Here is a 56,690-nt window from a genome sequence, read left to right on the forward strand (position 1 = left end):
CCCCCACCCCCCGCAGATACGCCGTATCGGCGCGTGACAGCCTGAGCCTGCGGGCCACCTCCAGCGGCTGGCGGGCCAGGGCGGCCAGCCGCAGCAAGGCGCTGCACGGCGCGCCAAGGCCCAGCAGGCGCTCGAACCTGCCCTGTTCCACCCCTTCTGGCAGCAGTTCGGCCAGCACACCCGTCTGGGCCATAAGCGCCACCACAGCCGCCACGTTCGGCCCGGCAAGAATGCGCCGCAGTTCCGACCATACCCGCTCGACCGAGAGCCCACGCAGCAGCGCCGTGCTGGACGCGATCGCCCCGACCGCCTCGCCATCGGGCTGGCCATGCCCGTAACGACCCTGAAAGCGGAAAAAACGCAGGATACGCAACGCGTCTTCCGTGATCCTGAGCGTAGCGTCCCCCACAAAGCGCACCCGCCCCCGGTTCAGATCGGCCTGGCCGCCAAAATAGTCGTGCAGCAGGCCATGCCGGTCGAGCGTCATGGCATTGATGGTAAAGTCGCGCCGGGCGGCGTCCTCGCGCCAGTCATCGGTCCAGCGGACCACCGCGTGCCGGCCATCGGTCAGAACATCGCGCCGCAGTGTCGTAATCTCGTACGGGGTGCCATCCAGCACCGCCGTGACCGTGCCATGCGCCAGCCCTGTAGCCTCCACCCGCAGGCCCGCTGCCCTTAGAACGGCCATGACATCATCCGGCGGCTGGGGCACCGCCATGTCCACATCGGCCACAGGCATCCGCAGCAGCAGGTCACGCACCGCGCCACCCACCAGCCGGGCCTGTGGCAGCACGGTCCACAAGCGCTCCAGCCCGTGACGTTGCCCATCGGTCAGGCCCGCCAGAATGTCCACCGCAACACCGGCCGCAACACCCACAGACGCAGGCGGCTTCATGCGCGCGTGGTTTCGGCGCGGGGCATGCCGCGTTCCGGTAGTGTGCCGGATGGCAGTGCGTCTGTTGACGAACTGCCGGTAGCCTGCGCCCGCCCGGCAGGCACCGCCCGTGGCGCGGCCCCCTTCTCCGCCGCCCCGCTCATGGCCTGACCGGTCAAGGTCGTATCGGGCGGGATCATATTGGTCTGGGGGCCGGGCAGCGCGTCCGTTTCCGTAGAATCCGGGTCCTGTCCGCTGTCATCGGGCCGTCGGGCAAGGGGGAAAAAGCTGCCGCAGCTCCATACCCCCAGGCATGGCACGCCCCGACAGGTGCCCGGTTCCGCCAAGGCCGCGAGTTCGTACCACACGCTGCGGGCCAGACGAGCCTCGATCCCGAATGCGCCATCGCCACGCCGCACGAGCAGATAGGGCGGGCAGCCGTCTATGCAGGCTTCGGACGGCACGTCCCACACAGCGCGAATCGGATGTTCGGCATCGGCGGTCACTGTTTCGTCGGTATTGGTGCGAAAACACAGGCGCTGGTTGCGCCCGGCACCGTGCCACTGAAGTTCCACGGCCAGAAACGGCACGTCCTCCACATCGATAAACCCGCTCTCGAATGGAGAGCGGAGCTGGTATGCGCCCTGTTCATCCCGCGTCAGCAGCGACGCGAACAGGCAGACCATGGCCTTGCGCCTGACCGGCGTGCCCCGGTAAAGCCACACGCCGTCGCGCCGGATCAGAAACGGCAGATGCCTGCCAGCGGGCGACGGCGGGGAAACATCCTGCCTGCCCCCTTCGCACAAGGAGGGTTGCGCGCTCTGTGCCCGTTCACCTTTCACTGCCCGATCCATCCCCTAATACGTGTCCATTTGATGCTTCCAATGATATAGGAAGGATACCCCGCTTGATGTAAGCCCCGCATTGCCTCCAAACTGGACTCATGACCGCATCAGACGCACCCCTTTCAGGCCAATTTTCTTCCGCCATCGCCGATGCGCGGGAGGCAGACCGCATTTGTGACCGGCTCAAGGCCGTGCAGGAGGAACTCTCCGGCGTTATCTTCGGCCAGGACGCCGTTATCCGCCAGACCCTGACAACGGTGCTTTCGGGCGGGCATGCCCTGCTTGTCGGCCCACCGGGTCTGGGCAAGACCCTGCTTGTCAGCACGCTGGGCACGGTGCTGGGGCTGGACGCGCGGCGCGTGCAGTTCACCCCCGACCTGATGCCCTCAGACATTACAGGCGGCGAAATTCTGGATGAGGATGCGGCGGGCCGGCGCAGTTTCCGGTTCGTGCGCGGTCCGGTGTTCTGCCAGTTGCTGATGGCCGATGAAATCAACCGCGCCAGCCCGCGCACGCAGTCGGCCCTGCTGCAGGCCATGCAGGAACATCACGTTACCGTGGCTGGGGTGGAACATGCCCTGCCGCGCCCCTTCCATGTTCTGGCGACACAGAACCCGTTCGAGCAGGAAGGCACCTACCCGCTGCCCGAAGCCCAGCTCGACCGGTTCATGCTCCAGATCCCGCTCGACTTCCCCGAGGAAAGTGCCGAACGCCAGATGCTGCTGGCCACCACGGGGGTCAGCACCAGCACCGCAAGCCCGGTCATGGACGCGGCCACCCTGATCGAGGCCCAGGCGCTGGTACGCCGCATGCCGGTAGGCGAAAAAATTGTCGACGCCATTCTGGCACTCGTGCGCTCGGCCCGCCCGCAGCACGCCCCCGATAACGCGTTGAAAAACGCCATTGCCTGGGGTCCCGGCCCGCGTGCCGCCCAGACGCTGATGCTGGCCACACGCGCACGCGCCCTGCTTGACGGCAGGCTGTCACCCAGCCTGGACGACGTGGTGGCACTGGCGCAGCCGGTTCTGGCGCACCGCATGGCCGTCAGCTTTTCCGCCCGGGCGGACGGGCTGCGCCCGGAGGATATCATTGCCCGGCTTGTCAAACGGCTGGGCTGATCTCTTGCGCGGAGCTGCTTCTTTTCTTCCCGACCTGGCCCGCCGTCTTCTGTCGCCGCAGGGCGGGCCCGCGCGCCCGGAGCGCGTGCGCAGCCCCGAGCGGGTCGGACCCGACACCACCGGCCCGAGCGGCGGCCTGGGCGGCACTCCACCGCAGAAAGCCGCGACCGAAGCCGCCAGTCTTGCTGCACGCATGCCCGACCTGCTGCTGCGCGCCAACCACACGGCCACGGCCATGGCGGCGGGCCTGCATTCGCAACGCCGCGCGGGTTGGGGCGATGCGTTCTGGCAATATCGCCCCGCCCAGCCGGGGGAGCCCACAACCCGGATCGACTGGCGGCAGTCCGCGCGCAGCCCCCACGCACAGGTCCGGGAAATGGAAGCCCAGACCGCGCAGACGGTGCTGCTGTGGTGCGACCTCTCGCCCTCGCTGAACTGGCGCTCCCTTCCATCCCTGCCCACCAAGAGCGACAGCGCGCTGGTGCTGGTGCTGGCCCTGGCGGCACTCCTGCTGCGCAGCGGGGAACGGGTGCGGCTTCTGGGGCCGTCCGGCATCACGCCCCTGCCACACGGGGGCACACCGCTGGAACGCCTTGCCAGCGGGCTGATTGCCCAGGACACAGGCCCCCAGGCCGACAGACCGGCGTCCCCCACCGCCCTGCGCAGCATGGCTGGCCTGCCACGCCACGCCCATATTCTGCTGGCCAGCGACTTTCTGTGTCCCGCCCCCGATCTGGACGCGGCTCTGCGGCATCTGGCCTCCCTGCCAGCGCGGGCACACCTGCTGCATGTTCACGACCCGGCGGAAGCCACCCTGCCATATGCCGGACGCGTGCTGTTTACCGGGCTGGAAGGCGAGCCACCGATGGAATTTTCACAGGTGCAGGACGTGCGGGCCGACTATCAGGCGCTGGTCAAGGCCCGCCATGCATGGCTGACTGAAACGGCAGCCCGCTATGGCCACGACCTCATACGCCACCAGACCGATACCCCACCCCTGCCCGCTTTGCTGGCCCTGCACGCGCTGATGGGTGCACCGGCCGCCGGGCACGGCGCAAGACGCCCGGCATGAAATTTCATTCCCCCGCATTGCTGCTGGCCCTGCTGGGCCTGCCCGTTCTCTGGTGGCTGCTGCGCGCAACACCGCCACAGGCCCGCAGGCAGGCTTTCCCACCCGTTACGCTGCTGGGGTCGCTGCGCGCACGTCAGGCAGAGCCTGTCCGCTCTCCACTCTGGCTTCTGGCATTGCGGATTGCAGCCTTTACGCTGCTTGTCGTGGGTTTTGCAGGCCCCTTCCTGCCGGGACGCCAAAGCCTGCCCCATGCTGGCGGCCCGGTGCTGCTGGTGATCGATAACGGCATGCTGAGTGCGGCAGACTGGAACGACCGCCTGAATGCAGCGCAGGCCGTGGTGGACGACGCGACCCGCACCCACAGCCCGATCACACTTGTGGCCACGGCCGCCCCATCGCTGGTCGAAAACCCGGACACGTCCCACCCGCCCGAGGCCCTGGCTCCCGAACAGGCCCGGCAGGCCGTGGCCTCCCTCCGGCCCGAACCCTGGCTGTCCGGGCGGGGGGCCGCCGCCCATCTGCTGGCGGGGCTGCCGCAGGCCCATTACGCCAGAATTCTCTATCTGGCCGATGGTGTGGCCCAGCCGCAGGACACGCAGTTCGCCAAGGCGTTGCAGGCTCTGGGCCCTGTGCAGGATATCCGCTTTCCCCACCAGTCCGGGCTGGCCCTGGCCCCCGTTATCCCGGCTGAAGGCGATGTCATGGCCCGCATTCTTGCCGTGCCCGCCCCACAGCCGCGCAGCCTTGCGGCACTGGTCAGGGCGGCGGACGGCGCGACACTGGCGGTTGTTCCCGCAACACTGCCCGCCGGAGCAACCCAGGCCGATATTCCCGTGGCGCTGCCGGTGGAAATCCGCAACCGGATCGACACGATCTCTGTGCAGGGCAATACAGGTGCCGCCGGCGTGGTGCTGATGGATGAGCGCGACCGCCTGCGCCCCGTGGGGCTGCTGGCTGCGGGAGCGGTCACGGGCACCACGACCGCAAGCGCGGATACCCCCCTGATCGGCACCTTGTTTTACGTGCGCCGCGCCCTTGCCCCGACATCGGACCTGCATGAGGGCAGCATTGCCACCCTTCTGTCCCGCCCGCTTTCCGTGCTGATCGCGCCTGACGGCACATTGGGCGACCCGCAGGCCCGCCATGCCGTGCGCCAGTGGGTGGAAAACGGCGGCACGCTCATCCGCTTTGCAGGACCGGTGCTTGCAGGCACCGCGCACGATATCGCCAACCCGCCCGACGACCTGCTGCCCGTGCCGCTGCTTGACGGCACACGCCAGCTCGGCGGCTCCATGACATGGGGCGCACCGCAGAAACTGGCGCCGTTCGCGGCGACATCCCCTTTCAGGGGGTTGAGCGTGCCTGCCGATGTCACGGTCACACGCCAGGTTCTGGCCAGTCCTTCGGCCGATCTGGGTGAACATAGCTGGGCTCGGCTGGCCGACGGCACGCCACTTGTCACCCATGCGGCAATGGGCAAGGGCGAAATTGTGCTCTTCCATGTCGGCAGCACGGCAGGCTGGTCGAACCTGCCGTTGTCGGGGCTGTTTGTATCCATGCTGCAACGCCTGACCGAACGCGCCAACGGGCTGAGCATACCGGCAGATGACACGATTCTGGCCCCCGCCATAACGCTGGACGGTTTTGGCATTCCCGGCGCGCCGCCCGCCACCGCGCGCGGGCTGAAAGCCAACGCCTTTGCCACCACCGCTGTATCGCCCCGTCACCCGCCCGGGCTGTACGGGCCACGCAGCGGACGGCGCGCACTGAACGCGGCGGCGCATTTGGGCACGTTGCAGGCCGAACCTCCGGCCGGTGTCCTGACCGATGCCGCAGGACAAAGGCCCGATACACCGCTGGACCGTTACAGCCTGAGCCTGGCGCTGCTGCTCCTGCTGGCCGATGGACTGATCGTACTGCTCCTGCGTATCGGCCTGACCGGTGCCTGGGCACGTCCGTCGCGGCAGCCCCCCGCCACCATGCTGGCAATCCTGCTGCTGCCGGCTTTGTCCGTGCTGCCCAGCCCATACGCCCAGGCGCAGGACATCCCCGCCCCTAGCGCCACCGCCGACGGGGCCGCCGCCCCACCCACGGACAGCGCAGCACCGTTGCCCACCCCAGCGGCCCCTGTGGTTCCGCCATCTCAAGCCGTGCCCGGGGCGGCATTGCAGACCCGGCTGGCCTATGTCGTGACCGGGAACGAAGAGGTGGACACGGCATCCCGCCTGGGGCTGAAAGGACTGTCGGAATTTGTAAATGCCCGGACATCCGCCGTGCTTGGCCCGCCCGACGCCGTGCGCCCCGGTGTGGATGACCTGAACTACTACCCCCTGCTGTACTGGCCGGTTACAGCGGATGTTTCACCTTCCCCCGCCATGACGGCGGCACTGAGCGCGTTCATGGCGCGCGGCGGTATTCTGCTGATCGACACGCAGGGCCAGGGAGCGACAGACACCCAGACCGACACCCCGGTGGAAGGCGACGTACAGGCAACGCGCGCCGCGCTGCGGCACGCAACGGCAGGTCTTGTCATCCCGCCCCTGACCGCCATGACCGACCACCACCTGCTGGCCCACACCTTCTACCTGCTGCACGACTTTCCCGGCCGGTACGCCGGGCAGCCGGTCTGGGTCGCGCGGGAGGGAGACGCTGAAAATGACGAGGTAAGCCCCGTTATCATCGGTTCAGCCGACTGGGCTCATGCCTGGGCGGTGGACAATAACGGCAATACGCTTTTCGCCGTGCTGCCGGGTGGGGCCGACCAGCGTGTGCAGGCCTACCGGTTCGGTCTGAACGCCGTCATTTATGCGCTGACCGGCAGCTACAAGGCCGATCAGGTGCATGTGCCCATGCTGCTCAAACGCCTGGAAGACACGCAATGATGGAGCGGCTGACCCACCATATCGGTTTTGCCCCGCTGGTTCCCGCTTGGCTGCTGGGGGCGCTGGGGCTGGTAGCTCTGGCCGTATGCGGACTGGGGCTGCTGCGCGGCAGCCGGGTTGCGGCATTGTTCAGGCTGGGAGCGGCGGCTGTTGTGCTGTTCTGGCTGGCCGGGCCGCAGCGCCTGCGCGAAAGCTGGCGCCTGCTCCCCCAGACGGCGCTGCTGCTGGTCGATCAGTCCCCCTCCATGACGCTGGGCCAGCGTTCGGCCATTGCGCGGCAGGCGGCGGACATCCTGGCCCACAGCCAGACACCGGGACTGACGATCCGCACCGTAAGCGTGCAGGATAACGGGCATGACGGCACACGGCTGTTCGAAGCGCTGGATCAGGCGGCGGCGGACATTCCGCCCGCATTGTTCGCGGGCGCCATGATGATAACCGACGGCCAGAATGCCGACACGCCCACCAGCATTCCCGAACGGCTGAACCCGTCTGACGGTGCGCAGGGCCATACCACCCTGCCGCTCCATATCCTGCTTGCCGCAAAGGGGGAGGAAAGAGACCGCAGGTTGCGGATTCTGCAAGCCCCGCCCTACGCCCTTGCCGGGCAGGACGCTACATTGCGTGTGCAGGTGGACGACGCAGGGCCCGGCACCCAGCCAGGCACAGCCGCCGAACTCACGATCAGAACCAGCGACGGAACACAGCACACCGTACCCGTACGCACAGGGGCCGAGCAGTCCATTACCGTGCCGGTCACCCGTCCAGGGCAGATGCTGGTCAGCCTTGCGGTTTCCCCGCTTGAAGGCGAGGTTTCCGGCCTGAACAACCAGACCGTGCTGAGCATGACCGGCATACGAGACCGGCTGCGCGTGCTGCTGATTTCGGGCACGCCCAACCAGGGCGAACGCGTGTGGCGCAGGCTGCTCAAGGCCGACCCGGCGGTGGATCTGATCCACTTCACCATTCTGCGGCCGCCGGAAAAGGATGACGGCACGCCGCTATCGGACCTTGCGCTGATCGCCTTTCCCGTACGGGAACTGTTTCAGGACAAGATCAACCAGTTCGACCTGATCATTCTGGACGGGTTCGAGAACCGCCATATCCTTCCCCGCACCTATCTGGAGAACATTGCGGGCTTCGTACGCAAGGGCGGTGGCCTGCTGCTGACAGCCGGGCCGGAATTCATCGGCCCCGGTTCGCTCCAGAACACCCCGGTAGGCGACATCCTGCCCGCCCATGTCGCCCCCGAGGGCAGCATGATGGAACAGCGCTTCCGCCCGACGCTGACGGAGGCAGGGCGCCGCCATCCGGTTACGGCCTCTCTCCCCGGTGCGCCCCCGGCTGGTCATGCGCCTGATACAGCCCTGAACATGCCGGGCATGTGGGGGCCGTGGTACCGTGCCCTGCGCCCGGACAGCACCCATGGCGAAGTGCTGATGAACGGCCCCGAAGGCGCACCTTTGCTGGTTCTGGACCATGTGGACCTGGGCCGCGTGGCCCTGCTGCTGTCCGACCAGATCTGGCTGTGGTCACGCGGTGAAGGCGGGGGCGGACCGCAGGCGGAACTTCTGCGCCGGGTGTCGCACTGGCTGATGAAGGAACCCGAACTGGAAGAAGAACAACTGGTTGCGAGCCTGGCCGACGGCACGCTGACCGTGACCCGCCACAGTCTTGCGGCATCGGCGGAAAATACCGTAACCGTGGTCTCCCCCTCCGGTAAGAACGAGGTCCTGACCCTGCGCCCGACAGGGCCGGACGGTACGCCACAGGCCAGCATGCCTGCCACCGAGGATGGGATATGGCAGGTTACGGATGGTGTGCGCACCGCCTATTGCGCACCAGGCCAGAACAATGCGGCGGAGTTTTCGCAACTGCGCGCAACGGCGGGCAATCTGGCCGACATGGCCCGGCAGACAGGTGGCGGGGTCTTCTGGCTGGGTGAAAGCGGTTCGGTCCATGTCCCCGCTATCCGGTCAGGCGCGCATACTCCGCCACACGGTGCTGACTGGATGGCCTTCGGCCAAGGAGGTGGGCATGTGGTCACAGGCAGGGCAGCAGCCCCCCTGCTGCCCGCATGGCTGGCCATGGTTGTAGCCCTGGCCCTGATACTGGCCGGCTGGTGGCAGGAAAGCCGCCGCCGCATGGGGACCACCCTGTAAAACCTGTGCCAGAGGCTCAAAACCAGATGCATGAGTGACGCAGAACTCTTTTTGTCCAGAAAATGAAAGCCTGGCGGCCCGACAGGCTGGCAGCAGGGATACGCGACACATATATCCCCCTTACGACCCCGGATCAGGACCGGGGCATGCAGAAGCTGCGGGCGCAGCCCTGCCTCATTTTGAAGGAGGGAGGCTGTTATTCTCGGGGCCGCCTTTTCGCACGGCAGAGCATGTGATATCATCAATCGCGTACAATAATGGACCGATCATGACCCGTTTTCCGCGCCTTGTTTCATCCGCCCTGCTTGCCTGTAGCCTGTCGATGCTCGCCACAGCACCGGCCTGGGCTTCTGACGAGGAAGATCAGGCCGCAGCAGAGGAAGCTCAGCAGAAAGCCGAGAGCGCGAAAGCAGCCAAGCGGGCAGCCCCACCCTCCGCCATTCCCGGCGCAGGTGACGCCGATGACGACAACGGAGAACACGCCAGCAGGGACGTGGAACCAACGGTTGCCCTGTTCGACGCCATCAACCGTGGCAGCGTCACCGCGGCGCGGGAAGCCATCAACCGTGGGGCGGACCTGCACGGCCATAATGTTCTGGGCCAGACGCCGCTGGATATGTCCATCGACCTCAACCGTAACCCCATTACCTTTTTCCTGCTGTCGCTCCGTGGCTCGGACGGTGGAACCGGCAGCACCAACACGGCCATGATCGGCAGCGAAATGGGCGATGCAGCTACGGACGACGGTCCCTACGTCGGCAGACATGGGCTGGAACGACCCGAAAAAACAGGCGGCATCCCCCAGCCGAGTGTCGGCTTTCTGGGCTTTGGCGGAAGCTGAGCAGTCCACCCTCCCCGCCGGATTTGCACCCCCTACCCCGACGTAGACAAAGGCGCGGGATGGAAAGAGTGCTCAAAAGCGCTTTCCCTACAGGCAATGCAGAACTGCCTGAAACGTTCAGGCCCTGAAAGCCCGGATTTGCAACCCCACACGCAATATCGGGGTAATACGTCACTGTATTGAACTGGCAAAAGCCAATCTGCACCCGAACGGCGTTTGCCCGCGGCCAATCCGCACCACGGCATACCCTGCCTTGCCGAAGATAAAGCTTTGGACAGTCAAGGCACGTGGCATCACAGCACCTGGCATCAGGCTTGATACGCCTGACGTAAAAAGCCCTGCAACCGGACGTTCCCGAGCCTGAAAAGCCTGGGTTTGCATGACGGCTCTACCTTGCAGGGAGTGGCAAACCCGCTTGGTCAGGTCCGGCTACTGACCCCGCCCATGACCGTTCCGGTTTAAAAAACCACCCGCTCCGTCCACCTGTCTGCGGGCCTTCAGCCGGCGGCTATGGCGCGCAGGCTTTGCTGGCGCAGGTCATCCAGCGGGCAGAGCACACCAGCGCGTTCGAAATGCCAGAAAGTCCAGCCGTTGCAGGACGGCGCGTTCGTCAGCAGCGCGCCGATCTTGTGGATGGACCCACGCTGCTCGCCGCTGACCAATGTACCGTCGGGCGCCACTGTCGCATGAACGCGCTGGCGCTTGTCACATACGACCGTGCCCGCCACGATCAGCCCCTGTTCCACCAGACTGCCAAAGGGCACACGCGGCGCCTCGCGCTTGTCCTGCGTGGTCTGGACCGTGTCGTCCGCCAGTGGCACTTCCCTTGCGACGCGGGCCATGGCGGCTTCCACATAATCGGGATGGCGTTCGATACCGATAAAATGGCGACGCAGGCGACGGGCCATGGCGGCTGTCGTGCCCGAACCCGAGAACGGGTCGAGCACCACATCCTTGACCGTGGTGGACGCCAGCAGAACCCTGTGCAGCAGGCTTTCGGGCTTCTGGGTCGGGTGCAGTTTCAGCCCGTGTTCGTTGCGCAGGCGCTCGTTGCCGGTGCACAGGGGCAGGTACCAGTCAGACCGCATCTGCACGTCATCGTTCAGGGCTTTCATGGCCTGGTAATTGAAACGGTAGCGGCTGTCCTGCCCGCGTGCGGCCCAGATCAGCGTTTCGTGGGCGTTGGTAAAGCGCCGGCCCCGGAAATTGGGCATGGGGTTGGATTTGCGCCAGACAATGTCGTTCAGGATCCAGAACCCCAGATCCTGGAGAATGGCGCCAAGGCGGAAAATATTGTGGTAGGAGCCGATAACCCAGATCGTACCGTCCTTGTGCAGGAGACGACGTGCCTCACCCAGCCATGCGCGGGTAAAGCGGTCGTATTCCTCCAGGTCGGAGAACTTGTCCCAGTCGTCATCCACCCCGTCGACCAGAGAATCATCCGGCCGGCGCAGTTCGCCACGCAGTTGCAGGTTATAGGGCGGGTCGGCAAAAATGCAGTCCACCGAGCCCGAAGGCAGCGAACGCATGACATCCACGCATTCACCACGCAGGATCTGATCGAGCGGAAGCTCCATGGTAACCGATTTTGCCCCGCTCATACCCGCTCCTCCGTCAAGATCATGCTCATCTGCAACCGTACCGTGCCAAATGTTTTTCTGTGGTGCGGGGAAATACCCACCCGCTCCAGCCCCTGCCTGTGTGCGTCCGTGCCGTAGCCCGCGTTGCGGCCCCAGCCGTAATGCGGCCAGCGGGCGTCAAGCCGCAACATGATGCGGTCACGCACCACCTTGGCGACGATCGAGGCGGCGGCAATGGACAGGCTGACCCCATCCCCGCCCACCACGGTCTGCGCGCTGCATCCGAAATCGGGCATCTTGTTGCCATCCACCAGCACATGGTCCGGCCTGCGCGGCAGCCGTGCCACCGCGCGCACCATAGCCAGATGCGTGGCATGGTAGATGTTCAGCCGGTCGATCTCGGCGCATGACGCGGCACCCACGCCAATTTCCACCCCCGCGATTGCGGGCAGGCGGGCGGCTATGCTTTCGCGCACGGCAGGCTTCAGTTTTTTGGAATCATCGATAATGGCGGCAAGGTCGCGCGGCACACCAGCCCCGAACACCACGGCAGCGGCAACGACCGGACCGGCAAGCGGGCCACGACCCACTTCGTCCACTCCTGCTACTCGTCCACCATGCTTTTGTTCGAGCAAAAGGTCCGGCATTGCTTCCCCATCCATACATTTGAAGCGACTCGGCTAAAATAACCGAGTCGCTTCAACCGCGACTCCGCGGACAAGGAAAAGCATTTTTTTACCGGGGTGCGCAAGAGTCCCGGTAAAATGATTTTTAAAAGGTCACTTGCGACGCGGAATCAGCAGCCAGCCCAGCACCAGGCTGAAAGCCGAAACCAGCCCGATGGCCAGCAGGGGTTTGTCGCGCACGAAGGTCACGGCTTTTTCCACAACACCTTCGCCTTCGTCGTAAAGATCGGCGAAATCCTGCTGCATATGGCCCGTGAACTGGTCAAACTTGCCGCTGACCTGCAGACCGATATCCCCTGTCAGGCCACCGGCGGCGTCCTTGATGTGCCCCTTGATATCGGTAGCCACACCTTCGAGCTTGTTTTCGGTTTTTTTGATTTTATCGTCAGCCATGACGTCGTCCTTCCATCGTTGAACCGTACGGCCTTCGGGCCATGGCGCTCGAACGCAGCCCCGGGCAGCACGATTGTGTGTTGCATCAGACCGCAAAAACACGCCTCTGGCTAGGCATGCCCAGTGTAACACATTCGCAGCTCACCGCGCTGACTGTCTCGTCCATGTTATTCATGGAGCAGATGGACGGCACCATACTGGCTACGGCGCTACCCTCCATCGCCCACTCGCTGCATGTGGGCGCGGTCGCAACGTCCGTCGCACTGACATCCTACATTATCGGGCTGGCCATTTTCATTCCCGCTTCCGGCGCGCTGGCGGACCGGCTGGGCAGCCGCACCGTGCTGATGGCGGCCATCGGCATTTTCGTGTGCAGTTCGCTGCTGTGCGCGCGGGCACAGTCCCTGCCGTTCCTTGCGGTCATGCGAATGCTCCAGGGCGTGGGTGGCGCGCTGATGGTGCCGGTAGGGCGGCTGGCCATCATACGCGGCACCCCGCGTGACCAGCTTGTGCGCACCATGACATGGATGATGCTGCCCGCAACGCTGGGGCCGCTCCTTGGCCCGGTGGTGGGCGGTTTCATCACCACATGGCTGTCATGGCGCTGGAATTTCTACCTCAACGTGCCGGTGGGGCTGCTGGGGCTGGTCATGACATGGCGCTTCATTCCCGAGATCCGCGATACCCATACCCCTCCCTTCGACCTGAAAGGCCTTTGGCTCGCAGGCGGGGGGCTGGCCGTGCTGTCCATTTTCGCGGAACTGTTCAGCCATGCGCAGGGAAGCTGGGCGTTGTGGCTGGAACTGCTGGGCACGGGCACGGTCCTGCTGGGGCTTTATGCCCGCCACGCTGCGCGCACCACCTCGCCCCTGCTGGATTTCAGCCTCATGCGCTTTGCCACGTTCCGCATCTCGGTTCTGGCGGGTGCCGCGTCACGCATTGCGGTGGGGTCTCTGCCGTTCCTGCTACCGACCTTCCTGCAGATCGGCACGGGGCTTAATGCCGCGCAAAGCGGTATCGTCACCTTTGTCGCCCCCATGGGCGCCATTATAACCCGCCCGCTGGTACCCGCGGTGCTCAAGCGCTGGGGATTTCGTCGCGTGCTGATGATCAATGGCGTTTCAGCGGCGGTGATCTTCATTCTGATCGCGGGTTTTCAGCCCTGGCAACCGCTCTGGACGCTGTCACTGATCCTGATTGTTGCGGGCGGGGCGCAGGCGGTGCAGTTCACCGCCTATAACACCATTGCCTATGCGGACATTCCCGCCACCCACATGAGTGCGGCCACAAGCCTGTATTCCACCATGCAGCAGATCATGCTTTCAGGCGGGATCTGCGTGGCCGCGGGAACGCTGACCGTCATGGGGAGCCTGCGGGGCCACGCCGAACCGAGCCTGGGCGATTTCTCGGCCGCGTTTTTAGTAACGGGCCTGGTCTCGCTGCTGGCGGCACCGCTTTGTGCCACACTCTTGCCGTCAGCCGGTGCGGATATGAGCGGCAACCGCACTGAACCTGCACCGCGGGGCTGACACGAAGCGGGCCATGGCTCCATGGCTGCCGCCCATCAATTCGCGGGGTGGGTTACATTTTATTATAATTTGGATTTTATGTTGTAAAATCCGGGCACAGACTTGATCTTCTCACCGCGGCCCCGCACAAAAGATATGACGTACGATAGACAAAGTCAGACAATATTTTTCATGATGCCTTGGCAACTCCTGTCTGCCCCTCTGCCCCATAGAATCAGGTAAACGAGAAACGCGCTGCATGGACGAACACAGTCAGGCCACCCCCTCGCCTTCCCCCGTATCCAAACCGCCTGCCACACGCAAAAAACGGCTCCTGCTCGCAGGCGTGGTCCTTGTCGGGGCGTGCGTGCTGGGCTTTGCCTTCCTGCGGCCGCACAGCACCACCAGTTCGCATGGCGGGCGGCACAGCCGTAATAACGCCGCCGCCGACAGTTCCGCCCAGCCGGTCGCGGTCCAGACGGTTCATGCCGGGAACATGCCCGTGGTGCTGACGGAGCTGGGCACTGTGGTGCCCATAACCAACGTTATCGTCCAGACCCGTGTGGATGGTTACCTGACGGATGTGCTCTTCAAGGAAGGGCAGCATGTCCATAAAGGCGATCTGCTGGCCATTATAGACCCCCGCCCCTATCAGGTCCTGCTCGACCAGTACCAGGGGCAGCTCGACAACGCCAAGGCGCAGCTGAACCAGGCCCGGGTCGATAACGCCCGTTACCAGCGCCTGATCAAGCAGGACAGTATCGACGCCAAGACCGCGCGGGACCAGGAGTTCATGGTCCAGCAGCTCGAAGGCACGGTCAAGGCCGATCAGGCCATGGTGGATAACGAAAAACTGCAGCTGATCTACTGCCATATCACGGCACCGGTCGACGGGCGCATCGGCATTCGCGCGGTGGACCGGGGCAATTACATAACGGCCGCACAGTCCGGCGGACTTGCGACTTTGACGCAAATGCAACCGATCTCGGTCATTTTCACGCTGCCGCAGGACCAGTTGCCCGAAGTACTGGAGGAGCTGCAGGCCAGCAAACCGCTTTCGGTCCAGGCCTGGAACAGCGCCAATACCAAAAAAATTGCCGATGGCACCGTCAGCGCCCTGGACAGTTCCATCGACACAGCGACCGGCACCGTGCGCCTGCGCGCGATCTTCCCCAATGCGGATGAGCACCTCTTTCCCAACCAGTTCGTCAATGCGCGGCTGCTGGTCAAGACATTGGACAACGTGCTGCTGCTGCCAGCCACGGCATTGCAGACCGGGCCTACGGGCCAGTTCGTGTATGTCGTCAAGCCTGACAACACGGTGGGCGTACAGCCTGTCACCACCAGCGTGACGGATGGCACCAACACCGTCGTGACAACCGGGGTGAAGGATGGCGATCGCGTGGTAACGGACGGCACCGACCACCTGCGCGACGGGGCCAAGGTCACGATCCCCGACGCTGCGCAGGCTAACGCGCAGAACACCGGGCCAGGCGCATCCCGGTCCGGCGCGGCGCCTGCGTCCTCCCAGGGTGGCGCGACACCGTGAACCCTTCAGCCCTTTTCATACGCAGGCCGGTCGCCACCACCCTGCTGATGCTGGCCATTTTCCTGGTCGGCCTGTTGGGCTACCATTTCCTGCCCGTATCGGCCCTGCCCCAGGTCGACTACCCGACCATTACGGTGCAGACCTTCTACCCCGGCGCAGGCCCCGACGTGATGGAAACATCCGTCACCGCCCCGCTGGAAACCCAGTTCGGGCAGATGCCCGGGCTGGACCAGATGACATCGCGTTCATCCGGCGGGGCGTCCATCATCACGTTGCGCTTCGGGCTGTCCATGTCGATGGACGTGGCTGAGCAGGAAGTGCAGGCCGCCATCAACCAGGCCAACTCCCTGCTGCCGACAGACCTGCCCGCCCCCCCTGTCTACGCCAAGATCAACCCCGCCGACGCGCCCGTGCTGACACTGGGCATTTCATCCTCCACCATCCCCCTGCCTGAGGTGGAAGACTACGTTGATACCCGTCTGGCCCAGAAAATCAGCCAGATTTCAGGCGTGGGGCTGGTCACGCTGTCGGGCGGCAACCGCAAGGCCATACGGGTGCGGGTGAACGTGCCCAAGCTGACGTCCTACGGCATAGACATGGACACGCTGCGCACGACCATAGGCAACGTGAACATCAATTCCCCCACCGGCACGTTCGACGGCCCCAAGCGGGCCGCCACCCTGCGGGTGGATGGCCAGATCACCAATACGGACATGCTGCTCAACCAGGTGATCGCCTATCAGGACAGCGGGCCGGTGCGCGTGCGCGACATCGCCAGCGTGGTGATCGGGGCCGAGAACACGCAACTGGCTGCCTGGGCCAACCTGACGCCCGCTCTGGTCATGAACGTGCAGCGCCAGCCGGGTGCGAACGTCATCCAGGTGGTGGACAACATCAAAGCCGCGCTGCCCGCCCTGCGTGAGACGCTGCCGCCGGGTATCGACATCACGCTCCTGACGGACCGCACGACCACGATCCGCGCGTCGGTGGCTGACGTTCAGCTTGAACTGTTTCTTGCCCTTGTGCTGGTGGTGGCGGTTATTTTCGTCTTCCTGCGTAATATCCCGGCCACCATTATCCCCAGCCTGTCCGTGCCCCTGTCCATTATCGGCACGCTGGCGATCATGTATCTGCTGGGCTTTTCGCTCGACAACCTCTCGCTCATGGCGCTGACCATCGCCACCGGCTTTGTGGTGGACGATGCGATCGTCATGATCGAGAACATCTCGCGCTACGTGGAAGCGGGCGAGGACCGGATGACCGCCGCCCTCAAGGGTGCGGGAGAAATCGGCTTTACCATCATCTCGCTGACGATCTCGCTGATCGCGGTGCTGATCCCGCTTTTGTTCATGAGCGACGTGGTAGGCCGCCTGTTCCATGAATTCGCGCTGACACTGGCCGCGACCATCATTATTTCCGCCGTGGTGTCGCTGACGCTGGTGCCCATGATGTGTGCGCGTATCCTGTCCGAGCGCCCGCATGACACCACGCAGTCCGCAACGTTCTTCCTGCGCATGTCCGCCAGGATGGAAGTCGCGACCGAAAAGCTGATCGCGGGCTATGACCGCATGCTGGACGTGGTGCTGGACCACCGGCGGCTGACACTGGGTGTGGCGGCAGGTACGCTGGTGCTGACGGGCATTCTGGGCTGGTTCATTCCCAAAGGATTTTTTCCCGTGCAGGATACGGGGATCATCCAGGGCATTTCCGTCGCGGAACAGACCATTTCCTTCGACAGCATGAAGGAACACCAGCAGGAACTGGCCCGTGTCCTGCTCAGGGACCCCGACGTTGCCTCTCTCTCGTCCTTTGTGGGGGTGGACGGGCAGAATGCGACGCTCAACCAGGGCCGTTTCCTGATCAACCTCAAACCCCATGATGAACGCAGCGCCACCGCGACACAGATCGCCCAGCGGCTGGAGCAGGAAACGGCACAGGTGCCGGGCATCAGGCTGTATATGCAACCCGTGCAGGACCTCTCGCTCGATACCACGGTCACCGCCACGCAATACCAGTTCCTGCTCGAAAACCCCGACTACAACGCATTCAAGACCTGGGTGCCCAAGCTGATCGAACGCCTCCAGGCCGAGCCATCCCTTATGGATGTCACATCGGACCTGCAGGCCGCGGGGCTTGTCGCCCGTGTGACGCTGGACCGCTCAACCGGGGCACGGTACTCGATCACCCCCCAGACAGTGGACAACGTGCTGTATGACAGCTTTGGCCAGAGGCAGATCTCCACCATCTACACCCAGGCCAACCAGTACCGCGTCATTCTCGAAGCCGATCCGCGCTTTCAGGGTTCCCTGTCATCGCTCGACCAGCTTTACCTGCCCGGTATCAGCGGCAACGCGGGGGAAAGTTCATCCGGCCCCACCCGCTCGCCCACGTCGGGGCTGGTGCCGCTGGCCGCCGTCACCAAGGTCACGCGTGAAACCGCCCCCCTGCTGCTGACCCATTTCGGGCAGTTCCCCGCCACCACCATTTCCTTCAACATCCGCCCCGGCTACGCGCTGGGAGATGCAACGGCCGCCATCCGCCGGGTGGAAAAGGAGATCGGCCTGCCCTCCGCCTTCCAGACATCGTTCCAGGGAACGGCAGCGGCCTTCGAGGGGTCGCTGGGGAACGAGATGTTCCTGGTCGTGGCGGCCCTTGTCGCGGTCTATATCGTGCTGGGCGTTCTGTACGAAAGCTTCATCCACCCGATCACGATCCTGTCCACCCTGCCCTCGGCCGCCATCGGTGCGCTGCTGACCCTGATGATCGCGGGGGCCGGGCTGGATGTCATGGGCATTATCGGCATTGTGCTGCTGATTGGCATCGTCAAGAAAAACGCCATCATGATGATCGACTTCGCGCTGGAAGCCGAGCGCGAGCATGGCATGGACTCCCTGCAATCCATCCGCACAGCCGCGACATTGCGTTTTCGTCCCATTCTCATGACAACGCTGGCCGCCATGCTGGGGGCGGTGCCCATGGTCATCTCGAACGGGACGGGTTCGGAACTGCGCTTTCCGCTGGGGCTGGCCATTATCGGCGGACTTGCCCTGTCGCAGTTGCTGACCCTGTTCACAACCCCGGTCATTTACCTCACGCTCGACACCTGGGCGCATAAGTGGAAGCTGCGCCACCCCGCCCCCCCCACCCAACCCACGACAGGGCCCGCCGGGTCGTGAGTATCAGCCGGTTTTTCATCGACAGGCCGGTCGCCACCATCCTGCTGGCCATGGCGCTGGTCCTTGCGGGGATACTGGGCTACCGCAGCCTGCCGGTCTCGGACCTGCCCAATGTGGACCTGCCCGTGATCCAGATCCAGGCGCGCCAGCCCGGCGGCTCGCCCGAGGAAGTGGCCAGCGCCGTGGCCGCGCCCCTTGAGCGCCATCTGGGCCAGATTGCCGATGTCACGGAAATGACATCGCAGTCCTCGGACAGCCAGACGCGCATCACGCTGCAGTTCTCGCTCAACCGCGACATCAACGGGGCCGCGCGGGATGTGGAAGCGGCCCTCCAGGCCGCGCGGGCGGACATGCCCTCCACCCTGAGGCAGAACCCCAGCTACCGTAAAGCCAACCCCAACGGCGCGCCGATCCTGATCTTTACCCTGACATCGGCCACCCATACCCGTGCGCAGCTGTACGATTACGCCACCAACGTGCTGCTGCAGCACCTGTCCTCCATCGAGGGGGTGGGTCAGGTCGATATCAGCGGCAGCGCCCTGCCCGCCGTCCGGGCCGAAATCAACCCCCTGCCCCTGTTCCGCTACGGAATCGGGTTTGAAGATATTCGCGCGGCCCTGGCCTCGGCCAATGCCCATACACCCAAGGGGATCATAGACCAGGACGGCATGCGCTATACCCTGGACACGAACGACCAGGTGAGCGAGGCACAGGGCTACCGCGACCTGGTTATTGCATGGCGCAACAGCCGCCCCGTGCGGCTGGCCGACGTGGCGGACGTGCATGACAGCGTGGAAGACCTGCGCAATGCCGGGTACTATAACGGCCAGCCTTCCATTATTGCCGTAGCCTTCGCCCAGTCCGGGGCCAACGTGATCCGCACGGTCGATCAGATCAACGCGCAGTTGCCCATGCTCAAATCCGCCCTGCCCGGCGGGGTGGACCTGCATGTGGCTCTGGACCGCTCGCTCACCATCCGGGCCGCGCTGGCGGACACCCAGCTTACACTCATCATTTCCGTGGTGCTGGTGGTGCTGGTGGTGCTGTTCTTCCTGCATTCGGCGCGCATGACGCTGATCCCCGCCGTGGTGGTGCCAACCTCCATCGTGGCAACGTTCGGGTTCATGGCGCTGTGCGGGTTTTCGCTGGACAACATGTCCCTCATGGCGCTGACGGTCTCCACCGGGTTTGTGGTGGATGACGCCATTGTCGTGACCGAAAACATTGCACGCTATATCGAACAGGGCCTCCACCCGCGTGACGCCGCCATCCGGGGCAGCAGCGAGGTTGCCTTTACGGTCACATCCATTTCCATCTCGCTGGTGGCGGTGTTCCTGCCCATCATGCTCATGGAAGGCATGGCAGGGCGCCTGTTCCACGAATTCGCCATGACCATCACCCTCACCATCATGATCTCGCTGGTGCTGTCGCTGACCCTGACCCCCATGATGGCGGCGTACCTGCTCCGCCCCTCTGCCGGGCAGGCCGAACGCACCACGGGCTGGGCACGGGCCTACGGTGCCGTCACAACCGCCATCCTGCGCTTTCTGGACATGGTGCAGGCCGGTTACGCGCGCTCGCTGGATGTCGCCCTGCGCCATACCGGGCTGGTCCTGTGCAGCATACCCGCGACACTGGTGCTGATCGTGGCGCTGTTCATACAGATGCCCAAGGGTTTTTTCCCCGTCGAGGACACGGGCATCATGATGGGGCACCTGATGGGCGATCAGTCCGTGTCCTTTGCCGCGCTGACAGAAAAACTGACCGGTGTGCAGAATGTCCTGATCCATGACCGGGACGTGCAGAGCGTGTCATCCTTTATCGGCGGGCGCGGTTCATCCAACCAGGCCAACCTGTTTCTCCAACTCAAGGACAAGTCCGAGCGCACCGACACGCCGACGGACCTGATCGCCCGCGTCAACCACAAGCTGCGCAACCTGGTGGGCGCGCAGTTTTTCCTTATGGAGCCGGGCAGTATCCGCATGGGGGCGCGGCAGAGCAACGCGGCCTACCAGTATTCGCTTGCCGGCAGCGACGCGACCAGCCTTTACCAGTGGACAGACAGGCTGCTGGCTGCCCTGCGCACCCACCCCGAACTGACGGACCTGTCCTCGGACGTGCAGGAAGGCGGCAGTGCCATCAACACCCAGATCGACCGCGACACGTCATCGCGGGTGAACATCACGCCGCAGCTTCTGTCCAACACCCTGTATGACGCGTTCGGCCAGCGCGCGGCCTCGGTCATCTACAACCGGCTGAACCAGTACCGTGTCATTATGGAAGCGGACCCCGCCAAATGGTCCAACCCGGACACGCTCAAACAGATCTGGATCAGTGTCGCCGGCGGGTCGGCCGGGGGCGGCACCAAGTCGAACACCATCCGGGTCAGAAACGCGTCCGACACCACTACGGCCAGCACGTCCACCAGCCAGAGCGCGCTGTCCTTTAAAAACCAGATCGCCAACGCCCTTGCGGGTGGGGCTGGCGCCTCCAACGGGTCGGCGGTCAGCACCGCGTCGGAATCCATGGTCCCGCTCACCCTTGTCTCGGCCCTGGTGCCCACGCACACCCCGCTGTCGGTCAACCACGAGGGCATGGCCGTGGCGGCAACCATTTCGTTCAATCTGGCCAAGGGTGTTTCGCTGGGGCAGGCCACCCAGATCATCAACGCCACGCGCGTCGGCCTGCATATGCCTGATACGATACAGGGCAGTTTTGCGGGGAATGCCGCGCAGTTCCAGAAATCGGTCAACAACGAACCCCTGCTGATCCTGGCGGCACTGGTTGCGGTCTATGTCACGCTGGGCATCCTGTACGAAAGCTACGTCCACCCGCTGACAATCCTGTCCACGCTGCCATCGGCCGGTGTCGGGGCCCTGCTTGCGTTGCAGATGGCGGGGGAGGAATTCTCCCTTATCGCGCTGATCGGGGTTATCCTGCTGATCGGCATCGTCAAGAAAAACGCCATCATGCTGGTCGATTTCGCGATTACGGCCGAGCGCGAAGGCGGGCAGACACCGCTTGACGCCATACGCACAGCCTGCCTGCTGCGCTTTCGCCCCATCATCATGACCTCGGCTGCCGCCGCGCTGGGGGCAACCCCGCTCATTATCGCCCATGGATACGGGTCCGAACTGCGCCGCCCCCTGGGCATTGCCATTGTGGGCGGGCTGATTGTCAGCCAGGCGCTGACCCTTTACACCACGCCGGTCATTTACCTCACGCTCGACAGATTACGGCTGCGAGCCCTGAACCTGCGCCTTCGCCCGTTTTTTTTCCGCACCACCAAGCAGGATAGCTGATGCCTTCGTCATCTTTCTTTTCGTTTCGTGCCGGCTTCTGGTGCATTGGCACGCTGCTGACGCCGCTGGCCCTGACCGGGTGCATGGTAGGCCCGGACTACAAGCGGCCCACGGCTATTATTTCTCCCCAGTTCAAGGAACTGCGGCCCGCCCCCGGCTGGGACTACGCCAGACCGCAGCAGGCCAGCCTGCCCAAAGGGGCGTGGTGGACGATCTATAACGACCCGATGCTGAACACGCTGGAAGCACAGGTCGAGATCAACAACCAGAATGTCGCGCAGTATGAGGCCCGTTACCGCAACGCCCGCGCGACCATCAACGCCGTGCGCGCGCAGCTTTTCCCCACGCTTAGCGGCGCGCTCTCCTTCAACCGCCAAAGCTCGGGTCGGGGGTCGCGCTCTTCGGGCACCATCATCAATTATGGCAACACGGCATCCAGTGTCGCATCCAATTCGACCGAGAACACCTATGCCATGGGCCCCACCGCATCATGGGATCTGGATCTGTGGGGCAAGATCCGCCGCCAGATCCAAGCGCAGGTGACAGAAGCCCAGGCCAGTGCGGCGGACCTTGCCAATGCCAGGCTGTCCTACCAGGTCCAGCTTGCCACGGCCTATTTCAATATGCGTTATCAGGACAGCCTGCGCGATCTGCTGAACCGCAACGTGGCGTTTTACGAACGCTCCTACCAGATCACCCAGAACCAGTATAACGCCGGCACCGCCGACCCCACCACGCTCATGCAATCCAAAACCCAGCTTGAACAGACCCGGGCCCAGGCCATTGCCACCGACGCGGCCCGTGCGCAGTACGAGCACGCCATTGCCATCCTGATCGGCAAGCCCCCGGCGGAGGTCTCGATCCCGCGCGGCGCCCTGCCCCGCGCCATTCCGCCCATTCCCGTTGCCGTGCCGTCGCAACTGCTTGAGCGCAGGCCCGATATCGCCGCCGCCGAACGCCGGATGGAAGAATATAACGCCCAGATCGGTGCGGCCATCGCGGCTTTCTACCCCGATGTAAAGCTGACGGCCTCCTACTCCTACAGTGGTGACCCTGTGGGCTCGCTCGTCCAGGTTGCCAACCGAATCTGGTCGCTGGGCGCATCTGCCACCGAAACCCTGTTTTCCGGCGGGTCAAGAACAGCCGCCGTGCGGGAAGCCAACACCAATTACGACTATTATACCGCCGCCTACCGCCAGACAGTGCTGACCGCCCTGCAGGAGGTTGAAGACCAGCTTGCCAACCTGCGGGTGCTGGCAGACCAGGCCACCCAGCAGGCCGTAGCGCTTGACGCTGCCACCCGTGCCGCCAGTATTGCGTTCAACCAGTATATGGCGGGTACGCAAATCTATACCACGGTCATCACCGCCGAAGTCACGGCCCTGTCCAATGCCCAGACCGCCCTGTCGATCCAGCAAAGCCGCATGCTGGATTCAATCAGCCTGATCAGCGCACTGGGTGGCGGATGGAATGCATCGGAACTGCCCAGCAAAAGCGAAATGCAGACCGACAACCCGTTCCTGCCGTCCTTTATCCAGAAAGACAAAAATTAACCCGGGCACCGCCTGAGCGGTACCCGGGTTAGCCCGGCTTTTTACCTGATGTGTTGAAAAACCCACTGCATTGCCTGCCCTGCTGTTGACACAAGGGCAGGCAACAGGGGGTTTGCCCCCGGCCCGTTCTATTTCATGACCGCGCGGCCGAATAACAGGGCGAACACGAGAAACGCCACGAACAGAATAATTGCCAGGAAAAACAGGATTTTCGCCACTCCTGCGGCTGCGGATGAAATACCGCCAAATCCGAACACACCCGCGACAAGAGAGACGACAAGAAAAAATAAAGCCAGTTTCAACATGCGAGACAGCCTCCTGTTTTTCCCCCGCCTTACCCCGTGGGGTTGCAGCAGGACCAGTTATTGACGGCGTTTCAGCAAGGCCCCGGCCAGGAAGCCCGCGAAAGCGGTGGTTGCAAGAGCAAGGCCCGGCTGGTCGATCACGACATCCCTCAACGCCTCGGTCGCGGCGGAACGTGACGTGGGGTGCAGAGCGTCGTAACTGTCCAGCCGACTGAAGAGCCCCTCTACCCCATCCTGCACACTTCCAATGCCTTCTTCCAGCATATAATGACTTTTACGATCAGCGCTCATTTGAAAAACGTCCTTCCACACAAGGGTTTAGGGGCAGCCCCTGCCCTTCGGGACCAGTCCGCACCCAGGCAGCCTGCCTCAAAACGCTTCTTCCCTAGATTTCGGCCGAACGCCAATAGGGCGCGCCACCCGGGTCGGGCTCGCCACCGATCATGGCACGCAGCCGTGCGGCATAGGTTCTGAAAGCCGACGCATCGGGGCTGCGATCAGGCAGGTTGAGAATAATCTCGCCTGTTATATGGGCTGACGGTGTTCCCGCAAGAACCACAACACGGGTCGCCAGTCGCAAGGCTTCCTCTATGTCATGGGTCACGAACAGGACTGTCTTGCGCGTCTGTGCCCAGATCCGGGCGAGTTCATCCTGCAAGCCGCTGCGGGTGATGGGGTCCAGAGCGCCGAAGGGTTCATCCATCAGCAGTAGATCGGGGTCCACGGTCAAGGCCCGGGCCACGCCCACACGTTGTCTCTGCCCACCTGAAAGCCGCCGGGGCCACCGCGTAGCCTCGCTCTCCAGTCCGACAAGTTGCAACGCCTTTATCGCCCTGTCGCGCCGTGCGGCTCCGTTAAGCCCCAGCCCTTCAAGCCCGAATTCCACATTTCGCATGACTGAACGCCACGGCATCAGCCGCGCATCCTGGAACACCATGGCCCGGTGGCGCCGTCCGCCTTCCACCTGGGCAGAGCCCCCTTTGCAGGCACTCCCGCCAACTGTGCCTTCCGTCGGGTGGACCAGCCCCATCAGAACGCGCAGGAGCGTGGACTTGCCCACCCCCGAAGGCCCCAGAACAGCCACGAACTCGCCATGCCGCAGAGTGAGACTGACATCGCGGAAAACAAAGTGCTTTCCGCCATCATGCGAAAACCCCACCCTATCCAGGCGGGCCACCACATCGGCATCGCTCATGGCTGCCACCTGAGCACCCGGTTGCGAATGAGACCGAACAGAAAATCGGTAATTGCGTACAACAAAGCCATGGTCAGCATGTAAACGACGACCACGTCCGTCGCCAAGAGGCTGGAGGCCTGCATCATCCGCGCACCAATACCGGGCACACCGAAAAGCTCCGCCGCGACAACGGACATCCATCCCTGGCCAAGCCCGGTTCGCAGCCCTGCCATCAGGCCCGGGGCCGAGGCTGGCAGCACAACCTTGAACAGGCGTCCACCAAAACTGCCATGCCCGAAGGCCGCCGAAAGTTCGAACAGTTCCGGGTCTACCCCGCGCACTGCGCTGTGGGCCGCATAGAAATTGATCCAGAAAACCGAAATCGCGATCACGAATGTCGCACCGGCCGTATTCAAGCCAAACCACAGAATCGCAAACGGCACCCAGGCCAGCCCTGGCACCGGCCGCAGCAACCGCACCACGCCTTCGAGCAGATTATCCAGCACAGCCCCCATGCCGCACAGAATACCCATGGCAGCGCCCAGAACCGAACCGATCAGCAGGCCCAGGCAATAATGGTGCAGGCTGTCCAGAATAGCCTGCTGCCAGAAACCGCCCCGGATTTCCGCCAGCCAGGCTGGCCCCAGATCGCTGGGGGCGGGAACCATGCCGGCAGGCAGGGCCCCCATACGCACGGCCACTTCCCAGCCGCCGAAAAAAAGCACCAGCCCGAGAAGGCTCAGCCCAATCCGAGCCGGTCGCTGCAATCCTTCTCTCACTGCTGGCCCTGCCGCCATAACGTAAGATCAAACAGGTCTTCCACGGGCTGTTCCTGCCGCAACAGACCCTGAGCGACCTCAAAAGCCTGAAGCTCCTTGACAGACCCGGCAATGCGATTTGGGTCGCTCACAAAATCCGGCGCCGAACGCTCCAGTGCCTTTTTCATGATCTCGTCGCTCAGCAAACCGCCGCCCAGCGCCTTTTGCACATACGGCACAGCATCATCGGGCTTTTGGGCAAGCAACGTCGTTGCCCGCACGAAAAGCGTTGTCAGCGTCTTAGCCCACGCCTGACGTTCAGGCGCATTCGGGCGAACGATGGCCAGAACCGAACCGGGCTGATCGGGCATCATCTCATGTCCGGTCGCGAAAATGCGAGCGTCCGGAACACGCGCGGTCACGACTGTTACCGCCGGTTCACGCAGCACGGCGGCATCCACCGCCCCGGCCAGAAAAGCCTGCTGTGCCGCATCGATATCCAACCCTACAATGGATGCAACGGTATTAAGGTCCGTTACGCCAAGCTGCTTCTTCAGCCAGTAACGCGCCAATGTATCCGGCACCGAGCCGGGTGGCTGTGCCGCCAGACGCACGACATGCCCTTGCGTCTTGCTGAACTGCGTCAACGCATCCTTCATGCCCTGTGTCGAAAGCCCGCCCGATCCGGCCCCCTGTGGCACGGCGGCCGCCAGCGCACCACGCGCCACGACAGAAAGTTCATCGATCGAGCCCACGGCCACGACCTTCACATCCACGCCATGCGCACGAGCCTGCAAGAGCGGCAGAACGCCAGCCACATATGCGTCGATCCGACCCGACACAAGCGCCTGAATAGCCTGCGGACCGGAGGTAAAACGTACAAGCTGCACATCCAGCCCGGCCTGCTTCGCCCAGCCCATGCCATCCAGAACGAAAAGCGCAGAAGACCCAAGAACCGGAATATAACCAACCCGGACGGTCTCGTTTGCCTCGGCCCGACCCGACACCCCTGCCGCCAACAGGCTTACACCGACAAGCAGCTTCAGAAATAAACGTCTCATACCATTACCACCCCGCCCTGGCAGGCTATATACACACCACACATCGTGGGCTTCCAGCCTATCTCACACTCAATATGTGTGAAAATATAAAATTTCCTCTGTTTTTAAGAATTTACCGTGTTTCCACCATTCAAAATCGCCTGAACATAAAAAAAGCTGGCCCGATATTTCGAGCCAGCTTTTCCAAAAGCGAAACTGGAGCCAGATCAGGCCGCCAGGTCCTGCTTGTCTTCCACTTCCGGGCGGGGGCCGCTGTCCTGGCCCTTCGCGCTGACGTCGCGATCCACCAGTTCGATCAGCGCCATCGGAGCCGCGTCACCATAGCGCACGCCAGCACGCAGAACGCGCGTGTAACCGCCCGAGCGGGCCTTGTAGCGTTCGGCGATCGCTGCAAACAGCTTCCGAACGATCACATCGTCACGCAGCAGAGCATGGGCCTGACGACGGGCATGCAGATCGCCACGCTTGCCGAGCGTGATCAGTTTTTCCACCACAGGGCGAAGTTCCTTCGCCTTGGGCAGGGTGGTCGTGATCTGCTCGTGCTTGATCAGAGCCACAGCCATGTTGCGGAACATGGCTGCACGATGGGAAGAAGTAACGCCGAGCTTCCTGCCGGCAATACGGTGACGCATGGTTCAGTTCCTAGATGTCTTAAAAGTTGGCTTAAAACGGCTCATCAAGCCGCTTGGCCAGCTCTTCGATATTTTCCGGCGGCCAGGCCGGCACGTTCATACCCAAGGACAGCCCCATGGACGTCAGAACTTCCTTGATTTCGTTCAGGGACTTGCGGCCAAAGTTCGGCGTGCGCAGCATTTCCTGCTCACTCTTCTGAACCAGATCCCCGATATAGATAATGTTGTCGTTCTTCAGGCAGTTCGCACTCCGCACCGACAGCTCAAGTTCGTCGACCTTGCGCAGCAGATTGCGGTTGAACGGCAGATCATCTTCCGGCTCATCGGCCTGTACCGGACGCGGCTCGTCAAAGTTGATGAAGAGCTGGAGCTGGTCCTGCAGAATACGCGCGGCCAGAGCCACAGCGTCTTCCGGCGTTACCGCACCATTCGTCTCAACCGTCAGCAGCAGCTTGTCATAATCAGTGACCTGACCAACACGGGTCGGCTCCACCTTGTAGGACACGCGCTTGACCGGGGAATAGATCGCATCGACCGGGATCAGACCGATCGGCGCATCTTCCGGGCGGTTCGACGCCGCGGCAACATACCCCTTGCCGGTGTTGACGATAAATTCCATGCCAAGCTTCACGCCGTCATCCAGCGTGCAGATCACCAGATCAGGGTTCATGATCTCGATGTCATGACCGGTCTGGATCTGGCCGGCACGAACTTCGCCGGGGCCGGTTGCCGTCAGCACCATGCGCTTGGGCCCTTCGCCGTGCATGCGCAACGCCAGCTGCTTGATGTTCAGAACGATGTCGGTGACATCCTCACGCACACCCGCAACGGACGAGAACTCATGCAGCACGCCATCGATCTGCACCGCAGTGACCGCAGCGCCCTGAAGGGACGACAGCAGCACCCGCCGCAGCGCATTGCCCAGCGTCATACCGAAGCCGCGTTCCAGAGGCTCCGCCACAACCGTTGCGATACGGGCGGGCTCGACACCGGATTCAACTTCAAGCTTCTCTGGCTTGATCAGAGATTGCCAGTTTTTCTGAAGGACCAAGGTACCGGCCTTTCAATAGGAAAAATTACCGCAAGGCAGCAATTTCTCTGAAGTGGACACAACAACCGAAAAGCGGCCCCTGCGCTCGGGGCCGCCTTCCCGCTCAGGCGTTAGACGCGACGGCGCTTGCGCGGCCGGCAGCCATTATGCGGGACCGGCGTCATATCACGAATGGACGTAATGGTGAAACCAACAGCCTGCAGTGCCCGCAGAGCGCTCTCACGCCCCGAACCAGGACCGGAAACTTCGATCTCGAGCGTTTCCATGCCGTGTTCGCGCGCCTTGCGGCCGGCGTCCTCGGCAGCAACCTGCGCCGCATACGGCGTGGACTTGCGTGACCCCTTGAAGCCCTGAGCACCAGCGGACGACCAGGAGATAGCATTCCCCTGCGCGTCCGAGATGGTGATCATGGTGTTGTTGAATGTGGAGAGCACGTGCGCCACGCCAGAAATAATGTTCTTACGTTCTTTTTTGCGAACACGCGGTGTTGCGGCTTTCGCCATGTCTTTTCTACCTCAGCCCGTGCCCGGATCCTGCATATGCAGGCCGGGCTTTTAGCAAAAATTGGGTTAACGCGTGACTTTCTTCTTACCGGCGATCGCCACGGCCTTACCCTTGCGGGTGCGGGCGTTCGTGTGGGTCCGCTGGCCATGCACCGGCAGACCGCGACGGTGGCGCAGGCCACGGTAGCAACCCAGGTCCATCAGGCGCTTGATGTTCATCGCGACTTCACGGCGAAGATCGCCTTCCACGCGGTAATCGCCGTCGATCACTTCGCGCAGCTTCTGGATTTCGTCGTCGCTCAGCTCGTTCACGCGCTTGGCTTCGGAGATGCCCGTCGCCTTGCAGATGTCCACAGCCCTTGTTGCGCCAATCCCGTAAATATACTGAAGCCCGATGACAACCCGCTTGGTGGTCGGGACATTCACGCCGGCAATACGTGCCACGCCTTATACTCCTGTTCGCTCGCCATGTCGGCGAACGGCTCATAGCCCTTCGCTGGGCAAATTTCACTTGGTGGCCGCGAGATATACCGACCACCGGCACAAGTCAACGAAAACTGTTCACTTCTTCGTGAGCGCGTGGCTTTCCCCAAGCGCTGCTTCGATTTCCGCCGTGACCCCGGCAGCGGGAAGCATCCCGTTTATCGTGTGAAGAAGACCCATTTTTTCATAAAACGGTAGAATCGGCGCCGTCAGCTTCCGATACTCTTTCAAACGCTCCACTACCGTTTCACGCTTGTCGTCAGCCCGACGTTTGAACTCATGGCTACCGCAGGCATCGCACACACCGGCATGCTGGGGCGGGTTCGAAACGTCATTGTAAGTCCGGCCGCAATTCGCGCACGTAAAACGACCGGAAATCCGATCGGCCAGTATCTCCTCATCGACGTTCAGGAACAGCACGACATCAATGCCCTTCCCGTCCGCCTTGAGCATCTGGTCCAGTTCCTCGGCCTGCGCCACGGTGCGTGGAAACCCGTCGAGGATGAACCCCGTCTGGCAGTCCGGCTGGGCGATACGATCCTTGAGCATGGCAATGATCAGCGCATCCGGCACCAGCTTGCCAGCATGCATCAATGCCTTCGCTTCCTCTCCGATCGCAGAACCGCTGGCGACTTCCGCACGCAGCATGTCGCCGGTCGAGATCTGCACCAGGCCGTAGCGCTCTTCCAGCAGCTTGGACTGAGTACCTTTGCCCGCGCCGGGAGGCCCCAGAAAAATGATGTTCATCGCCGGATAATCCTCTGCTTCCTCGCCCCACGTCCCTTGCGCATCAACCCCTGGTACTGGTGCGCGACCAGATGGGACTGGATCTGCGTCACCGTATCGATAGTGACCGAGACAATAATGATCAGGCTTGTCCCGCCAAAATAGAACGGCACGTTATAGTGACTGATCAGAATTTGCGGCAGAAGACACACAGCCACCATGTAAGCAGCGCCTATGGTCGTCAGGCGGGTCAGGATCCGGTCGAAATACGATGCCGTCGCAGCACCGGGCCGCACACCGGGTATAAACCCACCCTGCTTGCGCAGGTTATCCGCAGTCTCTGCCGGGTTGAACGTCACAGCAGCATAAAAGTAAGAAAAGAAGATGATCATCAGCGCGTAGAACAGCATATAAAGCGGCTGCCCCTGCCCGAGTTCTTCCCCCAGGAAGGAGACCCAGCCAGGCAGCGATTTTCCGTTCATCAGCCCCGCCAGTGTCACTGGAATAAGCAACACGGATGACGCGAAAATTGGCGGAATGACACCGGCCGTGTTCACCTTGAGCGGCATATGCGTGGTGTCGCCACCGAACATCCGCTGCCCCATCTGGCGCTTGGGGTACTGGATCACCACACGCCGCTGTGCCTGCTCCATGAAGACGATGAACATGATCGTCACCGCGGCAAGAACCAGAAACAGCAAGACGAAAATGGGTGATAGCGCGCCGGTGTAGCCCAGTTCGAAAAGACTGGCCAAAGCATGCGGCAGATTGGCGACAATACCCGCAAAAATAATCAGGGATATGCCGTTGCCGACCCCTCGCGATGTAATCTGTTCACCCAGCCACATCAGGAACATCGTTCCACCGACAAGAGCGGTCACACAGGTCACCAGGAACAATGGCCCTGGATTGACCACCGCAGCCCCGCTTTGCACGTTCTCCAGCCCCAGGGCTATGCCATAGGCTTGGAAGACCGCGATCAGAACGGTCAGGTAACGCGTATAGGCGTTAAGTTTCTTGCGCCCCGACTCCCCTTCCTTCTTGAGTGATTCAAGAGAGGGAATGGCAGTCGACATCAACTGCACGATAATCGACGCTGAAATATACGGCATGATATTCAAGGCGAACACCGTCATGCGCCCAAGCGCACCACCGGTGAACATGTTGAACATGCCCAGAATACCGCCCTGATGCTGCGCAAGCAGCTGCCCCATAACGGTGGCGTCCACTCCGGGAACCGGAATGTAAGTGCCAAGCCGATAAACAATAAGCGCACCCAGCGTGAACCAGATCCGCTTCTTGAGTTCAGTTGCCTTGGCGAACGAGCCGACGTTGAAGTTGGCAGCCAGTTGTTCGGCCGCGGAAGCCATGCATCCGTCCTTTCACACAAACAGCGCCACCACGAGGTGTGGCGACGCTGGCATGTCGGCCCGAAAAATCCGGGCCGCATTTCCGATACGAACAGGAAAAAGGGAGAACAGTTACGATGACCGTTCTCCCCTGCCCATAATCAGGAGGCGCTGGCTTCTACCGCCGGGGCCGCCAGCAGCGTGATGCTGCCACCGACCTTTTCGATAGCCGCCCGAGCAGACGCGGAAACGCCCGACACTTCGAACGTCACGCTCTGTGTCAGTTCGCCTTCACCCAGGATACGCACACCGGCGTATTTGCCGGTACCGACCAGGCCAGCCTTCTTGAGAGCATCTTCCGTTACCGGAGCGGCGTTCTCAAGCTTGCCATCCGCCAGAGCCTGTTCGATCGCACCAAGGTTTACAGGCGCGTAAACCTTACGGAAGATGTTCTTGAAACCGCGCTTGGGCAGACGACGATAAATGGGAAGCTGACCGCCTTCAAACCCGTTCAGGGACACACCCTCACGCGCTTTCTGGCCTTTCACACCCTTACCGGAGGTCTTGCCCTTGCCGGAACCGATACCGCGCCCAAGGCGCTTCTTGCGGTAGCGAGAGCCTTCGTTATCGCGAAGTTCATTCAGTTTCATGTCAATCCTCCACCTTCACCAGGTGGGCTACCTTGCGGACCATACCCCGCGTAGACGGGGTATCTTCCAGAACCTTTTCGCGACCGATCTTGTTCAGACCGAGCCCGATCAGGGTTTCTTTCTGGCCAGGCTTGCGACCGTTGCCGGACGCGAGCTGCGTGACCTTGAAGGTTTTCTTCTCAGACATCAGCAGCCTCCCCACCGGCAGCCTGATCGCGCTTGCCGAAAATCTCAGCGACCTTCTTGCCACGACGGTTTGCAACAGCGCGGGGGCTGGCGCAACGCGTCAGGGCATCGAACGTCGCCTTGACCATGTTGTGGGGGTTCCGTGTCCCAAGGGACTTGGCCACCACGTCATTGATCCCGAGGCTTTCAAACACGGCGCGCATCGGTCCACCAGCAATGATACCCGTCCCGGCTTCCGCCGAGCGCAGGATCACCTTACCGGCACCGAAATGACCAGCCACGTCATGATGCAGCGTGCGCCCTTCTTTCATGGGCACGCGGATCATGGCGCGCTTGGCGCGTTCAGTCGCCTTGCGGATCGCTTCAGGCACTTCACGGGCCTTGCCAGCGCCAAAGCCTACACGCCCTTTCTGATCGCCAACGACGACCAGAGCAGCGAAGGCAAAGCGCCGACCACCCTTAACAACTTTCGCGACGCGATTGATGGTAACCAGCTTGTCTACCAGTTCATCAGCTTCGCGCTCACGCTCACGGCCGCCACGACCGCCTTCTCTTGGTTCACGAGCCATTGCGTGATCCTTTCCTCAGAAGGAGAGACCGCCCTCACGGGCCGCCTCCGCCAGGGCCTTCACACGCCCGTGATAAAGATAAGACCCACGGTCGAAAACAACCTGGGAAACGCCAGCCGCAACGGCACGCTGCGCAACCAGCTTGCCAACAGCACCGGCGCTGTCCTGCGTTGCGCCGGTTTTGAGTCCAGCGCGCAGTTCCTTATCCAGCGTAGACGCCGAAGCGAGAGTAAGACCCTGCGCGTCGTCGATAACCTGAGCGTAAATATTCTTGCCAGACCGGAAGACCGACAGACGAGGACGGCCACCAGCCTTGCGGCGAAGCTGGAAACGAAGGCGTGCGCGCCGCCGGTTCCGCAATTCCTGCTGAGTGCTCATTATTTCTTCTTGCCTTCCTTGCGACGAATGGTCTCCGTATCGTAACGCACGCCCTTGCCCTTATAGGGTTCCGGCTTGCGGTAGCTACGAATATCCAGCGCCACCTGACCCACACGCTGCTTATCAATCCCCTCCACCACAACGGCGGTCGGCCGCGGTGTGGAAATCTTGATACCAGCCGGGATCGGATAGACCACGTCGTGGGAAAAACCGAGATTAAGCACCAGATTGGAGCCCTGCACGGCCGCGCGATAACCCGTGCCATTGATTTCCAGGGTCTTGGAGAACCCTTCGGAAACACCTTTGACAGCAGATGCAATCAACGCGCGTGTGGTACCCCACATCATGCGAGCCTGACTGGCTGTACCGATCGGCTGCACAACAACCTTGCTATCCTGCAACTCGGCAGTGACATGCGAGGAAATCGGCAGGGACAACTCACCCAGCTTGCCTTTGACCTTGAACAGGCCATCCACGATGGAAACGCTGACCCCTGCCGGCACGTCCACGGGATACTTGCCTACACGTGACATGTATGTATCCCCCTTAGAATACGCGGCAGAGGACTTCGCCGCCAACATTGGCGGCCCGTGCCTCTACATCGGACAGAACACCACGCGGCGTGGACAGGATGGAAACACCCAGTCCGGCGCGAACGCGCGGCAGTTCCTTGATTTTCGAATAAACGCGACGACCAGGGCGCGAAACGCGCTGGATTTCGCGAATCACAGGCTCACCTTCGGCATATTTCAGCTCGATGTGAAGCTGAGCGATACCCTTGCGGATTTCCTCACGCTTGTAGCCACGAATATAACCCTCGCGCTGCAGCGCCTCAAGCACATTGGCACGCAGGCTGGATGCCGGAGCCACGCAAGAGTTATGACGCGCACGCTGAGCGTTACGAATACGGGTGAGCATATCACCCAACGGATCAGAAAGTGACATGTCCCGCCCTTACCAGCTTGCTTTCACCACTCCCGGAATCTGGCCGGTAGACGCCAGATCACGGAAAGCGATACGACACAGCTCGAACTTGCGGTAGTTACCGCGAGAACGACCGGTCAGCTTGCAACGCAGCCGAACGCGCACGCGAGAGCCGTTGCGCGGCAGTTCAGCCAGTTTCAGGGACGCGTCAAACCGGTCTTCCACGGGCAGAGACCGATCCATTACGATATTCTTGAGAGCAGTACGCTTCTCTTTATCCCGTGCCGCCATGCGCGCGCGCTTCGCATTACGCAGGATGGCAGATGTTTTAGCCATACAACTTTACCTCCGGAACCCTTCGAAAACCTTCGATGGTTTTCCAAGATCACACAATTAAGCCAGCCTGTATCACCCCACGAAGGGAAGATCAAATGCCTTCAGCAGAGCCTTGGCTTCCGCATCGGTTTTAGCGCTGGTTACAAACACGACGTCCATGCCGCGCACATCATCCACCTTGTCGTAATCGATTTCGGGGAAGATGATCTGCTCTTTCAGGCCCAGAGCGAAGTTGCCACGACCATCAAAGCCCTTCGTCGCAGGCAGGCCGCGGAAGTCGCGGATACGCGGCATGGCGATCGTCACCAGGCGGTCGAGGAATTCGTACATCCTGACCCGACGCAGCGTCACCTTGCAGCCGATCGGCAGACCTTCACGGATCTTGAAACCCGCGATCGCCTTCTTAGCCAGCGTCTTGACGGGCTTCTGGCCCGCAATCAGCGTCATTTCCGCGACAGCAGCATCAAGCTTCTTCTGGTCGCCCGCAGCTTCACCAACGCCCATGTTCAGGACGATTTTTTCAAGCCGGGGTACCTGCATTTCATTGCCGTAACCAAACTGTTCTTTCAGCTTGGCACGGAGTTCGTCCTTGTAGCGCTGCTGAAGGCGCGGAAGGGTACGACTTTCGTTATGCGCACTCATTCGAGGTCTCTCAGCCTTCCATCACTTCGCCAGTTGCTTTCGCAACACGAACTTTCTTGCCGTTTTCCAGCACCCGGAAACCAACACGCGTCGGCTTCTTGGATGCCGGGTCAACCAGCTTCAGATTGGAGAGATGAACGGGCGCTTCACGAGCAATGATACCGCCTTCCTCGCCCATGCGGGTCGCGCGCTTGTGGCGCTTGGCCACCGCAACACCACGAACAACCGCACGATCTTCGGAAGGACGAACCTCCAGAACCTCTCCCTGCGTCCCCTTGGAGGAGCCGCTGATGACGAGAACCGTATCGCCTTTTTTAATACGGGCAGCCATTACAGCACCTCCGGCGCCAGAGAGATGATCTTCATGAACTTTTTCGCACGCAGTTCACGCACGACCGGTCCAAAAATACGCGTGCCGATCGGCTCCTGCTGCTTGTTGATCAGCACGGCAGCATTCCGATCGAAACGGATGGCGCTCCCATCAGGCCGGCGCACGGGGTAAGATGTCCGCACGATAACTGCCTGGTGAACGTCGCCCTTCTTCACCTTCCCACGGGGGATGGCTTCCTTGACGGAAACGACGATCACGTCGCCGACCGAGGCGGACTTCCTCTTGGAACCGCCCAGCACCTTGATGCACTGCACCTGACGCGCGCCGGAGTTATCGGCGACCTCAAGGTTGGTCTCGGGATGGATCATAACCTGATATCCTTACGTTAGGCCGAAGCGACCGCTTCCGCGCCCACGGCGTCGCCGTTGCGGGAAACCACGGTCCACGTCTTGCGCCGCGAAATGGGAGGACATTCCTCAATCCGCACGGTATCCCCGACCTTGCAGATATTTTCTTCGTCATGCGCCGCGTACTTCTTGGAACGACGAATGAACTTCTTATACAGCGGATGCATGACGCGCCGATCAACAAGAACCGTAACGGTCTTGTCCATCTTGTCGCTGGTCACACGCCCGGTCAGGACGCGCTTGGGCATCGGCTAACTCCTCAGGCATTGGCGGCGGATGTTTTTGCACCCGCCACTGGCTTAGTATTTTGCGCGACAATCGTCTTGATGCGCGCAATTTCACGACGAACCGTACGGATACGGCTCAGGGACTCGTTCTGGCCCGTGGCCTGCTGGAAACGCAGGTTGAGCTGTTCACGCTTCAGCTCGACAAGCTGCGCCTGCAGCTCGTCGGCGCTTTTCGCACGCAGATCAGCCGGCTTTGTTGCCTTTGCCATATCACGCATCTCCAATTCGGGTCACGAACTTGGTCTTGATCGGCAGTTTTGCCGCGCCCAGAGCCAGCGCTTCACGCGCCAGTTCCGGCGGCACACCTTCGATCTCGAACAGGATGCGACCAGGCTTCACACGGGCCACCCAGTATTCCGGGGAACCTTTACCGGAGCCCATACGCACTTCTGCGGGCTTTGTCGAGACCGGAATATCCGGAAAGATACGAATCCAGACACGACCGGCACGTTTCATGGCGCGGGTGATGGCCCGGCGAGACGCTTCGATCTGGCGCGCAGTGATCCGTTCGGGCTGAAGCGCCTTGAGACCAAACGTACCAAAGTTCAGCGTGGTGCCGCTTTTGGCAAGGCCGTGGATCCGGCCTTTATGAGCTTTACGGAATTTTGTCCGCTTCGGGGAAAGCATTGTATTTTATCCCTCTCCTCAGCGCTGAGGAGCCTGTTCGGCCGCCCTGCGATCCTGGGCCAACGGATCATGGGCCAGAATTTCGCCCTTGAAGATCCAGACTTTCACGCCACACGCGCCATAGGTGGTCATGGCGGTTGCCGTGCCGTAATCAATATCGGCGCGGAGCGTGTGCAGAGGCACGCGGCCTTCGCGATACCACTCGATACGGGCGATTTCAGCGCCACCCAGACGACCCGAGCAGTTGATACGAATACCCTGCGCACCCAGACGCATGGCCGACTGAACGGCGCGCTTCATGGCGCGACGGAAAGCCACACGACGCTCAAGCTGCTGGGCGATGTTTTCGGCCACCAGGGTCGCGTCGATTTCCGGCTTGCGGATTTCGACGATGTTCAGCGCCACGTCGGTACCGGCCATACGGGTCAGTTCCTTGCGCAGAGCGTCAATGTCCTGGCCCTTCTTGCCGATCACCACACCAGGGCGAGCAGCGTAGATCGTCACGCGCGGCTTTTTGGCCGGACGCTCGATCACCACACGGGACACACCCGCACCCGCCAGCCGGCGACGCAGGAACACGCGCAGCTTCAGGTCTTCGTGCAGCAGGCGGGAATAGTCGCTGTCTGCATACCAGCGGCTGTCCCACGTGCGGTTGATACCGAGCCGAAGCCCGATCGGATTGACTTTATGTCCCATACCTCAGGCCGCCTTCTGCTCGGTGGAAGCCGCTTCAGGCTCAACCGCCCGCTCAGCTACAACAATCTTCAGGTGACTGAAAAACTTCTCAACGCGTGCGGAACGGCCACGGCCACGGGCGTGAAAGCGCCGCATGACAATGGACTTACCCACTTCGGCCGTCTTCACCACCAGCTGATCGACATCGAGCTGATGGTTGTTTTCCGCGTTGGCGATCGCGCTTTCCAGCGTTTTCTTCACCTGCTGGGCAATGCGGCGCTTCGAGAACGTGAGCGTCGCAATTGCCTGGGAAGCAGGTTTGTTACGGATCAGGCCGGCCACAAGATTGAGCTTGCGGGGGCTGACCCGAATGTTACGCGTGATAGCTTGCGCTTCTGTTTCCGCGAGCGTGCGCGGATGCTTCGGCTTGCTCATCTCTGGTCTCAGCCCCGCTTCGACTTCTTGTCAGCGCCATGCCCGTGGAACGTGCGGGTGGGAGAAAATTCGCCAAACTTGTGGCCAACCATGTTCTCCGTCACCTGCACAGGCAGGAACTTCTGACCGTTGTAAACACCGAATGTCAGTCCCACGAACTGAGGAAGAATCGTGGAACGACGTGACCAGATCTTGATCACTTCATTGCGGCCCGATGCGCGGGATGCCTCAGCCTTGTTCAGCAGATACCCGTCGACGAACGGACCTTTCCAGACGGAACGTGCCATCTTCTATTGCCCCTTACTTGCCGGTCTTCCGGCGACGGATAATCAGCCCGTCCGTCCGCTTGTTGACCCGAGTTTTATAACCTTTGGTGGGCTTGCCCCACGGCGTAACCGGATGACGGCCACCGGACGTACGTCCTTCACCACCACCATGCGGGTGATCGACCGGGTTCATAACCACGCCGCGGTTATGCGGACGACGACCCAGCCAGCGACCGCGACCGGCCTTGCCCATGTGCTGGTTCATGTTGTCGGGGTTCGACACCGCGCCAACCGTCGCCATGCATTCACCACGCACAACACGCAGTTCACCGGACTGGAGCTTGAGCTGGGCATAGCCCGCGTCCTTGCCCACCAGCTGTGCGTATGTGCCAGCCGAGCGCGCCATCTTGCCGCCAGCGCCCTGCTTCAGCTCGATGTTATGCACGATCGTCCCGACCGGAATGGCCGCCAGCGGCATCGCATTACCCGGCTTGATGTCAACGCGGGCGCCAGCGATGATGGTGTCACCCACCTTCAGACGCTGCGGAGCCAGGATGTAAGCAAGCTCACCGTCTTCGTACTTGATCAGCGCAATGAAGGCCGTACGGTTCGGGTCATATTCCAGCCGTTCCACCGTGCCGACAACGTCGAACTTGCGACGCTTGAAGTCAACATAACGGTAGGACTGCTTGTGCCCACCCCCACGAAAACGCGACGTGATACGACCGTTGTTGTTACGGCCACCCGTCTTGTTCTTACCTTCAGTCAACTGCTTGACCGGCTTGCCCTTCCAGAGGTCGGACCGGTCGATCAGAACCGTACCACGCAGGCTGGGCGTGACAGGATTAAAGTGCTTCAGTGCCATCAGTTTATACCCCTGGTCACGCCAGCTTTGCCGTCAGATCGATCGACTGACCTTCGGCAAGCTGAATAAACGCCTTCTTCACGTCGGAACGCTGACCCAGACGCCCTTTAAAGCGCTTGGCCTTGCCCTGCTGGATCAGGGTGTTGACGCCAACAACCTTCACCCCGAAAAGCGTTTCGACGGCGACCTTGATTTCAGGCTTACTGGCCGACATAGCGACCTTGAAAACAACCTGGTTCTTTTCGGAAAGCGCAGTCGCCTTCTCGGTAATCACGGGCGTGCGCACGATATCGTACAGCGCTTCCCGGGACAGACGCGCGGCTTTCTTGCGCACTGCAAGAATGTTGGTCATGCCAGGCGCTCCTTCAGTCCTTCAAGGCCGGCCTGCGTGATAGCCAAAACCTCGTGGTTCAAAATATCGTACACGTTCGCGCCAATGGTCGGCAGAACGTCGATACGCGGCAGGTTGCGCGCGGCACGCACGAAGTTCTCGTCCACCGCGCCATCCACGATCAGAGCGGATACGAGGCCGAGCCCCTTGAGCTTGACAGCCAGTTCGCTGGTCTTGCTCACGCCCGAAGCGGACTGCAGGACGATCAGCTTGCCGTCACGTGCTTTCTGCGACAGCGCCGAGATCAGACCCAGGCGACGCACCTTCTTGGGCAGGTCATAACCATGGTCACGAGACACGGGACCGTGCACCACGCCACCCGTACGGTACTGCGGAGCACGCAGGGAGCCCTGACGGGCGCTACCGGTGCCTTTCTGGCGGTACGGCTTTTTGGTCGTGCCGGAGACTTCACCCATGCCCTTGACCTTGTGCGTACCGGCGCGGCGCTTGGAAAGCTGCCAGTGCACGACACGCGCCATGATATCCGCACGGGGTGCGACGGCAAAAATCTCGTCAGGCAGCGTGGCAGAGCCAGCGTTGCCGTTATCAAGTGTCTTGATTTCGATTTCCATGACCTCAGCCCTCCGCCGTCACAAGGCCGGCCGGGTACGGCGCGTCACCATGGCGGGCTTTTTTGATCGCGTCACGGATGAGAACGACACTGTTCTTGGCGCCGGGAATGGAGCCACGAACCATGATGAGATTCTTTTCCGGATCGATCGCAGCGATTTCCAGATTCAAGGTGGTCACGCGTTCATCGCCCAGGTGACCGGCCATTTTCTTGTTTTTGAAGGTCTTGCCGGGATCCTGGCGGTTACCCGTCGAACCATGCGAACGGTGCGAAATGGACACACCGTGCGAGGCTTCCAGACCGGCAAAATTCCAGCGCTTCATGGCGCCAGCAAATCCCTTACCCTTGCTGGTCCCCGTCACGTCGACCTTCTGGCCGACCACGAAATGGGATGCAGACAAAGTAGCGCCGATTTCCAGCGCGGCATCAGCCGCCACACGGAATTCACGGAGCACTTTCTTGGGCTCGACCTTCACGCGGGCAAAATGGCCACGATTGGGCTGTGTTACATTCTTCACCTTGGCCTTGCCCATGCCAAGCTGAACGGCAACGTAGCCGTCACGCTCTTCCGTGCGGGCATCGACCACCTGCACGTCATCAACATGCAAGACGGTGACGGGCACATGCGTGCCATCTTCCTTGAACAGTCGGGACATACCCAACTTCTTTGCGATCAATCCGGTGCGCATCGTCTGGACCTTAGAGTTTGATCTCGACATCCACGCCAGCGGCGAGGTCGAGCTTCATGAGAGCGTCCACGGTCTGCGGAGTAGGCTCAACAATATCGAGCAGGCGGCGATGAGTCCGAATTTCGAACTGTTCGCGGCTCTTCTTGTCAACGTGAGGAGAACGGTTAACCGTAAACCGTTCGATATGCGTCGGCAGCGGGATAGGACCCCGAACCCGCGCACCCGTACGCTTCGCCGTGTTTACAATCTCCTTCGTGCTGTTGTCGAGCACGCGGTGATCGTACGCTTTCAGGCGAATGCGGATGTTCTGGTTGTCCATTTGTTTCTTAGTCCAACACTTAACTTGCCCGGGAAACCCGGCCGCCAAGTAGAACCCCGGCCGAACAACTCAGCCGGGGCCACTCAGTCTCGTATCCGTTATCGATTACTCGACAATGGTAGCAACAACGCCAGCACCAACCGTGCGGCCGCCTTCGCGGATAGCGAAACGCAGACCTTCGTCCATGGCGATCGGAGCGATCAGCTCCACGTCCATGGCGCAGTTGTCGCCCGGCATCACCATTTCGGTGCCTTCGGGCAGATGCACAACACCCGTCACGTCCGTCGTACGGAAGTAGAACTGCGGACGATAGTTGGTGAAGAACGGAGTATGACGACCACCTTCTTCCTTCGTCAGGATGTAGGCTTCAGCCTTGAACTTCTTGTGCGGCGTGATGGAGCCGGGCTTGGCCAGAACCTGACCGCGCTCGACGTCTTCACGCTTCGTGCCACGCAGCAGCGCGCCGATGTTGTCGCCGGCTTCACCGCGGTCAAGCAGCTTGCGGAACATTTCGACACCGGTCACGGTCGTCTTCACCGTCGGCTTCAGACCAACGATTTCGATTTCGTCGCCGACGTTCACAACACCACGCTCGACACGACCCGTCACCACGGTGCCACGACCGGAGATCGAGAACACGTCTTCGATCGGCATCAGGAACGGACGGTCAACCGGACGCTCGGGCTGCGGAATGTAGGAGTCAACAGCGTCCATCAGGTCGAGAACGCGGTTTTCGCCAATTTCCGGGTCGCCATCTTCGAGGGTCACCAGAGCGGAACCCTTGACGATCGGCACATCGTCGCCGGGGAACTGATAGGAAGACAGAAGTTCACGAACTTCCATTTCCACCAGCTCAAGCAGTTCGGGATCGTCAACCTGGTCGACCTTGTTCAGGAAGACAACCAGAGCCGGAACACCGACCTGACGGGCCAGCAGGATGTGTTCACGGGTCTGCGGCATCGGGCCGTCAGCAGCGGACACAACCAGAATCGCGCCGTCCATCTGCGCCGCACCCGTGATCATGTTCTTCACGTAGTCAGCATGGCCGGGGCAGTCGACGTGCGCATAGTGACGCTTGTCGGTTTCGTATTCCACGTGGGCGGTGGAGATGGTGATGCCACGAGCGCGCTCTTCGGGAGCGGCGTCGATCTGGTCATACGCCTTGAAAACAGCGCCACCCTTCTTTGCCAGCGTCTTGGTGATGGCTGCCGTCAGGGAGGTCTTGCCATGGTCGACGTGACCGATGGTGCCGATGTTGCAGTGCGGTTTGTTCCGCTCGAATTTAGCCTTAGCCATTGTCTACTCCATACCCCAAAAAATTCGGGCTGCAGTTGTTACAAGCACGCTTTCCCCACCGAGGAGAAAAGCGGAACCTTCATGGATTACCAGCGATAGTGACTGAACGCCTTGTTGGCTTCCGCCATACGATGCGTGTCTTCGCGCTTCTTCACGGCCGCACCGCGATTGTTCACGGCGTCAAGCAGCTCGTTGGACAGACGGTCCTGCATGGTGTTTTCACCACGCTTGCGCGCAGCGTCAATCAACCAGCGGATCGCCAGCGCCTGGCGGCGGTCTGTGCGAACTTCGACCGGCACCTGGTAGGTGGCGCCACCGACACGGCGGGACCGCACCTCAACAGCCGGCTTCACGTTATCCAGCGCGCTGTGGAACAGCGCAATCGGATCGGACGCATTGCCACTACGGCGTGCCATGGCATCAAGCGCGTCATAGACGATCTTTTCTGCGGTGGACTTTTTACCATCGTACATCAGGGCGTTCATGAAACGCGTGATGACGATATCTCCGAACTTCGGATCGGGAAGGATCTCGCGCTTTACGGCGCGATGACGGCGACTCATACCTGGACTTCCTCTTACTTCGGACGCTTGGCGCCATAGAGCGACCGCCGCTGGCGCCGCTTGGCGATACCCTGCGTATCGAGAACACCACGAAGGATGTGATAACGAACACCCGGCAAGTCCTTCACACGACCGCCGCGGATCAGCACAACACTATGCTCCTGAAGGTTATGACCTTCACCCGGAATATAGCTGACCACCTCATAGCCGTTCGTCAGACGCACCTTGGCGACTTTACGCAGTGCGGAGTTCGGCTTCTTAGGTGTCGTCGTGTAGACGCGGGTGCAAACACCGCGTTTCTGGGGGCACCCTTGCAGCGCGGGCACTTTATTGCGCTTCACCGCAGGCTTGCGCCCCTTGGCAATGAGCTGGTTGATGGTCGGCATGCGCCTTTCCCGATCCTTACACAATTCGGCCGGCCAGTCCTGTTCCGACTGCCGACTTTCATTAAAAAGATCCCATTCGGCATTCGCCAGAATGAGGCTATATTGACATCCGGCTCCGCTTCCGCCGGAAGCCGACCGCATGCTTGAAACTCGTACAGAAAACCTGCCTGCTCGAACCAACCCGAGGGATGGCCGTAGCTGAGGGCTGCTAACTAACCCTCCCCCCCATGGAAGTCAAGCTTTGCCTGACGATTCTCTTACCCATTCATAAGAGACACAAAAAAAAGGCCGGAACAGGTCCGGCCTTTTTTCGTAATCGTATCGCTTTAGCCTTATTCGGCAGCAGAACGGCTGACGCGCTGACGGTCCTGCTCCGCGGCAATCGCCCGCAGGCGCTTCATGACACTGCCCGTACCGGCCGGGATAAGACGACCGACAATCACGTTTTCCTTCAGCCCCATGAGCCTGTCGACCTTGCCGGCTGTTGCCGCCTCGGTCAGCACGCGCGTGGTTTCCTGGAAGGACGCGGCAGAAATGAAGGACTGGGTCTGCAGGGATGCCTTTGTAATACCCTGCAGCACCGGCATGGCCAGTGCAGGACGCTCACCGGCGTTCAGGCACTTGGTGTTTTCCATGTCGAACTCGATCCGATCAACAGTTTCGCCGATGAGGTAGGTCGTATCGCCAGGCTCCAGAATTTCGACCTTCTGAAGCATCTGACGTACGATCACCTCGATATGCTTGTCGTTGATCTTCACGCCCTGCAGACGATAGACATCCTGGATTTCGTTGATGAGGTAATCGGACAGCGCCTCAACCCCCATCACCTTCAGAATATCGTGCGGCACGCGGGGGCCGTCGACCAGCGGATCGCCCTTTTCGACAAAGTCACCTTCCTGAACGGAAATATGCTTGCCTTTGGGGATCAGGTATTCCTGCTCGTCGCCGGACTCATCGTTTTTGACAACGATGCGGCGCTTGGACTTGTAGTCCTTGCCGAATTCCACACGCCCTTCCATCTCCGCGATGATCGCGTGATCCTTCGGACGCCGGGCTTCGAACAGCTCGGCCACGCGCGGCAGACCACCCGTAATATCACGGGTCTTGGAGCCTTCACGCGGCAGACGGGCCAGCACGTCGCCAGCCGCCACCGTCGCCCCGTTTTCCACCGAAAGCAGCGTTTCGGGGGAGAGGAAGTAGCGGGCGTCGGAACCGTTGTCGAGCTTCACCACCTCGCCGTTGGCATCCTTGAGCTGCAGACGTGGGCGCAGGTCAACGCCCTTGCCTGCCTGCTTGTAGTCCACCACCACCTTGGAGGTCAGACCCGTAACTTCGTCCATACGCTCGACAAGCGTGATGGAGTCAATCAGGTCGAGATATTCGACCTTACCGGCCTTCTCGGTAATGATCGGCAGGGTGTAGGGGTCCCACTCAGCCAGCTTCTGGCCACGTGTCACCTGTGCGCCATCGGTAATGAGCAGCCGCGCGCCGTAAGGCACACGGTAACGGGCTTTTTCTGCGCCGTTCTCATCGGTCAGCAGCACTTCGCAGTTACGTGCCATGACAATCGGCACGCTCTGGCTGTTATGGACCACGTTGCGGTTACGGATAACCACCCGCCCTTCACGCGATGCCTCGATCATCGATTGCTCGGCACCACGCTGCGCCGCACCACCGATATGGAAGGTACGCATGGTCAGCTGGGTGCCGGGTTCACCGATGGACTGTGCCGCGATAACACCCACAGCTTCACCGATGTTGACCGGCGTGCCACGGGCCAGATCGCGGCCATAGCACGCGCCGCAAACACCCACACGGCTGTCGCAGGTCAGGACAGAGCGGATATGCACTACTTCCACCCCGGCGGTTTCAATCCGCTCGGCATCGGCTTCATCGATCAGGTGGTTGCGTGCGAGCAGCACCGTTCCCGTTGCCGGGTCAATAATGTCGCTCGCCACCGTGCGGCCCAGGATCCGTTCGGACAGGGAAGCCACAACCTCACCACCGTCCATGACGGCACGAACGGTCAGACCGCGCTCACTCCCGCAATCTTCCTCGATGATGATGCTGTCCTGCGCCACGTCGACCAGACGGCGGGTCAGATAACCCGAGTTCGCCGTTTTCAGCGCGGTATCGGCCAGCCCCTTACGTGCACCATGGGTGGAGGTGAAGTAGTCGAGAACCGACAGGCCTTCCTTGAAGTTGGCGATAATCGGCTGTTCGATAATTTCACCGGACGGCTTGGCCATCAGGCCACGCATACCGGCAAGCTGCTTCATCTGCGCCGGCGACCCACGGGCCCCGGAATGGCTCATCATCCAGACGGAGTTGATGGGCTTGCCGATTTCCTGACGCGAGATTTCCTTGGTCATGGCGGCCTGCACTTCATCCGTGCAGCGTGACCAGGCATCCACCACCTTGTTGTAGCGTTCACCAGCCGTAATCAGACCGTCCTGATACTGCTGTTCGAACTCTTTGACTTCGGTGGCGGTACGATCGACCAGCTCCTTCTTTTCCGCCGGGATGATCATGTCATCCTTGCCAAAGGAAATACCGGCCTTAGCCGCGTGGCGGAAACCAAGCGCCATGAGACGGTCGCAGAAAATGACCGCTTCCTTCTGACCGCAATGACGATAGACCGTGTCAATCACGTCGGAGACGGCTTTTTTGGTCAACTGGCGGTTGATCAGCCCGAAAGGCACGGCCTCGTTCCGGGGTAGGATCTGCGCGATCAGCACGCGACCGGGCGTGGTGATCGCCGTTTCATAACCCACCTTGCCGTCCGCATCCACACGCTCGATCCGCGCGCGGATCTTGTCATGCAGCTTCAGTGCGCCAGCGCTGAGCGCGTATTCAACTTCCTTGACGGACGCGAACGTCGTGGCGCCAGCAGCGATCAGTGCGCCTGTCTTGTCGTCATACTCGCTACGATCGGGCGTCGCCTTGAACTCGGGCGTTTCGAGGCTGAGGTAATACAGCCCCAGAACGATATCCTGAGACGGTACGATAATCGGCTTGCCGTTCGCGGGGCTGAGGATGTTGTTGGTCGACATCATCAGCACGCGGGCTTCAAGCTGGGCTTCCAGGCTGAGTGGCACGTGCACCGCCATCTGGTCACCGTCGAAGTCGGCATTGAACGCGGTGCAGACCAGCGGATGAAGCTGGATGGCCTTACCTTCGACCAGAACCGGCTCGAACGCCTGGATGCCCAGACGGTGCAGGGTCGGCGCGCGGTTCAGCAGCACGGGGTGTTCGCGAATGACTTCTTCGAGAATATCCCACACTTCGGGACGTTCTTTTTCCACCATCCGCTTGGCGGCCTTGATGGTGGTCGCGTGACCGTATTTTTCCAGCTTGGCATAGATGAACGGCTTGAACAGTTCGAGCGCCATCTTCTTGGGCAGACCGCACTGATGCAGCTTGAGTTCCGGACCCACCACGATAACCGAACGACCGGAATAGTCGACGCGCTTACCCAGAAGGTTCTGACGGAAACGGCCCTGCTTGCCCTTGAGCATGTCGGACAGTGACTTCAGCGGACGCTTGTTCGCGCCCGTGATGGCGCGACCGCGACGGCCGTTGTCGAACAGTGCATCGACCGCTTCCTGCAACATGCGCTTTTCGTTACGCACGATGATATCGGGCGCACGCAGTTCCATAAGCCGCTTGAGACGGTTGTTACGGTTGATGACGCGACGATACAGGTCGTTCAGGTCGGACGTGGCGAAACGTCCGCCATCCAGCGGCACGAGCGGACGCAGTTCGGGCGGAATGACCGGCACCATGTCCAGGATCATCCATTCCGGGCGCGAGCCGCTTTCCGCAAACGCCTCGATCAGCTTCAGGCGCTTGACCAGCTTCTTGCGCTTGGCCTCGGACGTGGTTTCCTTGAGTTCCTGGCGCAGTTCGACCTTTTCGGCGTCGCAATCGATGCGCTCGAGAACTTTCTTGATCGCTTCCGCACCGATTCCGACTTCGACACCTTCGTCGCCGTATTCATCCATGGCGTCGAGATATTGTTCCTCGGTCAGCAGGGAATACTGCTTGAGCGGAGACGTGCCGGGTTCGAGAACCAGATAGCTTTCGAAATAGAGAACCTTTTCCAGATCCTTCAGAGTCAGATCGACCATCAGCCCGATGCGGCTGGGCAGAGACTTCAGGAACCAGATATGGGCAACAGGGCTTGCAAGCTGGATATGGCCCATGCGTTCACGACGCACCTTGGCCAGCGTGACTTCAACACCGCATTTTTCGCAGATGATGCCACGGAACTTCATCCGCTTGTATTTGCCGCACAGGCATTCGTAGTCCTTGATGGGACCAAAGATGCGCGCGCAGAACAGGCCGTCACGTTCGGGCTTGAACGTACGGTAGTTTATGGTCTCGGGCTTCTTGATTTCACCAAAGGACCAGGACCGGATCTGCTCGGGTGAGGCAAGCTGGATCTTGATCTGGTCAAAGGTCATCGCCTGGCCGGTCTGGCCAAGAATTTTCATGAGTTCATTCATGTGCAGAAGCCCCCAGAGGGAAACGGAGAGCCAAAGCTGCGGCCTTGGCCTCTCCCTTGAAATAAGAATGGATCAAAGCGGGGAAATCCACCGTCACTCGGCCCCCTGCTCCAGCTCCACGTTCAGACCCAGAGACTTGAGCTCCTTGATCAGCACGTTGAAGCTTTCGGGGATACCGGCCTCGAAGTCGTCCTGCTCGCGCACGATGGCTTCGTAAACCTTTGTACGGCCCGAGACGTCGTCCGACTTCACGGTCAGCATTTCCTGCAACGTATAGGCAGCGCCATATGCCTCAAGCGCCCACACTTCCATTTCACCGAAGCGCTGGCCACCGAACTGGGCCTTACCGCCCAACGGCTGCTGGGTCACCAGCGAGTACGGCCCAATGGAACGTGCATGGATCTTGTCGTCGACAAGGTGATGCAGCTTGAGCATGTAGATATAACCGACCGTGGTCTTGCGCTCGAACATCTCGCCCGTGCGCCCGTCGATCAGCTGCGACTGCCCGCTCTTGGAAACACCCGCTTTTTCAAGCATGGCTTCGATATCGGGAATGGAGGCCCCGTCGAACACCGGTGTCGCAATCGGCACGCCCTTGCGCAGATTACCCGACAGTTCGATCAGTTCTTCATTCGTCATGTCGGCAATGGCGTCGGCATAAACCTTGTCGCCATAGACCTCCTTGAGACGTTCCAGCAGTTCCTGACGCTTTTCGCCGGTTCTCTGGTATTCGTCGACCAGATCGCCGATCCCGCGACCGATATTGGCGCAGGCCCAGCCGAGATGGGTTTCAAGAATCTGCCCGACATTCATGCGCGACGGCACGCCCAGCGGGTTGAGCACCAGATCGACCGCCGTGCCGTCTTCCAGGAAGGGCATGTCTTCGACCGGCACGACGCGTGAGACCACACCCTTGTTTCCGTGACGGCCGGCCATTTTGTCGCCCGGCTGGAGCTTGCGCTTCACCGCCACGAACACCTTGACCATTTTCATCACGCCGGGTGGCAGTTCATCGCCACGCTGGAGCTTTTCGACCTTGCTTTCGAAACGGGCCTGAATACGGGCAATGGCGGCATCGAATTCGCGACGCAGCGTTTCCAACTCCGCCATGACGCTGTCGGACGCCACGACGATCTGACGCCATACGGCACGCGGGTGTTCATCCAGCACGGCATCGGTAATGACCGTGCCGGACTTGATCCCCTTGAAACCGGCACCCGATGTCTGGTCGAGCAGTTTTTCCCGCAGACGGCTGTAGAAAGACCGTTCCTGAATAGCCCGTTCGTCGTCACGGTCCTTGGCGAGATGCTCGATTTCCGAACGCTCGATGGCCATGGCGCGCTCGTCCTTGTCGACACCGCGCCGGGAGAACACGCGCACATCGACAATGGTACCCGTCGTGCCGGGCGGCAGGCGCAGGGACGTGTCGCGCACGTCGGACGCTTTTTCGCCAAAAATGGCGCGCAGGAGCTTTTCTTCCGGCGTCATCGGGCTTTCGCCCTTGGGCGTGACCTTGCCGATCAGGATATCGCCGGGGTTAACCTCGGCACCCACATAGACAATGCCGGCTTCGTCGAGGTTGCGCAGGGCTTCCTCGCCGACATTGGGAATGTCACGGGTGATTTCTTCCTGACCCAGCTTGGTGTCACGGGCCATGACTTCGAATTCCTCGATATGGATCGAGGTGAAAACGTCGTCCTTGGCGATCCGTTCGGAAATCAGGATCGAGTCTTCGAAGTTGTAGCCGTTCCAGGGCATGAACGCGACCAGCACGTTACGGCCCAGAGCCAGTTCACCCAGTTCGGTGGACGGACCGTCAGCAATGATATCGCCCGCCTTCACGTTGTCGCCCACGAAAACCAGCGGACGCTGGTTAATGCAGGTGGACTGGTTGGAGCGGGAATATTTGCGCAGACGGTAGATGTCCACACCCTGGGTCGCACCGTTGCTGTCGGTCGCCCGCACAACGATACGTGCACCGTCGATCTGGTCGACAATGCCGTCGCGCTTGGCGACGATGGTCGCACCGGAATCGCGCGCCACTGCGGCTTCCATGCCTGTACCGACCAGCGGCGCGTCAGAACGCACGAGCGGCACGGCCTGACGCTGCATGTTCGAGCCCATGAGCGCGCGGTTCGCGTCATCGTTCTCAAGGAACGGAATGAGGGCGGCGGCCACGGAAACAAGCTGCTTGGGCGACACGTCGCACGCCGTCACTTCCGTCGGGGGAACAAGACGGAAGTCACCGTTACGACGGACGGAGACCAAGTCGCTGGTGAGCGCACCCTTGTCATCCACCTTCGCGTCAGCCTGGGCCACGACGAGCTTTTCTTCCTCCATGGCGGACAGGTATTTCCAGCCATCCTGGAGGGCGCCGTCCTTGACCAGACGATACGGAGTTTCGATAAACCCGTACTTGTTCACCTTGGCGTATGTCGCGAGCGAGTTGATCAGACCGATATTCGGGCCTTCAGGCGTTTCAATCGGGCAGATACGGCCGTAATGCGTGGGATGCACGTCACGCACTTCGAAGCCTGCGCGCTCACGTGTCAGACCACCCGGGCCGAGGGCCGAAAGACGACGCTTGTGCGTGACTTCGGACAGCGGGTTGGTCTGGTCCATGAACTGGCTGAGCTGCGAAGAGCCGAAGAATTCGCGGACCGCAGCGGCAGCAGGCTTGGCGTTGATCAGGTCATGGGGCATGACCGTATCGATATCGACCGAGCCCATACGCTCGCGAATGGCACGTTCCATGCGCAGCAGGCCGATGCGATACTGATTTTCCATCAGTTCGCCGACCGAGCGGACACGACGGTTGCCCAGGTTATCGATATCGTCAATCTGGCCACGACCATCCTTGAGGTCGCACAGCACCTTGATGGTGCGCAGGATATCGTCCTTGCGCAGAACCCGCACGGTGTCCGGCACCTCGATATCGAGGCGCATGTTCATCTTGACGCGACCGACCGCCGACAGGTCGTACCGGTCGGGATCGAAGAACAGACCCTGCAGCATGGCTTCCGCCGTCTCGGCCGTGGGCGGTTCACCCGGGCGCATGACGCGGTAGATATCAATCAGCGCTTCGTCGCGGCTGGCGTTCTTGTCGACCGTCAGGGTATTGCGGATCCACGGGCCCTTTGCGGAATCGATCGCAAGCACCGGCAGATCGTTAATGCCGGCTTCTTCCAGGGCGGTCAGGCGGGCTTCGGTGATTTCTTCACCGGCTTCGCCGTAAATTTCGCCCGTGGTCATGTTGACAATGTCATGCGCGATGAAACGGCCGATCAGATCGACATCGCCCACCAGCACCTCGCGGGTCTTTTCCGCGATCTTGCGCACCAGACGGGTTGTCAGCTTGGTTTCCGCATCCGCGACGACTTCACCGGTTTCCGCATCGACCAGCGGGGCCAGCAGCTTGAGCCCACGGAAGGATTCGGCGTCGAACGGGCGCGCCCAGCCCTTCGCGGTCTTGGTGAAAATGACCGTGTCGTAGAAGTAGGACAGGATTTCGTTGGGGTCCATGCCACGGATTTCCATGGCATCCACATCACCGCCTTCGGCCTGCTTGGCCGCGCGCGCGGCGTTGGAAGCCGCACTTTCCAAGGCATAGAGCAGGGTGGTGACCGGCAACTTGCGCTTACGGTCGATGCGGACATAGAGCATGTCCTTGGCGTCGAATTCGAAGTCGAGCCAGGAGCCGCGATACGGAATGACACGTGCGGCAAACAGATACTTGCCCGACGAATGCGTCTTGCCCTTGTCGTGATCGAAGAACACGCCGGGTGAGCGGTGCATCTGGCTGACAATGACGCGTTCGGTGCCGTTGACGATAAAGGTGCCGTTATCGGTCATGAGCGGCATGTCGCCCATATAAACCGGCTGTTCCTTGATATCGCGGATGGAGCGCGAACCCGTATCCTCGTCAACATCCCATACGATCAGGCGCAGGAAGACTTTCAGCGGCGCGGCGTAGGTCAACCCGCGCTGAATGCATTCCTCGACATCGTATTTCGGCTCTTCAAATTCGTAGCTGACAAACTCCAGCCGCCCCCGACCCGCAAAGTCGTTAATGGGGAATACGGAGCGAAAAACCTCCTGCAAACCTGTCGGGACACGTGCATCAGGCGACACATTGGCCTGAAGAAATGTCTCGTAAGACGCGCGCTGCACGTCGATCAGGTTTGGCATTGGGGCGATTTCGGGAATCCGCCCGAAACTTTTGCGAATTCGTTTCCGTCCTGTGAACGATTTTGTGATTGCGTTCATCGTCGCTCCTGCCCCCGCCCTTGTCTCGGACCATCAGGCTCGCAGCACACCGCGAGCCTGATGGTCCGACCTGTTTCGGCCTTAATTGCCTGCCGATCTCCCGGCACGCCCTGCCCCGGGTCCGTACCCGAAACAGGCAAACGGGCAGAGGTTTGCACCCCTACCCGAAAACCCTGATTTCATAACCCCGGACCATGCGACCGGGAGTATGGCAATCTTACTTAATTTCGACGGTCGCGCCGTTGTCTTCAAGAAGCTTCTTGATCTTGTCGGCTTCTTCCTTGTTGACGCCTTCCTTGACGACCTTCGGAGCACCTTCGACCAGGTCCTTGGCTTCCTTCAGGCCCAGGCCGGTGATGCCACGGATTTCCTTGATCACGTTGATCTTCTTTTCGCCAGCGGCGGCCAGGATCACGTTGAACTCGGTCTTTTCTTCAGCAGGAGCAGCAGCAGCGGCCGGGCCGGCAGCAACAGCAACCGGAGCAGCAGCGGACACGCCCCACTTTTCTTCGAGGAGCTTGGACAGTTCAGCCGCTTCGAGAACGGTCAGAACGGACAGGTCTTCAACAAGCTTAGCAAGATCAGCCATGGTTAGTCTTCCTAATATAAATACTGGTTTGCAGAACACAACCCCCTGCATGGAGGCTGCGTGGATATCGTGAACAGCCCTTCAGTCGAAGGGAGGCGTTCAGGCAGCTTCACCCGTTTTGGCATAGGCCCCAAAAACACGAGCAAGCTGGGCTGCGGGCGCCTGAGTGACCGCTGCGATCCGTGTAGCCGGCGTGGAGATAAGCCCCACCAACTGCGCACGCAGGGTATCAAGCGACGGCAGCTCGGCCAGAGCCTTGATCCCGTCGGCGCTGAGCACCTGAGAACCAAGAGAACCACCAAGCACCACAAGCTTGTCATTGGTTTTGGCGAACTCAACGATCACCTTCGCCACAGCCACAGGGTCATCCGCCCACGCAAGCGCGGTCGGTCCCTTCAGCATTGGCGCGATGCCGCTGAACTGGGTCCCATCCAGGGCGAGAGTTGCCAGCCGGTTTTTAGCGACTTTATAGTTCGCACCCGCTGCACGCACCTTGCGCCGCAGATCGGTCACACTGGCCACAGTCAACCCAGCATTCTGGGTGACAACAACCATGGACGTCTGGGCGAAAACGGCGGACAGGGAGGCGACTAAAGCCTTCTTTTCCGTACGGTCCAAATCCCGTCTCCATCATGTTCCGCCGGGCTGGACGCCAGACAGAACGGGTTGCCCTTTGGGCTCCACCACAAGGATGAAACCCGCTCGCCTGTCCTTGAAACGGAATATCTGGGCCTGCCGCACGATGTCAGCCTGCATCCAGCATCCCCGTCATACCACTCGCCGGCGTTATACCGTTTAAGGCCGCAAAGGCCGCGTGTGGTTTCGGACAGGTAAAAGAAGACACCTAGGCGGTATCCTCATATGCGCCACCCCACCTTGCGGCAGGGCGGCAGCATTCCTGCTCAGCCCGCGAAGGCCGAGACGTCAACCTGAACGCCAGGCCCCATGGTCGAGGTCAGGGCGGCTTTCTTCAGGTATGTGCCCTTGGCACCGGTGGGGCGGGCCTTCTGGACGGCATCGACAAAGGCGCGAATGTTTTCCGCCAGCTTGTCGTCACCGAAAGATGCCTTGCCAACACCGGCATGCACGATACCGGTCTTTTCAGCGCGGTATTCAACCTGACCGGACTTGGCTGCCTCGACGGCACCCTTCACGTCCATGGTCACCGTGCCGAGCTTGGGGTTCGGCATCAGCCCGCGCGGGCCGAGGATTTTACCCAGACGACCGACAAGACCCATCATGTCAGGGGTTGCGATGCAGCGGTCGAAAGCGATTTCGCCAGCCTGCACCTTTTCCATCAGGTCTTCCGCACCGACAACGTCGGCACCGGCGGCCGTGGCTTCCTCAGCCTTGGCGCCGCGCGCGAACACGCCAACGCGCAGGGTCTTGCCCGTGCCGTTGGGCAGGGACACGAAACCGCGCACCATCTGGTCGGCATGACGCGGGTCGATACCCAGGTTCAGGGCCAGTTCGATGGTTTCGTCAAATTTGGCGGTGGCGTTGCCCTTCACCAGAGTGACGGCTTCATCCAGCCCGTAGGCCTTGCCTGCAACAACCTTGGCGGCCGCTGCGGCCAGACGCTTGTTCTTCGCCATGATATCAGCCCTCCACCACATCGAGACCCATGGACCGGGCAGAACCGACCAGCATGCGCACAGCGCCGTCCAGGTCGTTGGCGTTCATGTCCTGGTGCTTCTGCTCCGCGATTTCGCGAAGCTGCGCCATGGTTACCTTACCAACGGCCGCACCCTTGCCAACGGTCTGACTGCCCTTGGAAATTTTGGCGGCCTTGAGCAGGAAATAGGTGTTCGGCGGCGTTTTGGTGATGAAGCTGAACGTACGGTCAGCAAAGGCGGTGATCACCACGGGAATCGGCATACCAGGTTCCAGGCCCTGGGTCTTGGCGTTGAACGCCTTGCAGAATTCCATAATATTCAGACCGCGCTGACCCAGCGCCGGACCAACCGGCGGAGAAGGGTTGGCCTTGCCGGCGGGAATCTGAAGCTTGATGTAGCCAACAACTTTTTTGGCCATATCCGGGACTCCTCATAATTGAACCCGGACCGCGGTTCGTACGATTGCGCACCGGCACTTGCGCGCCGGGCGGAACCTCCCGCGTTCCGATCAGGAAAGGCGCGCTTACCGGTGTGCGGCGCCCGTGTCAAGTGGAAGAGAAGGCTTTGCCGTGCCCGACGCCCCGCCAACAAGGTCGAGCGAGGCCGGATCTGTCCGGGTGCTGATGCCACCGGCCGCGGGCGCCTGATGCAGGTTTTCATACTGCAAAGGCTTGAACGGCATGATTGTGCCCTCCCCCTGCGGAAGTTGCGTGCGCGACCACCCGCCGCCGAAGGCACGAATGAGCTGCACCCTTGCATCGACCTCGCGCGTCTGGGCCTGCACGAGGGCGATACGTGCGTTCAGGGCCGCGACCTGCGCCACCACCACGTCAAGATAGTTGGTCAGCCCGCCGGTATACAGCGCCATGGTCATGCCCTGCGTGCGCAGGGCGGCATCGACCGCGGAATGGTCCTGCCCGACCTGGACCTTAAGCCGGTTAACACGGGTCAGGGAGTCCTCAACCTCCTGGAAGGCGTCCAGGACGGTGGAGCGGTAGGAATCCTCCGTTTCGCGGTAATGCGACCACGTCCGTTGCAGGTCAGCCCGGCGGATACCCCCCTGGAACAGAGGCAGCACAGCCTGCGCGCCGAACTGGTACATGGCATTGTAAAGCGAGGCGAGATCGAAACCGTTATCCATGAAACCGGTCATGGCGTTGAAGGTCACATGCGGGTAGAACGCCGCACGCGATACGCCAATGGCGCGGTTGGCCTGCGCCATGCGCCGTTCGGCCGCCGCAATGTCGGGCCGGCGCTCCAGCAGGGTCGAAGGCAGGACCGTGGGCGGGTATACGGTCGTGAACGACAGGGCCGTGACCGGGGCGATATGGAAGGTCGCCGGAGCCTGATTGACCAGCACCGCAATGGCATGTTCCATGACATCGCGCCGGGTGCGGATATCGGTTTCCTGCGCCTGGGTGGTGTAAAGCTGGGTCTGCGCGCGGGACACATCCATGCCCGGAGCAATGGCGCCTGACAGCCGCAACTGCGTGATTTCAACCGCGGCCTGATAGGATCTGATCGAATCCCGATAGACCGCGTCCTGCGCGTCCAGGCCGCGCAGCATTACGTAGTCGCTGGCCAGTTCTGCCTGAAGGCTGAGCCGGGCCGAAGCGAACTGCGCCGCCCGTTCCTGCACACCCTGCTTGGCCATACGCGTACGGTTGCGGATGGCCGACCAGAAATCGGGCTCCCAGGTGGCACTGGCCCAGTACTGCTCGGACGACATGTACATAGGGCCGGTCGACCCCGCGCCACGCCAGAGCCGATGGGCCGAACCCTTGTATTTTTGCCCCCCCGCGCCGCCGTTCAACTGCGGATAAAGCTGCGAGCGGGTTTCCATCGCCAGATCACGCGACTGCAGGAACACCTCCGCCTGCGCCTGAAGGTCGGGGTTCAGGCGCATGGCCTGCTCCTCCAGCCGGTTCAGTTCGGGGTCCCCCAGCATGGTCCACCAGTCGGCACGCACGGTATCGTCCGCCGGGGTGGCGGGTTTCATCACTCCGCTACCGCCCCAGTTATCGGGCAGGACAAATTTTGCGGGCCTGTAGCCAGGGGCAAGGTCACACCCGCTGAGCAGAACGCAGAAGGCAGCCCCCAATGTCAGGCGCGCGCGCAGCCTGCCCGCACGCGGTCTTGCGCCGGTCATCCGCGCCCTCCGGCTTCAGGCATGGGCCGGTTATCTTCGGGCATGGCGCGGGTATCGTCATTCGGGTTGGCGGGTTTGGCTGCGGCTGGCGGGGTCTCCGCCTGCTTTGGCGTATAACCCGGCGTATCCTTGACGATACGGACCTCCTGCCCGTCGAGCAGCCCCGCCGACGGGCTGGCGACG

59 protein-coding genes and 1 pseudogene (1 of these 60 running past the window's edge) are annotated in these 56,690 nt (G+C 61.5%); 10 read left to right on the forward strand and 50 right to left on the reverse strand.

Translation table 11 applies throughout. The features are described from left to right. Both ABF990_RS03010 and ABF990_RS03015 read right to left on the reverse strand, forming a co-directional pair. Positions 1-895: CCA tRNA nucleotidyltransferase (locus ABF990_RS03010; protein ID WP_415500994.1), on the reverse strand; the 895-nt coding region annotated here is incomplete at its 3' end. Between the two features lie 218 nt (positions 896-1,113). Further along, positions 1,114-1,716 (reverse strand): annotated as a pseudogene (locus ABF990_RS03015) (DUF1285 domain-containing protein); the annotation flags it as partial. A gap of 101 nt (positions 1,717-1,817) precedes the next feature. On the opposite strand from ABF990_RS03015, the gene ABF990_RS03020 reads away from it, so the two are divergent. The 5 genes from ABF990_RS03020 to ABF990_RS03040 all read left to right on the forward strand — a co-directional run bounded on the left by ABF990_RS03020 (position 1,818) and on the right by ABF990_RS03040 (position 9,794). After that, positions 1,818-2,837 (forward strand): AAA family ATPase, encoded by a 1,020-nt coding sequence (locus tag ABF990_RS03020; RefSeq protein ID WP_415491290.1) that lies wholly within the window; start codon positions 1,818-1,820, stop codon positions 2,835-2,837. Between the two features lie 4 nt (positions 2,838-2,841). Next, positions 2,842-3,909, forward strand: coding sequence for a DUF58 domain-containing protein (locus ABF990_RS03025; protein WP_415491291.1), 1,068 nt, complete (start codon positions 2,842-2,844; stop codon positions 3,907-3,909). After that, entirely contained in the window at positions 3,906-6,791 is a 2,886-nt protein-coding gene (locus ABF990_RS03030; RefSeq protein ID WP_415491293.1) for a DUF4159 domain-containing protein, read from the forward strand. Before ABF990_RS03025 ends, ABF990_RS03030 begins: the two co-directional genes overlap by 4 nt. Next, positions 6,788-8,953 (forward strand): VWA domain-containing protein, encoded by a 2,166-nt coding sequence (locus tag ABF990_RS03035; RefSeq protein ID WP_415491294.1) that lies wholly within the window; start codon positions 6,788-6,790, stop codon positions 8,951-8,953. Before ABF990_RS03030 ends, ABF990_RS03035 begins: the two co-directional genes overlap by 4 nt. Before the next feature lie 268 nt (positions 8,954-9,221). Then, positions 9,222-9,794: an ankyrin repeat domain-containing protein gene (locus ABF990_RS03040; protein ID WP_415491295.1), complete on the forward strand. Its 573-nt coding sequence runs from the start codon at positions 9,222-9,224 to the stop codon at positions 9,792-9,794. A 171-nt stretch (positions 9,795-9,965) separates the two neighbouring features. Here the strand turns inward: ABF990_RS03040 and ABF990_RS03045 are convergent, their stop codons facing one another. The 4 genes from ABF990_RS03045 to ABF990_RS03060 form a co-directional block, all read right to left on the reverse strand. Further along, entirely contained in the window at positions 9,966-10,175 is a 210-nt protein-coding gene (locus ABF990_RS03045; RefSeq protein ID WP_415506472.1) for a hypothetical protein, read from the reverse strand. A gap of 116 nt (positions 10,176-10,291) precedes the next feature. After that, positions 10,292-11,395, reverse strand: coding sequence for a site-specific DNA-methyltransferase (locus tag ABF990_RS03050; protein WP_415491296.1), 1,104 nt, complete (start codon positions 11,393-11,395; stop codon positions 10,292-10,294). Next, positions 11,392-12,036 carry a ribonuclease HII gene (locus ABF990_RS03055; protein ID WP_415491297.1) on the reverse strand — a complete coding sequence of 215 codons (645 nt, stop codon included), beginning with the start codon at positions 12,034-12,036 and terminating at the stop codon, positions 11,392-11,394. The genes ABF990_RS03050 and ABF990_RS03055 overlap by 4 nt, the downstream gene beginning before the upstream one ends. A gap of 117 nt (positions 12,037-12,153) precedes the next feature. After that, positions 12,154-12,453 carry a CsbD family protein gene (locus ABF990_RS03060; RefSeq protein ID WP_415491298.1) on the reverse strand — a complete coding sequence of 100 codons (300 nt, stop codon included), beginning with the start codon at positions 12,451-12,453 and terminating at the stop codon, positions 12,154-12,156. Between the two features lie 116 nt (positions 12,454-12,569). Between ABF990_RS03060 and ABF990_RS03065 the strand changes: the two genes are divergently transcribed. The 5 genes from ABF990_RS03065 (at position 12,570) to ABF990_RS03085 (ending at position 23,541) form a co-directional block, all read left to right on the forward strand. Beyond that, positions 12,570-13,982: an MFS transporter gene (locus tag ABF990_RS03065; protein WP_415500892.1), complete on the forward strand. Its 1,413-nt coding sequence runs from the start codon at positions 12,570-12,572 to the stop codon at positions 13,980-13,982. A gap of 238 nt (positions 13,983-14,220) precedes the next feature. Further along, positions 14,221-15,510 (forward strand): efflux RND transporter periplasmic adaptor subunit, encoded by a 1,290-nt coding sequence (locus ABF990_RS03070; protein ID WP_415500891.1) that lies wholly within the window; start codon positions 14,221-14,223, stop codon positions 15,508-15,510. Further along, complete coding sequence (locus tag ABF990_RS03075; RefSeq protein WP_415506473.1) at positions 15,507-18,686, forward strand: efflux RND transporter permease subunit; 3,180 nt, start codon at positions 15,507-15,509, stop codon at positions 18,684-18,686. Before ABF990_RS03070 ends, ABF990_RS03075 begins: the two co-directional genes overlap by 4 nt. After that, positions 18,683-21,988 carry an efflux RND transporter permease subunit gene (locus ABF990_RS03080; RefSeq protein WP_415491076.1) on the forward strand — a complete coding sequence of 1,102 codons (3,306 nt, stop codon included), beginning with the start codon at positions 18,683-18,685 and terminating at the stop codon, positions 21,986-21,988. Before ABF990_RS03075 ends, ABF990_RS03080 begins: the two co-directional genes overlap by 4 nt. After that, the gene (locus ABF990_RS03085; RefSeq protein WP_415491075.1) at positions 21,988-23,541 is read left to right on the forward strand and encodes an efflux transporter outer membrane subunit; all 1,554 of its coding nucleotides are present in this window, start codon (positions 21,988-21,990) and stop codon (positions 23,539-23,541) included. Before ABF990_RS03080 ends, ABF990_RS03085 begins: the two co-directional genes overlap by 1 nt. Before the next feature lie 128 nt (positions 23,542-23,669). On the opposite strand, the gene ABF990_RS03090 is transcribed toward ABF990_RS03085, so the two are convergent. The 44 genes from ABF990_RS03090 to ABF990_RS03305 form a co-directional block, all read right to left on the reverse strand. Next, positions 23,670-23,846 carry a DUF1328 domain-containing protein gene (locus ABF990_RS03090; RefSeq protein WP_415491074.1) on the reverse strand — a complete coding sequence of 59 codons (177 nt, stop codon included), beginning with the start codon at positions 23,844-23,846 and terminating at the stop codon, positions 23,670-23,672. A 57-nt stretch (positions 23,847-23,903) separates the two neighbouring features. Next, a complete protein-coding gene (locus ABF990_RS03095; RefSeq protein ID WP_415491073.1) occupies positions 23,904-24,137 on the reverse strand; it encodes a hypothetical protein in 234 nt (77 codons plus the stop codon). A 94-nt stretch (positions 24,138-24,231) separates the two neighbouring features. After that, entirely contained in the window at positions 24,232-25,050 is an 819-nt protein-coding gene (locus ABF990_RS03100) for an ABC transporter ATP-binding protein (protein WP_415500747.1), read from the reverse strand. Further along, positions 25,038-25,820 carry an ABC transporter permease gene (locus tag ABF990_RS03105; protein WP_415500748.1) on the reverse strand — a complete coding sequence of 261 codons (783 nt, stop codon included), beginning with the start codon at positions 25,818-25,820 and terminating at the stop codon, positions 25,038-25,040. The genes ABF990_RS03100 and ABF990_RS03105 overlap by 13 nt, the downstream gene beginning before the upstream one ends. Then, positions 25,799-26,842, reverse strand: a complete 1,044-nt coding sequence (locus ABF990_RS03110; RefSeq protein WP_415491070.1) for an ABC transporter substrate-binding protein — start codon at positions 26,840-26,842, stop codon at positions 25,799-25,801. Before ABF990_RS03110 ends, ABF990_RS03105 begins: the two co-directional genes overlap by 22 nt. 206 nt (positions 26,843-27,048) lie before the next feature. Further along, on the reverse strand, positions 27,049-27,474 hold the full coding sequence (gene rplQ, locus ABF990_RS03115; RefSeq protein ID WP_415491069.1) for a 50S ribosomal protein L17: 426 nt from the start codon (positions 27,472-27,474) through the stop codon (positions 27,049-27,051). Between the two features lie 31 nt (positions 27,475-27,505). Further along, positions 27,506-28,525, reverse strand: a complete 1,020-nt coding sequence (locus ABF990_RS03120; protein ID WP_415491068.1) for a DNA-directed RNA polymerase subunit alpha — start codon at positions 28,523-28,525, stop codon at positions 27,506-27,508. A 110-nt stretch (positions 28,526-28,635) separates the two neighbouring features. Then, on the reverse strand, positions 28,636-29,028 hold the full coding sequence (gene rpsK / locus ABF990_RS03125) for a 30S ribosomal protein S11 (RefSeq protein WP_025826926.1): 393 nt from the start codon (positions 29,026-29,028) through the stop codon (positions 28,636-28,638). Positions 29,029-29,094: 66 nt separating this feature from the next. Continuing rightward, complete coding sequence (gene rpsM, locus ABF990_RS03130) at positions 29,095-29,472, reverse strand: 30S ribosomal protein S13 (protein WP_415491067.1); 378 nt, start codon at positions 29,470-29,472, stop codon at positions 29,095-29,097. Positions 29,473-29,589: 117 nt separating this feature from the next. Further along, on the reverse strand, positions 29,590-30,258 hold the full coding sequence (locus ABF990_RS03135; RefSeq protein ID WP_415500749.1) for an adenylate kinase: 669 nt from the start codon (positions 30,256-30,258) through the stop codon (positions 29,590-29,592). Beyond that, positions 30,255-31,607, reverse strand: a complete 1,353-nt coding sequence (gene secY, locus ABF990_RS03140) for a preprotein translocase subunit SecY (RefSeq protein WP_415491065.1) — start codon at positions 31,605-31,607, stop codon at positions 30,255-30,257. Before secY ends, ABF990_RS03135 begins: the two co-directional genes overlap by 4 nt. A gap of 140 nt (positions 31,608-31,747) precedes the next feature. After that, positions 31,748-32,236, reverse strand: a complete 489-nt coding sequence (gene rplO, locus ABF990_RS03145) for a 50S ribosomal protein L15 (RefSeq protein ID WP_415491064.1) — start codon at positions 32,234-32,236, stop codon at positions 31,748-31,750. Position 32,237: 1 nt separating this feature from the next. Continuing rightward, complete coding sequence (gene rpmD / locus ABF990_RS03150; RefSeq protein ID WP_415491063.1) at positions 32,238-32,423, reverse strand: 50S ribosomal protein L30; 186 nt, start codon at positions 32,421-32,423, stop codon at positions 32,238-32,240. After that, on the reverse strand, positions 32,416-32,991 hold the full coding sequence (gene rpsE / locus ABF990_RS03155) for a 30S ribosomal protein S5 (RefSeq protein WP_415491062.1): 576 nt from the start codon (positions 32,989-32,991) through the stop codon (positions 32,416-32,418). Before rpsE ends, rpmD begins: the two co-directional genes overlap by 8 nt. A gap of 15 nt (positions 32,992-33,006) precedes the next feature. Then, the gene (gene rplR, locus ABF990_RS03160; protein ID WP_415500750.1) at positions 33,007-33,369 is read right to left on the reverse strand and encodes a 50S ribosomal protein L18; all 363 of its coding nucleotides are present in this window, start codon (positions 33,367-33,369) and stop codon (positions 33,007-33,009) included. Then, positions 33,369-33,902, reverse strand: coding sequence for a 50S ribosomal protein L6 (gene rplF / locus ABF990_RS03165; protein WP_415491060.1), 534 nt, complete (start codon positions 33,900-33,902; stop codon positions 33,369-33,371). Before rplF ends, rplR begins: the two co-directional genes overlap by 1 nt. 13 nt (positions 33,903-33,915) lie before the next feature. Then, the gene (rpsH, locus tag ABF990_RS03170; RefSeq protein WP_207844553.1) at positions 33,916-34,314 is read right to left on the reverse strand and encodes a 30S ribosomal protein S8; all 399 of its coding nucleotides are present in this window, start codon (positions 34,312-34,314) and stop codon (positions 33,916-33,918) included. 9 nt (positions 34,315-34,323) lie between these two features. Next, a complete protein-coding gene (gene rpsN / locus ABF990_RS03175; protein WP_207844551.1) occupies positions 34,324-34,629 on the reverse strand; it encodes a 30S ribosomal protein S14 in 306 nt (101 codons plus the stop codon). Between the two features lie 72 nt (positions 34,630-34,701). Further along, positions 34,702-35,271, reverse strand: a complete 570-nt coding sequence (gene rplE, locus ABF990_RS03180; RefSeq protein ID WP_415491059.1) for a 50S ribosomal protein L5 — start codon at positions 35,269-35,271, stop codon at positions 34,702-34,704. Positions 35,272-35,281: 10 nt separating this feature from the next. Then, positions 35,282-35,602, reverse strand: coding sequence for a 50S ribosomal protein L24 (rplX, locus tag ABF990_RS03185; RefSeq protein WP_415500752.1), 321 nt, complete (start codon positions 35,600-35,602; stop codon positions 35,282-35,284). Continuing rightward, a complete protein-coding gene (rplN, locus tag ABF990_RS03190) occupies positions 35,602-35,970 on the reverse strand; it encodes a 50S ribosomal protein L14 (protein ID WP_207844545.1) in 369 nt (122 codons plus the stop codon). The genes rplX and rplN overlap by 1 nt, the downstream gene beginning before the upstream one ends. A gap of 17 nt (positions 35,971-35,987) precedes the next feature. Beyond that, complete coding sequence (gene rpsQ / locus ABF990_RS03195) at positions 35,988-36,257, reverse strand: 30S ribosomal protein S17 (RefSeq protein WP_415491056.1); 270 nt, start codon at positions 36,255-36,257, stop codon at positions 35,988-35,990. An 11-nt stretch (positions 36,258-36,268) separates the two neighbouring features. Continuing rightward, a complete protein-coding gene (rpmC, locus tag ABF990_RS03200; RefSeq protein ID WP_415491054.1) occupies positions 36,269-36,505 on the reverse strand; it encodes a 50S ribosomal protein L29 in 237 nt (78 codons plus the stop codon). A gap of 1 nt (position 36,506) precedes the next feature. Then, positions 36,507-36,923: a 50S ribosomal protein L16 gene (rplP, locus tag ABF990_RS03205; RefSeq protein WP_048852983.1), complete on the reverse strand. Its 417-nt coding sequence runs from the start codon at positions 36,921-36,923 to the stop codon at positions 36,507-36,509. 18 nt (positions 36,924-36,941) lie between these two features. After that, on the reverse strand, positions 36,942-37,619 hold the full coding sequence (gene rpsC, locus ABF990_RS03210) for a 30S ribosomal protein S3 (RefSeq protein ID WP_415499927.1): 678 nt from the start codon (positions 37,617-37,619) through the stop codon (positions 36,942-36,944). A gap of 3 nt (positions 37,620-37,622) precedes the next feature. Continuing rightward, positions 37,623-38,033: a 50S ribosomal protein L22 gene (gene rplV / locus ABF990_RS03215; protein ID WP_207844537.1), complete on the reverse strand. Its 411-nt coding sequence runs from the start codon at positions 38,031-38,033 to the stop codon at positions 37,623-37,625. Positions 38,034-38,041: 8 nt separating this feature from the next. Beyond that, positions 38,042-38,320, reverse strand: a complete 279-nt coding sequence (gene rpsS, locus ABF990_RS03220; protein ID WP_025860199.1) for a 30S ribosomal protein S19 — start codon at positions 38,318-38,320, stop codon at positions 38,042-38,044. A 13-nt stretch (positions 38,321-38,333) separates the two neighbouring features. Continuing rightward, positions 38,334-39,164 (reverse strand): 50S ribosomal protein L2, encoded by an 831-nt coding sequence (rplB, locus tag ABF990_RS03225; RefSeq protein WP_415491052.1) that lies wholly within the window; start codon positions 39,162-39,164, stop codon positions 38,334-38,336. Between the two features lie 16 nt (positions 39,165-39,180). Beyond that, positions 39,181-39,477, reverse strand: coding sequence for a 50S ribosomal protein L23 (locus ABF990_RS03230; RefSeq protein WP_415491078.1), 297 nt, complete (start codon positions 39,475-39,477; stop codon positions 39,181-39,183). A gap of 35 nt (positions 39,478-39,512) precedes the next feature. After that, positions 39,513-40,127, reverse strand: coding sequence for a 50S ribosomal protein L4 (rplD, locus tag ABF990_RS03235; protein ID WP_415491051.1), 615 nt, complete (start codon positions 40,125-40,127; stop codon positions 39,513-39,515). A 4-nt stretch (positions 40,128-40,131) separates the two neighbouring features. Continuing rightward, positions 40,132-40,815 (reverse strand): 50S ribosomal protein L3, encoded by a 684-nt coding sequence (rplC, locus tag ABF990_RS03240; protein WP_415491050.1) that lies wholly within the window; start codon positions 40,813-40,815, stop codon positions 40,132-40,134. A gap of 10 nt (positions 40,816-40,825) precedes the next feature. Next, complete coding sequence (rpsJ, locus tag ABF990_RS03245; RefSeq protein WP_007282720.1) at positions 40,826-41,134, reverse strand: 30S ribosomal protein S10; 309 nt, start codon at positions 41,132-41,134, stop codon at positions 40,826-40,828. 105 nt (positions 41,135-41,239) lie between these two features. Next, a complete protein-coding gene (gene tuf / locus ABF990_RS03250) occupies positions 41,240-42,430 on the reverse strand; it encodes an elongation factor Tu (RefSeq protein WP_415491049.1) in 1,191 nt (396 codons plus the stop codon). 86 nt (positions 42,431-42,516) lie between these two features. Further along, positions 42,517-42,993, reverse strand: a complete 477-nt coding sequence (rpsG, locus tag ABF990_RS03255) for a 30S ribosomal protein S7 (protein WP_415491048.1) — start codon at positions 42,991-42,993, stop codon at positions 42,517-42,519. Positions 42,994-43,007: 14 nt separating this feature from the next. Beyond that, the gene (rpsL, locus tag ABF990_RS03260) at positions 43,008-43,379 is read right to left on the reverse strand and encodes a 30S ribosomal protein S12 (protein WP_003622698.1); all 372 of its coding nucleotides are present in this window, start codon (positions 43,377-43,379) and stop codon (positions 43,008-43,010) included. Positions 43,380-43,711: 332 nt separating this feature from the next. Continuing rightward, entirely contained in the window at positions 43,712-47,887 is a 4,176-nt protein-coding gene (gene rpoC / locus ABF990_RS03265) for a DNA-directed RNA polymerase subunit beta' (protein ID WP_415491047.1), read from the reverse strand. A 93-nt stretch (positions 47,888-47,980) separates the two neighbouring features. Then, on the reverse strand, positions 47,981-52,153 hold the full coding sequence (gene rpoB, locus ABF990_RS03270; protein WP_415491046.1) for a DNA-directed RNA polymerase subunit beta: 4,173 nt from the start codon (positions 52,151-52,153) through the stop codon (positions 47,981-47,983). A 217-nt stretch (positions 52,154-52,370) separates the two neighbouring features. Beyond that, positions 52,371-52,742 (reverse strand): 50S ribosomal protein L7/L12, encoded by a 372-nt coding sequence (gene rplL / locus ABF990_RS03275; protein ID WP_415491045.1) that lies wholly within the window; start codon positions 52,740-52,742, stop codon positions 52,371-52,373. Between the two features lie 99 nt (positions 52,743-52,841). After that, on the reverse strand, positions 52,842-53,360 hold the full coding sequence (gene rplJ / locus ABF990_RS03280; protein WP_415491043.1) for a 50S ribosomal protein L10: 519 nt from the start codon (positions 53,358-53,360) through the stop codon (positions 52,842-52,844). A 12-nt stretch (positions 53,361-53,372) separates the two neighbouring features. Continuing rightward, positions 53,373-53,498: a hypothetical protein gene (locus ABF990_RS03285; protein WP_415499928.1), complete on the reverse strand. Its 126-nt coding sequence runs from the start codon at positions 53,496-53,498 to the stop codon at positions 53,373-53,375. 146 nt (positions 53,499-53,644) lie between these two features. Further along, positions 53,645-54,337 carry a 50S ribosomal protein L1 gene (rplA, locus tag ABF990_RS03290; RefSeq protein WP_415499929.1) on the reverse strand — a complete coding sequence of 231 codons (693 nt, stop codon included), beginning with the start codon at positions 54,335-54,337 and terminating at the stop codon, positions 53,645-53,647. Positions 54,338-54,341: 4 nt separating this feature from the next. After that, positions 54,342-54,776: a 50S ribosomal protein L11 gene (gene rplK, locus ABF990_RS03295; RefSeq protein ID WP_415491041.1), complete on the reverse strand. Its 435-nt coding sequence runs from the start codon at positions 54,774-54,776 to the stop codon at positions 54,342-54,344. Between the two features lie 105 nt (positions 54,777-54,881). Then, entirely contained in the window at positions 54,882-56,507 is a 1,626-nt protein-coding gene (locus ABF990_RS03300; protein ID WP_415491040.1) for an efflux transporter outer membrane subunit, read from the reverse strand. Then, positions 56,504-56,690 carry the 3' end of an efflux RND transporter periplasmic adaptor subunit gene (locus tag ABF990_RS03305; protein WP_415491039.1) on the reverse strand. The gene runs 1,127 nt beyond the window's last position, so only the last 187 of its 1,314 coding nucleotides appear in the window; the start codon falls outside the window, past its right edge; it ends in the stop codon at positions 56,504-56,506. The genes ABF990_RS03300 and ABF990_RS03305 overlap by 4 nt, the downstream gene beginning before the upstream one ends.

It is taken from the genome of Acetobacter sp., assembly GCF_047723915.1.
Lineage (GTDB): Bacteria > Pseudomonadota > Alphaproteobacteria > Acetobacterales > Acetobacteraceae > Acetobacter.

What these genes read in the sequence shown, in the direction of transcription:
- ABF990_RS03020 (WP_415491290.1), top strand. Translation starts at nt 1,818, where the DNA reads ATGACCGCATCAGACGCACCCCTTTCAGGCCAATTTTCTTCCGCCATC.
- ABF990_RS03030 (WP_415491293.1), top strand. Translation starts at nt 3,906, where the DNA reads ATGAAATTTCATTCCCCCGCATTGCTGCTGGCCCTGCTGGGCCTGCCC.
- ABF990_RS03035 (WP_415491294.1), top strand. Translation starts at nt 6,788, where the DNA reads ATGATGGAGCGGCTGACCCACCATATCGGTTTTGCCCCGCTGGTTCCC.
- ABF990_RS03040 (WP_415491295.1), top strand. Translation starts at nt 9,222, where the DNA reads ATGACCCGTTTTCCGCGCCTTGTTTCATCCGCCCTGCTTGCCTGTAGC.
- ABF990_RS03045 (WP_415506472.1), bottom strand. Translation starts at nt 10,175, where the DNA reads ATGCAAACCCAGGCTTTTCAGGCTCGGGAACGTCCGGTTGCAGGGCTT.
- ABF990_RS03050 (WP_415491296.1), bottom strand. Translation starts at nt 11,395, where the DNA reads ATGAGCGGGGCAAAATCGGTTACCATGGAGCTTCCGCTCGATCAGATC.
- ABF990_RS03055 (WP_415491297.1), bottom strand. Translation starts at nt 12,036, where the DNA reads ATGGATGGGGAAGCAATGCCGGACCTTTTGCTCGAACAAAAGCATGGT.
- ABF990_RS03060 (WP_415491298.1), bottom strand. Translation starts at nt 12,453, where the DNA reads ATGGCTGACGATAAAATCAAAAAAACCGAAAACAAGCTCGAAGGTGTG.
- ABF990_RS03065 (WP_415500892.1), top strand. Translation starts at nt 12,570, where the DNA reads ATGCCCAGTGTAACACATTCGCAGCTCACCGCGCTGACTGTCTCGTCC.
- ABF990_RS03070 (WP_415500891.1), top strand. Translation starts at nt 14,221, where the DNA reads ATGGACGAACACAGTCAGGCCACCCCCTCGCCTTCCCCCGTATCCAAA.
- ABF990_RS03085 (WP_415491075.1), top strand. Translation starts at nt 21,988, where the DNA reads ATGCCTTCGTCATCTTTCTTTTCGTTTCGTGCCGGCTTCTGGTGCATT.
- ABF990_RS03090 (WP_415491074.1), bottom strand. Translation starts at nt 23,846, where the DNA reads ATGTTGAAACTGGCTTTATTTTTTCTTGTCGTCTCTCTTGTCGCGGGT.
- ABF990_RS03095 (WP_415491073.1), bottom strand. Translation starts at nt 24,137, where the DNA reads ATGAGCGCTGATCGTAAAAGTCATTATATGCTGGAAGAAGGCATTGGA.
- ABF990_RS03105 (WP_415500748.1), bottom strand. Translation starts at nt 25,820, where the DNA reads ATGGCGGCAGGGCCAGCAGTGAGAGAAGGATTGCAGCGACCGGCTCGG.
- ABF990_RS03110 (WP_415491070.1), bottom strand. Translation starts at nt 26,842, where the DNA reads ATGAGACGTTTATTTCTGAAGCTGCTTGTCGGTGTAAGCCTGTTGGCG.
- rplQ (WP_415491069.1), bottom strand. Translation starts at nt 27,474, where the DNA reads ATGCGTCACCGTATTGCCGGCAGGAAGCTCGGCGTTACTTCTTCCCAT.
- rpsK (WP_025826926.1), bottom strand. Translation starts at nt 29,028, where the DNA reads ATGGCGAAAGCCGCAACACCGCGTGTTCGCAAAAAAGAACGTAAGAAC.
- ABF990_RS03135 (WP_415500749.1), bottom strand. Translation starts at nt 30,258, where the DNA reads ATGAACATCATTTTTCTGGGGCCTCCCGGCGCGGGCAAAGGTACTCAG.
- secY (WP_415491065.1), bottom strand. Translation starts at nt 31,607, where the DNA reads ATGGCTTCCGCGGCCGAACAACTGGCTGCCAACTTCAACGTCGGCTCG.
- rplO (WP_415491064.1), bottom strand. Translation starts at nt 32,236, where the DNA reads ATGAAACTGAATGAACTTCGCGATAACGAAGGCTCTCGCTACCGCAAG.
- rpmD (WP_415491063.1), bottom strand. Translation starts at nt 32,423, where the DNA reads ATGTCTGAGAAGAAAACCTTCAAGGTCACGCAGCTCGCGTCCGGCAAC.
- rpsE (WP_415491062.1), bottom strand. Translation starts at nt 32,991, where the DNA reads ATGGCTCGTGAACCAAGAGAAGGCGGTCGTGGCGGCCGTGAGCGTGAG.
- rplR (WP_415500750.1), bottom strand. Translation starts at nt 33,369, where the DNA reads ATGAGCACTCAGCAGGAATTGCGGAACCGGCGGCGCGCACGCCTTCGT.
- rplF (WP_415491060.1), bottom strand. Translation starts at nt 33,902, where the DNA reads ATGTCACGTGTAGGCAAGTATCCCGTGGACGTGCCGGCAGGGGTCAGC.
- rpsH (WP_207844553.1), bottom strand. Translation starts at nt 34,314, where the DNA reads ATGTCACTTTCTGATCCGTTGGGTGATATGCTCACCCGTATTCGTAAC.
- rpsN (WP_207844551.1), bottom strand. Translation starts at nt 34,629, where the DNA reads ATGGCTAAAACATCTGCCATCCTGCGTAATGCGAAGCGCGCGCGCATG.
- rplE (WP_415491059.1), bottom strand. Translation starts at nt 35,271, where the DNA reads ATGAGTGCGCATAACGAAAGTCGTACCCTTCCGCGCCTTCAGCAGCGC.
- rplX (WP_415500752.1), bottom strand. Translation starts at nt 35,602, where the DNA reads ATGGCTGCCCGTATTAAAAAAGGCGATACGGTTCTCGTCATCAGCGGC.
- rplN (WP_207844545.1), bottom strand. Translation starts at nt 35,970, where the DNA reads ATGATCCATCCCGAGACCAACCTTGAGGTCGCCGATAACTCCGGCGCG.
- rpsQ (WP_415491056.1), bottom strand. Translation starts at nt 36,257, where the DNA reads ATGCCCAAGCGCGTCCTGACCGGGCGTGTGACCAGCGACAAGATGGAC.
- rpmC (WP_415491054.1), bottom strand. Translation starts at nt 36,505, where the DNA reads ATGGCAAAGGCAACAAAGCCGGCTGATCTGCGTGCGAAAAGCGCCGAC.
- rplP (WP_048852983.1), bottom strand. Translation starts at nt 36,923, where the DNA reads ATGCTTTCCCCGAAGCGGACAAAATTCCGTAAAGCTCATAAAGGCCGG.
- rpsC (WP_415499927.1), bottom strand. Translation starts at nt 37,619, where the DNA reads ATGGGACATAAAGTCAATCCGATCGGGCTTCGGCTCGGTATCAACCGC.
- rplV (WP_207844537.1), bottom strand. Translation starts at nt 38,033, where the DNA reads ATGAGCAAGCCGAAGCATCCGCGCACGCTCGCGGAAACAGAAGCGCAA.
- rpsS (WP_025860199.1), bottom strand. Translation starts at nt 38,320, where the DNA reads ATGGCACGTTCCGTCTGGAAAGGTCCGTTCGTCGACGGGTATCTGCTG.
- rplB (WP_415491052.1), bottom strand. Translation starts at nt 39,164, where the DNA reads ATGGCACTGAAGCACTTTAATCCTGTCACGCCCAGCCTGCGTGGTACG.
- rplD (WP_415491051.1), bottom strand. Translation starts at nt 40,127, where the DNA reads ATGGAAATCGAAATCAAGACACTTGATAACGGCAACGCTGGCTCTGCC.
- rplC (WP_415491050.1), bottom strand. Translation starts at nt 40,815, where the DNA reads ATGCGCACCGGATTGATCGCAAAGAAGTTGGGTATGTCCCGACTGTTC.
- rpsJ (WP_007282720.1), bottom strand. Translation starts at nt 41,134, where the DNA reads ATGGACAACCAGAACATCCGCATTCGCCTGAAAGCGTACGATCACCGC.
- tuf (WP_415491049.1), bottom strand. Translation starts at nt 42,430, where the DNA reads ATGGCTAAGGCTAAATTCGAGCGGAACAAACCGCACTGCAACATCGGC.
- rpsG (WP_415491048.1), bottom strand. Translation starts at nt 42,993, where the DNA reads ATGAGTCGCCGTCATCGCGCCGTAAAGCGCGAGATCCTTCCCGATCCG.
- rpsL (WP_003622698.1), bottom strand. Translation starts at nt 43,379, where the DNA reads ATGCCGACCATCAACCAGCTCATTGCCAAGGGGCGCAAGCCTGCGGTG.
- rpoC (WP_415491047.1), bottom strand. Translation starts at nt 47,887, where the DNA reads ATGAATGAACTCATGAAAATTCTTGGCCAGACCGGCCAGGCGATGACC.
- rpoB (WP_415491046.1), bottom strand. Translation starts at nt 52,153, where the DNA reads ATGAACGCAATCACAAAATCGTTCACAGGACGGAAACGAATTCGCAAA.
- rplL (WP_415491045.1), bottom strand. Translation starts at nt 52,742, where the DNA reads ATGGCTGATCTTGCTAAGCTTGTTGAAGACCTGTCCGTTCTGACCGTT.
- ABF990_RS03285 (WP_415499928.1), bottom strand. Translation starts at nt 53,498, where the DNA reads ATGCAGGCTGACATCGTGCGGCAGGCCCAGATATTCCGTTTCAAGGAC.
- rplA (WP_415499929.1), bottom strand. Translation starts at nt 54,337, where the DNA reads ATGGCGAAGAACAAGCGTCTGGCCGCAGCGGCCGCCAAGGTTGTTGCA.
- rplK (WP_415491041.1), bottom strand. Translation starts at nt 54,776, where the DNA reads ATGGCCAAAAAAGTTGTTGGCTACATCAAGCTTCAGATTCCCGCCGGC.
- ABF990_RS03300 (WP_415491040.1), bottom strand. Translation starts at nt 56,507, where the DNA reads ATGACCGGCGCAAGACCGCGTGCGGGCAGGCTGCGCGCGCGCCTGACA.